Source organism: Tatumella sp. JGM94 (assembly GCF_018257595.1).
GTDB lineage: Bacteria > Pseudomonadota > Gammaproteobacteria > Enterobacterales > Enterobacteriaceae > Tatumella > Tatumella punctata.
On sequence record NZ_JAERJN010000005.1, the window covers coordinates 114,751 to 172,421 of the forward strand.

Annotated in this window: 59 protein-coding genes and 1 tRNA gene (2 of these 60 only partly in view); 22 read left to right on the forward strand and 38 right to left on the reverse strand. The window is 50.8% G+C overall.

Going from position 1 to position 57,671, the window contains the following annotated elements; genetic code table 11:
- Positions 1-284 carry the start of an efflux RND transporter periplasmic adaptor subunit gene (locus JK216_RS05445; RefSeq protein WP_212707962.1) on the reverse strand. Its footprint begins 886 nt before the window's first position, so the window shows 284 of its 1,170 coding nt (coding positions 1-284); its start codon is at positions 282-284; its stop codon lies beyond the left edge, outside the window.
- 175 nt (positions 285-459) lie between these two features.
- Here JK216_RS05445 and acrR point away from each other — a divergent pair, with 175 nt between their 5' ends.
- Positions 460-1,092 carry a multidrug efflux transporter transcriptional repressor AcrR gene (gene acrR / locus JK216_RS05450; protein ID WP_212711083.1) on the forward strand — a complete coding sequence of 211 codons (633 nt, stop codon included), beginning with the start codon at positions 460-462 and terminating at the stop codon, positions 1,090-1,092.
- Between the two features lie 19 nt (positions 1,093-1,111).
- On the opposite strand, the gene rsmS is transcribed toward acrR, so the two are convergent.
- Entirely contained in the window at positions 1,112-1,282 is a 171-nt protein-coding gene (gene rsmS, locus JK216_RS05455; protein ID WP_212711084.1) for a pleiotropic regulatory protein RsmS, read from the reverse strand.
- Between the two features lie 237 nt (positions 1,283-1,519).
- On the reverse strand, positions 1,520-2,038 hold the full coding sequence (gene priC / locus JK216_RS05460; RefSeq protein ID WP_212707965.1) for a primosomal replication protein PriC: 519 nt from the start codon (positions 2,036-2,038) through the stop codon (positions 1,520-1,522).
- A gap of 340 nt (positions 2,039-2,378) precedes the next feature.
- Here priC and apt point away from each other — a divergent pair, with 340 nt between their 5' ends.
- The 8 genes from apt (at position 2,379) to JK216_RS05500 (ending at position 11,413) form a co-directional block, all read left to right on the forward strand.
- Positions 2,379-2,930 (forward strand): adenine phosphoribosyltransferase, encoded by a 552-nt coding sequence (gene apt, locus JK216_RS05465; RefSeq protein WP_212707966.1) that lies wholly within the window; start codon positions 2,379-2,381, stop codon positions 2,928-2,930.
- A gap of 185 nt (positions 2,931-3,115) precedes the next feature.
- Complete coding sequence (dnaX, locus tag JK216_RS05470; RefSeq protein WP_212711085.1) at positions 3,116-5,065, forward strand: DNA polymerase III subunit gamma/tau; 1,950 nt, start codon at positions 3,116-3,118, stop codon at positions 5,063-5,065.
- Between the two features lie 54 nt (positions 5,066-5,119).
- Positions 5,120-5,449, forward strand: coding sequence for a YbaB/EbfC family nucleoid-associated protein (locus JK216_RS05475; RefSeq protein ID WP_048911719.1), 330 nt, complete (start codon positions 5,120-5,122; stop codon positions 5,447-5,449).
- Positions 5,449-6,054: a recombination mediator RecR gene (gene recR, locus JK216_RS05480; RefSeq protein ID WP_212707968.1), complete on the forward strand. Its 606-nt coding sequence runs from the start codon at positions 5,449-5,451 to the stop codon at positions 6,052-6,054. Before JK216_RS05475 ends, recR begins: the two co-directional genes overlap by 1 nt.
- 98 nt (positions 6,055-6,152) lie before the next feature.
- On the forward strand, positions 6,153-8,027 hold the full coding sequence (htpG, locus tag JK216_RS05485) for a molecular chaperone HtpG (protein WP_249212906.1): 1,875 nt from the start codon (positions 6,153-6,155) through the stop codon (positions 8,025-8,027).
- 293 nt (positions 8,028-8,320) lie between these two features.
- Positions 8,321-8,965, forward strand: coding sequence for an adenylate kinase (gene adk, locus JK216_RS05490; protein WP_212709044.1), 645 nt, complete (start codon positions 8,321-8,323; stop codon positions 8,963-8,965).
- Between the two features lie 121 nt (positions 8,966-9,086).
- Positions 9,087-10,046, forward strand: a complete 960-nt coding sequence (gene hemH, locus JK216_RS05495; RefSeq protein ID WP_212709043.1) for a ferrochelatase — start codon at positions 9,087-9,089, stop codon at positions 10,044-10,046.
- Between the two features lie 65 nt (positions 10,047-10,111).
- Entirely contained in the window at positions 10,112-11,413 is a 1,302-nt protein-coding gene (locus JK216_RS05500) for an inosine/guanosine kinase (RefSeq protein WP_212709857.1), read from the forward strand.
- 46 nt (positions 11,414-11,459) lie between these two features.
- Here JK216_RS05500 and ybaL read toward each other — a convergent pair whose 3' ends face one another.
- Positions 11,460-13,145, reverse strand: coding sequence for a YbaL family putative K(+) efflux transporter (gene ybaL / locus JK216_RS05505; RefSeq protein ID WP_212709041.1), 1,686 nt, complete (start codon positions 13,143-13,145; stop codon positions 11,460-11,462).
- Between the two features lie 433 nt (positions 13,146-13,578).
- On the reverse strand, positions 13,579-14,007 hold the full coding sequence (locus JK216_RS05510) for a PACE efflux transporter (protein WP_212711086.1): 429 nt from the start codon (positions 14,005-14,007) through the stop codon (positions 13,579-13,581).
- Positions 14,008-14,101: 94 nt separating this feature from the next.
- Here JK216_RS05510 and JK216_RS05515 point away from each other — a divergent pair, with 94 nt between their 5' ends.
- A complete protein-coding gene (locus tag JK216_RS05515; protein ID WP_212709039.1) occupies positions 14,102-14,968 on the forward strand; it encodes a LysR family transcriptional regulator in 867 nt (288 codons plus the stop codon).
- Here the strand turns inward: JK216_RS05515 and ybaK are convergent.
- From ybaK to JK216_RS05530, 3 genes are read right to left on the reverse strand one after another with little or no spacing between them, the layout of a single operon-like run.
- Positions 14,965-15,444 carry a Cys-tRNA(Pro)/Cys-tRNA(Cys) deacylase YbaK gene (gene ybaK / locus JK216_RS05520; RefSeq protein WP_212709038.1) on the reverse strand — a complete coding sequence of 160 codons (480 nt, stop codon included), beginning with the start codon at positions 15,442-15,444 and terminating at the stop codon, positions 14,965-14,967. The genes JK216_RS05515 and ybaK overlap by 4 nt on opposite strands.
- Positions 15,445-15,493: 49 nt before the next feature.
- Entirely contained in the window at positions 15,494-16,297 is an 804-nt protein-coding gene (locus tag JK216_RS05525) for a TraB/GumN family protein (RefSeq protein ID WP_212711130.1), read from the reverse strand.
- A 37-nt stretch (positions 16,298-16,334) separates the two neighbouring features.
- Positions 16,335-18,884, reverse strand: coding sequence for a copper-translocating P-type ATPase (locus JK216_RS05530; protein WP_212711087.1), 2,550 nt, complete (start codon positions 18,882-18,884; stop codon positions 16,335-16,337).
- Between the two features lie 153 nt (positions 18,885-19,037).
- On the opposite strand from JK216_RS05530, the gene cueR reads away from it, so the two are divergent.
- A complete protein-coding gene (gene cueR, locus JK216_RS05535; protein ID WP_212709036.1) occupies positions 19,038-19,451 on the forward strand; it encodes a Cu(I)-responsive transcriptional regulator in 414 nt (137 codons plus the stop codon).
- 5 nt (positions 19,452-19,456) lie between these two features.
- Here cueR and JK216_RS05540 read toward each other — a convergent pair whose 3' ends face one another.
- The 6 genes from JK216_RS05540 to ppiB all read right to left on the reverse strand — a co-directional run bounded on the left by JK216_RS05540 (position 19,457) and on the right by ppiB (position 24,253).
- On the reverse strand, positions 19,457-20,314 hold the full coding sequence (locus tag JK216_RS05540) for a co-chaperone YbbN (protein WP_212709860.1): 858 nt from the start codon (positions 20,312-20,314) through the stop codon (positions 19,457-19,459).
- Between the two features lie 76 nt (positions 20,315-20,390).
- Positions 20,391-21,179 (reverse strand): SDR family oxidoreductase, encoded by a 789-nt coding sequence (locus JK216_RS05545; protein ID WP_212709034.1) that lies wholly within the window; start codon positions 21,177-21,179, stop codon positions 20,391-20,393.
- Positions 21,180-21,333: 154 nt separating this feature from the next.
- Complete coding sequence (gene purK / locus JK216_RS05550; RefSeq protein WP_212709861.1) at positions 21,334-22,398, reverse strand: 5-(carboxyamino)imidazole ribonucleotide synthase; 1,065 nt, start codon at positions 22,396-22,398, stop codon at positions 21,334-21,336.
- Complete coding sequence (purE, locus tag JK216_RS05555) at positions 22,395-22,904, reverse strand: 5-(carboxyamino)imidazole ribonucleotide mutase (protein WP_212709032.1); 510 nt, start codon at positions 22,902-22,904, stop codon at positions 22,395-22,397. The genes purK and purE overlap by 4 nt, the downstream gene beginning before the upstream one ends.
- A gap of 138 nt (positions 22,905-23,042) precedes the next feature.
- Positions 23,043-23,759, reverse strand: coding sequence for a UDP-2,3-diacylglucosamine diphosphatase (lpxH, locus tag JK216_RS05560; protein WP_212709031.1), 717 nt, complete (start codon positions 23,757-23,759; stop codon positions 23,043-23,045).
- Positions 23,759-24,253 carry a peptidylprolyl isomerase B gene (ppiB, locus tag JK216_RS05565; protein ID WP_212709030.1) on the reverse strand — a complete coding sequence of 165 codons (495 nt, stop codon included), beginning with the start codon at positions 24,251-24,253 and terminating at the stop codon, positions 23,759-23,761. The genes lpxH and ppiB overlap by 1 nt, the downstream gene beginning before the upstream one ends.
- Positions 24,254-24,465: 212 nt before the next feature.
- On the opposite strand from ppiB, the gene cysS reads away from it, so the two are divergent.
- Complete coding sequence (cysS, locus tag JK216_RS05570) at positions 24,466-25,851, forward strand: cysteine--tRNA ligase (RefSeq protein WP_212711088.1); 1,386 nt, start codon at positions 24,466-24,468, stop codon at positions 25,849-25,851.
- A gap of 69 nt (positions 25,852-25,920) precedes the next feature.
- Here cysS and ybcJ read toward each other — a convergent pair whose 3' ends face one another.
- On the reverse strand, positions 25,921-26,133 hold the full coding sequence (gene ybcJ / locus JK216_RS05575; RefSeq protein WP_212711089.1) for a ribosome-associated protein YbcJ: 213 nt from the start codon (positions 26,131-26,133) through the stop codon (positions 25,921-25,923).
- On the reverse strand, positions 26,133-26,999 hold the full coding sequence (gene folD / locus JK216_RS05580; RefSeq protein WP_212709027.1) for a bifunctional methylenetetrahydrofolate dehydrogenase/methenyltetrahydrofolate cyclohydrolase FolD: 867 nt from the start codon (positions 26,997-26,999) through the stop codon (positions 26,133-26,135). The genes ybcJ and folD overlap by 1 nt, the downstream gene beginning before the upstream one ends.
- Positions 27,000-27,177: 178 nt before the next feature.
- Here folD and JK216_RS05585 point away from each other — a divergent pair.
- A tRNA-Arg gene (locus tag JK216_RS05585) sits at positions 27,178-27,254 on the forward strand.
- A gap of 378 nt (positions 27,255-27,632) precedes the next feature.
- Here the strand turns inward: JK216_RS05585 and JK216_RS05590 are convergent.
- The 5 genes from JK216_RS05590 to JK216_RS05615 form a co-directional block, all read right to left on the reverse strand.
- Positions 27,633-29,042, reverse strand: coding sequence for a cytochrome c (locus tag JK216_RS05590; protein ID WP_212711090.1), 1,410 nt, complete (start codon positions 29,040-29,042; stop codon positions 27,633-27,635).
- A gap of 9 nt (positions 29,043-29,051) precedes the next feature.
- Positions 29,052-30,641, reverse strand: coding sequence for a GMC family oxidoreductase (locus JK216_RS05595; protein ID WP_212711091.1), 1,590 nt, complete (start codon positions 30,639-30,641; stop codon positions 29,052-29,054).
- Positions 30,642-30,671: 30 nt separating this feature from the next.
- Entirely contained in the window at positions 30,672-31,193 is a 522-nt protein-coding gene (locus tag JK216_RS05600; RefSeq protein WP_212711092.1) for a sugar dehydrogenase complex small subunit, read from the reverse strand.
- A 736-nt stretch (positions 31,194-31,929) separates the two neighbouring features.
- Positions 31,930-32,430 (reverse strand): DUF1440 domain-containing protein, encoded by a 501-nt coding sequence (locus tag JK216_RS05605; RefSeq protein ID WP_212708435.1) that lies wholly within the window; start codon positions 32,428-32,430, stop codon positions 31,930-31,932.
- A 776-nt stretch (positions 32,431-33,206) separates the two neighbouring features.
- The gene (locus JK216_RS05615; protein WP_212708433.1) at positions 33,207-34,037 is read right to left on the reverse strand and encodes an SDR family oxidoreductase; all 831 of its coding nucleotides are present in this window, start codon (positions 34,035-34,037) and stop codon (positions 33,207-33,209) included.
- 473 nt (positions 34,038-34,510) lie between these two features.
- On the opposite strand from JK216_RS05615, the gene JK216_RS05620 reads away from it, so the two are divergent.
- Both JK216_RS05620 and JK216_RS05625 read left to right on the forward strand, forming a co-directional pair.
- Positions 34,511-35,548 carry an NAD(P)-dependent alcohol dehydrogenase gene (locus JK216_RS05620; protein WP_349290157.1) on the forward strand — a complete coding sequence of 346 codons (1,038 nt, stop codon included), beginning with the start codon at positions 34,511-34,513 and terminating at the stop codon, positions 35,546-35,548.
- Between the two features lie 215 nt (positions 35,549-35,763).
- Positions 35,764-36,627 (forward strand): sugar phosphate isomerase/epimerase family protein, encoded by an 864-nt coding sequence (locus JK216_RS05625; RefSeq protein ID WP_249212907.1) that lies wholly within the window; start codon positions 35,764-35,766, stop codon positions 36,625-36,627.
- 366 nt (positions 36,628-36,993) lie between these two features.
- Here JK216_RS05625 and JK216_RS05630 read toward each other — a convergent pair whose 3' ends face one another.
- Positions 36,994-37,293: a hypothetical protein gene (locus JK216_RS05630; RefSeq protein WP_212708431.1), complete on the reverse strand. Its 300-nt coding sequence runs from the start codon at positions 37,291-37,293 to the stop codon at positions 36,994-36,996.
- 264 nt (positions 37,294-37,557) lie between these two features.
- Here JK216_RS05630 and JK216_RS05635 point away from each other — a divergent pair, with 264 nt between their 5' ends.
- Together JK216_RS05635 and JK216_RS05640 are read left to right on the forward strand one after the other, a co-directional pair.
- Positions 37,558-39,666 (forward strand): TonB-dependent siderophore receptor, encoded by a 2,109-nt coding sequence (locus JK216_RS05635; RefSeq protein ID WP_212708430.1) that lies wholly within the window; start codon positions 37,558-37,560, stop codon positions 39,664-39,666.
- Positions 39,667-39,692: 26 nt separating this feature from the next.
- Positions 39,693-40,697, forward strand: a complete 1,005-nt coding sequence (locus JK216_RS05640) for an ABC transporter substrate-binding protein (protein ID WP_212708444.1) — start codon at positions 39,693-39,695, stop codon at positions 40,695-40,697.
- A gap of 44 nt (positions 40,698-40,741) precedes the next feature.
- Here the strand turns inward: JK216_RS05640 and JK216_RS05645 are convergent, their stop codons facing one another.
- Complete coding sequence (locus tag JK216_RS05645; RefSeq protein ID WP_212711093.1) at positions 40,742-41,803, reverse strand: NAD(P)-dependent alcohol dehydrogenase; 1,062 nt, start codon at positions 41,801-41,803, stop codon at positions 40,742-40,744.
- A gap of 133 nt (positions 41,804-41,936) precedes the next feature.
- On the opposite strand from JK216_RS05645, the gene JK216_RS05650 reads away from it, so the two are divergent.
- Positions 41,937-42,335: a helix-turn-helix domain-containing protein gene (locus tag JK216_RS05650; protein ID WP_212711094.1), complete on the forward strand. Its 399-nt coding sequence runs from the start codon at positions 41,937-41,939 to the stop codon at positions 42,333-42,335.
- Between the two features lie 118 nt (positions 42,336-42,453).
- Here JK216_RS05650 and JK216_RS05655 read toward each other — a convergent pair whose 3' ends face one another.
- Both JK216_RS05655 and JK216_RS05660 read right to left on the reverse strand, forming a co-directional pair.
- Positions 42,454-42,873, reverse strand: coding sequence for a DoxX family protein (locus tag JK216_RS05655; protein WP_212708427.1), 420 nt, complete (start codon positions 42,871-42,873; stop codon positions 42,454-42,456).
- A gap of 242 nt (positions 42,874-43,115) precedes the next feature.
- A complete protein-coding gene (locus tag JK216_RS05660; RefSeq protein WP_212708426.1) occupies positions 43,116-44,069 on the reverse strand; it encodes an aldo/keto reductase in 954 nt (317 codons plus the stop codon).
- Positions 44,070-44,351: 282 nt separating this feature from the next.
- Here JK216_RS05660 and JK216_RS05665 point away from each other — a divergent pair, with 282 nt between their 5' ends.
- The 4 genes from JK216_RS05665 (at position 44,352) to tatE (ending at position 46,393) form a co-directional block, all read left to right on the forward strand.
- Positions 44,352-44,672, forward strand: coding sequence for a YnfA family protein (locus JK216_RS05665; protein ID WP_349290158.1), 321 nt, complete (start codon positions 44,352-44,354; stop codon positions 44,670-44,672).
- Positions 44,673-45,021: 349 nt separating this feature from the next.
- Complete coding sequence (pagP, locus tag JK216_RS05670) at positions 45,022-45,561, forward strand: lipid IV(A) palmitoyltransferase PagP (protein WP_249212920.1); 540 nt, start codon at positions 45,022-45,024, stop codon at positions 45,559-45,561.
- A 149-nt stretch (positions 45,562-45,710) separates the two neighbouring features.
- A complete protein-coding gene (cspE, locus tag JK216_RS05675; protein ID WP_038019505.1) occupies positions 45,711-45,920 on the forward strand; it encodes a transcription antiterminator/RNA stability regulator CspE in 210 nt (69 codons plus the stop codon).
- A 254-nt stretch (positions 45,921-46,174) separates the two neighbouring features.
- Positions 46,175-46,393, forward strand: coding sequence for a twin-arginine translocase subunit TatE (gene tatE, locus JK216_RS05680; RefSeq protein ID WP_212708424.1), 219 nt, complete (start codon positions 46,175-46,177; stop codon positions 46,391-46,393).
- Positions 46,394-46,551: 158 nt separating this feature from the next.
- Here the strand turns inward: tatE and lipA are convergent, their stop codons facing one another.
- The 13 genes from lipA to leuS form a co-directional block, all read right to left on the reverse strand.
- Complete coding sequence (gene lipA, locus JK216_RS05685) at positions 46,552-47,517, reverse strand: lipoyl synthase (protein WP_212708423.1); 966 nt, start codon at positions 47,515-47,517, stop codon at positions 46,552-46,554.
- Between the two features lie 139 nt (positions 47,518-47,656).
- Entirely contained in the window at positions 47,657-48,313 is a 657-nt protein-coding gene (gene lipB, locus JK216_RS05690; protein WP_212711096.1) for a lipoyl(octanoyl) transferase LipB, read from the reverse strand.
- A gap of 83 nt (positions 48,314-48,396) precedes the next feature.
- Complete coding sequence (ybeD, locus tag JK216_RS05695) at positions 48,397-48,660, reverse strand: DUF493 family protein YbeD (protein WP_212708421.1); 264 nt, start codon at positions 48,658-48,660, stop codon at positions 48,397-48,399.
- Positions 48,661-48,752: 92 nt separating this feature from the next.
- Entirely contained in the window at positions 48,753-49,964 is a 1,212-nt protein-coding gene (dacA, locus tag JK216_RS05700) for a D-alanyl-D-alanine carboxypeptidase DacA (protein ID WP_212708420.1), read from the reverse strand.
- Positions 49,965-50,084: 120 nt separating this feature from the next.
- Entirely contained in the window at positions 50,085-51,203 is a 1,119-nt protein-coding gene (gene rlpA, locus JK216_RS05705; RefSeq protein ID WP_212711097.1) for an endolytic peptidoglycan transglycosylase RlpA, read from the reverse strand.
- A 10-nt stretch (positions 51,204-51,213) separates the two neighbouring features.
- Entirely contained in the window at positions 51,214-52,326 is a 1,113-nt protein-coding gene (gene mrdB, locus JK216_RS05710; RefSeq protein WP_212708442.1) for a peptidoglycan glycosyltransferase MrdB, read from the reverse strand.
- 8 nt (positions 52,327-52,334) lie between these two features.
- Positions 52,335-54,239 (reverse strand): peptidoglycan DD-transpeptidase MrdA, encoded by a 1,905-nt coding sequence (gene mrdA, locus JK216_RS05715; protein WP_212709889.1) that lies wholly within the window; start codon positions 54,237-54,239, stop codon positions 52,335-52,337.
- Between the two features lie 34 nt (positions 54,240-54,273).
- A complete protein-coding gene (rlmH, locus tag JK216_RS05720; protein ID WP_212708417.1) occupies positions 54,274-54,744 on the reverse strand; it encodes a 23S rRNA (pseudouridine(1915)-N(3))-methyltransferase RlmH in 471 nt (156 codons plus the stop codon).
- A gap of 3 nt (positions 54,745-54,747) precedes the next feature.
- Positions 54,748-55,065 carry a ribosome silencing factor gene (gene rsfS, locus JK216_RS05725; protein ID WP_212708416.1) on the reverse strand — a complete coding sequence of 106 codons (318 nt, stop codon included), beginning with the start codon at positions 55,063-55,065 and terminating at the stop codon, positions 54,748-54,750.
- 94 nt (positions 55,066-55,159) lie between these two features.
- Positions 55,160-55,804: a nicotinate-nucleotide adenylyltransferase gene (gene nadD / locus JK216_RS05730; RefSeq protein WP_212709890.1), complete on the reverse strand. Its 645-nt coding sequence runs from the start codon at positions 55,802-55,804 to the stop codon at positions 55,160-55,162.
- Positions 55,797-56,828, reverse strand: a complete 1,032-nt coding sequence (gene holA, locus JK216_RS05735) for a DNA polymerase III subunit delta (protein WP_212708414.1) — start codon at positions 56,826-56,828, stop codon at positions 55,797-55,799. The genes nadD and holA overlap by 8 nt, the downstream gene beginning before the upstream one ends.
- Entirely contained in the window at positions 56,828-57,424 is a 597-nt protein-coding gene (lptE, locus tag JK216_RS05740) for an LPS assembly lipoprotein LptE (protein WP_343877586.1), read from the reverse strand. The genes holA and lptE overlap by 1 nt, the downstream gene beginning before the upstream one ends.
- 14 nt (positions 57,425-57,438) lie before the next feature.
- On the reverse strand, positions 57,439-57,671 hold the final stretch of the coding sequence (gene leuS, locus JK216_RS05745) for a leucine--tRNA ligase (RefSeq protein WP_212709891.1). The gene runs 2,350 nt beyond the window's last position; the window shows 233 of its 2,583 coding nt (coding positions 2,351-2,583); its start codon lies beyond the right edge, outside the window — the gene reads right to left on this strand; it ends in the stop codon at positions 57,439-57,441.

Sequence of the window (57,671 nt, forward strand, 5' to 3'; positions counted from 1 at the left end):
TGATATAACGACTCCCCGGCCTTGATATTACTTCCCTCAATGAAATTACGTTTCAGGATAATACCGGAAACCTGCGGACGAACTTCCGCGACCCTGTAGGCCAGCGTACGGCCTGGCAATTCAGTGGTAATGTTCAGAGGGGCTGTTTGTAACGTAACCACACCTACTTCCGGGGCAGCCTGCTGACCGGATTGTTGTGTGTTGTTATCACACCCGGTGAGTGCCACGCTCCCGGAAAACATCAGGATGGCCGCCAGAGGTGACAATCCTCTGTTCTTTTTCATAAATAAACCTCTAAGTATCCGGAATTGATCGAGCCACAGCCCTGAAGTATAGCGGTCTGTAGCTGTGTAATTATACAAACCATGTTATAGTACATATATACATGAATGTATGTAAATCCTTATATTGCCCTCTGGCAGGGTATATAACCCCTGATCCTATAAAGACAAACTTTCTATGGCACGAAAAACTAAAGAACAGGCGCTGGAAACCCGAAATCAAATTCTTGATGCTGCGCTCCACTGCTTTTCCACACACGGGGTGTCTTCTACCTCCCTGTCAGATATTGCAACCCGGGCGGGGGTAACACGCGGGGCGATTTACTGGCACTTCAAAAATAAAATCGACATCCTTAATGAGATCTGGCTGCAATGTGATGAGCATCTGGATGAACTGGAACTGGAATATCAGAAACAGTACCCGGATGATCCTCTTGCACAGATGAAAGCTTTACTTGTCACACTGTTACAATCTACGGTGAAAGATCATTCACGGAGAGCATTGATGGAAATTATATTCCATAAATGCGAGTTTGTCGGGGAAATGGAAACATTCCAAAAAATACAGCAAACCGTGTTATTGGAATGTTACCCAAAGATCGAAGCTTCATTACGTAAATGTGTATCCGCAGGTCAGCTTCCCGAAAAACTCAACACCCGCCAGACCGCAATTATTATGCGCAGCTATATCAACGGACTGATGGAAAACTGGTTATTTACACCGGCGAGTTTCGACTTAGAAAAGGATGCGCCAGAGCTGGTCGAAGCTTTTATTGATATGCTTCGTTTTAGTCCGGCGCTACAGAAATAAGCCGATGACACCAGTTGTTTTATCCCGCTGGTATCGCTTTCTGTTCTTCATTATCCCGCCTGGCGATATAATCCTTTTTGACAATTTCCAGGGCACTTAGCACCACCTGTGCCGGTACCTGGTTTTGTTCCAAAAGCATAATTAAATCAACAGCAAGTTTGACCTCTTCAGGTGCAGATTCCAGCGACATAAAGTTAACCTGTTATGTAAAAAAGTGATTTACCGGTATGTGCGATCAACCGGGGTTAATTGATATTGCCGGTCATTGTTACCCCTGCCGGAATTAAGGAAAAATACAGGCAAGGCGGTGTCTGATGGTTAACCATGGCCTTTCCGGAAACCGGGTCACAGACACCTTGCGGGCAGCCCCTGAGAACAGTGACCAACTATAGCCAGTCAGGCTGATGCATTTCAATATCGGGAGGAGTTAATTACGCAGGGATGCCTGCCAGTGGCTCTCACGTAAAGCGTGACGACAGCGGGCCAGACGCTGCTCAAGGACAGAGATATGTTCTGCAATAAGCTGCTGTTGTTGCAGGGTATCGGCGGTATTCAGTTGCTGTTCCTGTTGTTCTATCATCTCGCACAGGCGTGCTTCATAGCCACGTTGTTGCTGATATTTATCAAACCAATAGCTGGCGCTGGTCGCGGGCGCGGGCTGACGACTGTCCAGACTACTGAGTTCCCGTTGCATGGCCTGGCACTGATCAACCATCCGTTGTGATAACCATTGAAAAGGGGGCGACTCACTATCAGACATTGCTTGCAGGGCCAGCAGATGGCAGCGAATTTGCTGAATATAGTCCAGTAATCGGTGGCCGCGATCAGCAAATAACAGGGGGTCAAAACGTTTTTCCCGGCAAACAGGATTACCTGCCAGCTCCGCCTGCTGCTGTAACTGTGCTAATAAGCGCCTAAACTGGGTGATAACTTTTTCTTTCTTCATGTTCTTTATTTATGTCCGGGATGACCTGTTAGCAAAATGACTGGCGCAGCAATGATAACTGCCGGTCACTGACACTGTCGCAGTTATTTCCCGGGAGGCCTTCCCGCACAGAGCGATTGCTTATCAGACAGGGAGTGATTATTGTAATCAGACGTCCCCGGGTGCTGAAAGGCAGTATAAAAAAGCACAAGTCGGGTGTCTGAGGTTGCAATTGTTTTGCAGTTTGCTTAGATTTGTCCGTTTTCGTGTGCAGTCCCCCCGAATATAACGTTACCGGCCAGCTTATTTTAGCGGACCGGCCGGGTCTGCGCGTTACTGAGAATTCACCAGGCGTACCATTATGAGCGTAACTGAGCAACAGCTTGAATCGATTAAAAACAGCATTAAAAGTGTTCCCGACTATCCGAAACCAGGGATCCTTTTCCGTGATGTTACCGGACTGCTGGAAGATGTAAAAGCCTATTCAGCGACCATTGATCTGCTGGTTGAGCGTTATCGTGGCAAAGGTATTACTAAAGTTGTGGGTACCGAAGCCCGTGGTTTTTTGTTTGGTGCTCCGGTGGCTTTAGGGCTGGGTGTAGGTTTTGTTCCGGTACGTAAACCCGGCAAATTACCCCGTGAAACCTACCGTGAAGAATTCACTCTTGAATACGGTACGGATGTGCTTGAAATGCATACCGATGCAGTGAAACCAGGCGATGTGGTACTGGTTGTCGATGATTTGCTGGCGACCGGTGGTACCATTGAAGCGACTGTAAAACTGATCCGTCGTGCCGGGGCTGAGGTACATGATGCGGCTTTCGTGATTAATTTATTTGACCTCGAAGGGGAGTCCCGTCTGGAAGCGATGGGTATTAACTGCTTCAGCGTGGTTAACTTTCCCGGCCACTGAGTTACCTGTTCCCCGTATCTGCCTGTGACCTAAACTTATAGGCAATGGGCCGGGTGGCTGATACACTAGGCAGCGCAATAACGGGGCCGGAATGTCCCGTTATCCGCCGCTATAGATTCGAGATGCAGTGGCGCCAGATTGGGGTGCTGCATGATGTGTTAACCCTATCCAGTGACTAAAATTCCATGAGTTATCAGGTTCTTGCGCGAAAGTGGCGGCCTCAGGTTTTTGCTGATGTTGTCGGCCAACAGCATGTTTTGACCGCGCTGGCCAATGGTTTGTCATTGGGCAGACTCCACCACGCTTATCTTTTTTCCGGTACCCGCGGCGTGGGAAAAACCACCATTGCCCGGCTGCTGGCCAAAGGGCTGAATTGTGAGCAGGGCATTACTGCCACACCCTGTGGTCAGTGTGAAAACTGCCGTGAGATTGAACAGGGGCGGTTCGTTGATCTGATTGAGATCGATGCGGCTTCCCGGACTAAAGTCGAAGATACCCGGGATCTGCTGGATAATGTGCAATATGCACCGGCCCGCGGACGTTTCAAAGTTTATCTGATCGATGAAGTACATATGCTGTCGCGGCATAGCTTTAATGCGTTACTGAAAACGCTGGAAGAGCCGCCGGAGCATGTCAAATTCCTGTTAGCCACCACTGATCCGCAAAAATTACCGGTGACCATTCTCTCCCGCTGCCTGCAGTTTCACCTGAAAGCACTGGATGTGGAACAAATCAGTCAGCAGCTGACCCATATTCTCAGCCAGGAACAGATCCCCGCAGAGGCCAGGGCATTGCAGTTACTGGCGCGTGCAGCTGATGGCAGTCTGCGTGATGGCCTGAGTCTTACGGATCAGGCGATTGCCATGGGGCAGGGTGCTGTGACCACCGATACTGTTGCTGCGATGCTGGGGTCACTGGACAGCAGTCAGCCACTGGCCTTAATTGAAGCTCTGGCCAGCGGCGAGGCTGAGGCGATGATGGAGCAGCTGCAACAAGCGGCCAGCCGAGGTGTAGAGTGGGAAGTGCTGCTGGTAGAAATGCTGCGTTTGTTACATTGCATCGCAATGCTGCAACTGTTACCGGGCACACTGAATGAAGAGTTTGTTGCCAGTGAGCAGCAACTGCGTGAACTGGCGAGAAAATTACCGCCGGAAGAAGTACAGCTTTATTATCAGACATTGCTGATGGGCAGGAAAGATCTGCCACTGGCCCCGGACCGTCGTATGGGGGTGGAAATGACACTGCTGCGTGCGCTGGCTTTTCATCCGCTGGCGGTGACTGAACCTCGCAGCGCTGAGCCGTTCAGGGGGCCTCAGACAGCGGCGTCTGTCGCCGTATCAGCACCCGCGGCCGCTTCCCCGGTGGCCTCTGTGACCGGCAGCCGGCCGCAACAGAGTACGGAACCGGAGAAAACACCGGCGAAAGCAGATACCACCAGCCAGCTATTACAGGCCCGTACCGAGCTATTGCGCAGGGGGGCCTCCGGCGCAAAAAAGACTGAGCCGGCGGTGCCTGACGCGCAGCCGGCGCAGAGTGCACTGCAGCGACTGGCCGCAGTGACCGGGCAGGGACGCCAGGCCCGGTCAGCCAAAACGTCCGCGGGCAGTCAGCCGGAGAAAAAAGAAAGTTACCGCTGGACGACCCGGCAACCGGAGACAGAGAGTACTCAGCCGGTGGCGACGCCGAAAGCATTACGCAGCGCACTGGAACATGAAAAAACACCGGAACTGGCTGCCAGACTGGCGGATGAAGCACAACAGCGTGATGCATGGGCCGCAGAAATTGCCAGCCTGACACTGCCGAAACTGGTTCAGCAACTGGCGCTGAATGCCTGGAAGCAACAGCAGGGTAATGCCGTGTCTCTTCATCTGCGTTCGTCCCAAAGTCACCTGAATTCGCCTTCAGCCCGTAAGGTGCTGGCGGAGGTTTTATCTGCCGCGGCAGGTGAAACGGTTGAACTGACTATCGAGACCGATGATAATCCGGCAGTACTGACGCCACTGGAATGGCGGCAGGCGATTTATGAAGAAAAGCTGACGCAGGCGCGCCAGTCGATGGTCAATGATCCTTATATCAGGACATTGCAGACGTTATTCGATGCGGATCTGGATGAGGAAAGCATCCGGCCCGTGTAATCATGCTGCAGGTCATCATCAGGATGGCTGTGGCCTAAGCAGAGAGAGAGAACTATGTTTGGTAAAGGTGGTCTGGGCAACTTAATGAAGCAAGCCCAGCAAATGCAGGACAAAATGTCTCAGGTTCAGGAAGAGATCGCTGCACTGGAAGTGACCGGAGAGTCCGGCGCTGGTCTGGTAAAAGTCACCATCAATGGTGCACATAACTGCCGCCGTGTAGAAATTGATCCAAGCCTGCTGGAAGATGACAAAGATATGCTGGAAGACCTGGTTGCTGCGGCATTTAATGATGCAGCGCGCCGGATTGAAGAGACCCAGAAAGAAAAAATGGCGTCGGTATCTTCCGGTATGCAACTGCCTCCCGGCTTTAAGATGCCATTCTGATGCAGACAAGCCCGCTGCTGGAATCCCTGATGGAATCCCTGCGTTGTCTGCCCGGTGTCGGGCCTAAGTCAGCGCAGAGAATGGCTTTTCACCTGTTACAGCGAGATCGTAGCGGCGGGATGCGTCTGGCGCAGGCGCTGACCCGCGCGATGTCGGAAATTGGTCACTGTGCTCACTGCCGGACATTTACCGAGCAGGAGATGTGTACTATTTGCACTAATCCACGGCGTCAGCAAAATGGAGTCATCTGTGTGGTGGAAAGCCCGGCGGATATCCATGCTGTGGAGCAGACCGGCCAGTTTTCCGGACGCTATTTTGTCCTGATGGGGCATTTGTCGCCATTAGACGGTATCGGGCCCGGTGATATCGGGCTCGATCTGCTGGAACAACGGTTGCAGAACGAAGCCATTACTGAGGTGATTCTGGCGACCAACCCGACCATTGAAGGTGAAGCTACCGCCAATTATATTGCCGAACTTTGTCGTCAGTATTCGGTGGAAGCCAGCCGCATTGCTCACGGTGTCCCTGTCGGCGGTGAACTGGAAATGGTTGACGGTACGACCCTGTCACATTCTCTTGCCGGGCGGCAAAAGTTCAAATATTAATCACTTGCTGATGTTCCTGTTGAACATCAGCTTGAAATTCTGCATATCATCCCCATCTAACATCCAGACATTAGTTAATCCTGATTTTTGAGGTATCAATGACAATGAAAGGACAAGAGACTCGTGGTTTTCAGTCAGAAGTAAAACAACTTTTGCAGCTGATGATCCATTCGCTCTACTCAAACAAAGAGATCTTTTTGCGCGAGCTTATTTCTAACGCCTCTGATGCGGCAGATAAGCTTCGTTTCCGTGCCCTGTCTGACGCCGGCCTGTATGAGGGGGACGGTGATTTACGGGTCCGTATCTCAACAGACAAAGAAAAGCGCACTCTGACTCTGAGTGATAACGGTATCGGTATGAGCCGTGAGGAAGTTATTGACAACCTGGGGACCATTGCTAAATCAGGTACCCGTGCTTTCCTTGAGTCAATGGGCTCTGATCAGGTAAAAGACAGCCAGCTGATTGGTCAGTTCGGGGTGGGCTTCTACTCGGCATTTATCGTTGCCGATAAAGTGACTGTCCGTACCCGGGCGGCAGGTGCACCTAAAGAAGACGGTGTGTTCTGGGAGTCTGCCGGTGAAGGTGAGTACACCCTGGCCGATATCGAGAAAGCGGATCGTGGTACCGAAATTACCCTGCACTTGCGTGAAGGTGAAGACGAGTTCCTCGACAGCTGGCGGGTGCGTAATATTGTCAGCAAATATTCTGACCATATCGCGTTACCGGTTGAGATAGAAACCAAAGATGAAGAGAACGATACAACCCACTGGGAGAAGGTGAATAAAGCTCAGGCTTTGTGGACCCGTAATAAGTCAGATATTACTGACGAAGAGTATAACGACTTCTATAAACATATTGCCCATGACTTCACCGATCCGCTGATCTGGAGCCATAACCGCGTTGAAGGTAAACAGGAATATACCAGCCTGCTGTATATCCCGGCCCAGGCGCCATGGGATATGTGGAACCGTGATCATAAACACGGACTGAAACTGTATGTTCAGCGTGTATTTATCATGGACGATGCAGAACAGTTTATGCCGAACTACCTGCGTTTTGTCCGCGGTCTGATAGATTCAAACGATCTGCCGCTGAACGTATCCCGTGAAATTCTGCAAGACAGCCGTGTTACCCAGAGCCTGCGCAGTGCTCTGACCAAACGTACCCTGCAGATGCTGGAAAAACTGGCCAAAGATGATGCCGCCAAATACCTGCAATTCTGGAAAGCGTTTGGTCTGGCACTGAAAGAAGGTCCGGCCGAAGATTCATCGAATCTGCCGGCAATTGCTAAACTGTTGCGCTTTGCATCGACCCATAACGACAGTTCAGAACAGACAGTGACTCTGGAAGACTACATCAGCCGGATGGCGGACGGTCAGGAGAAAATCTATTACATCACTGCTGATAGTTACGCTGCTGCGAAAAACAGTCCGCATCTGGAATTGTTCCGCAAAAAAGGCATCGAGGTGCTGTTGCTGTCTGATCGCATCGATGAGTGGATGATGAGCTATCTGACGGAGTTTGATGGTAAATCTTTCCAGTCGGTCAGCAAAGCCGATGATTCACTGGATAAACTGGCCGACGAAGAAACCGACCAGCAGAAAGAAAGTGAAAAAGCACTGGAACCTTTTGTTGAACGTGTGAAAACGCTGCTCGGTGACCGGGTGAAAGACGTGCGCCTGACCCACCGTCTGACGGATACCCCGGCGATTGTGGTGACTGATGCCGATGAAATGAGTACCCAGATGGCGAAGCTGTTTGCAGCTGCAGGCCAGGATGCACCGGAAGTTAAATATATCTTTGAAATTAATCCGGACCATCCGCTGGTGAAACAGGCGGCAGAGACCACTGATGATGCCCGTTTTGCTGACTGGACTGAATTACTGCTGGATCAGGCCCTGTTCGCTGAACGCGGGTCACTGGATGATCCTAACCAGTTTATTCGTCGTATGAACCAGTTGCTGCTGGGATAATTCGCCTCTTCAGGCCATTATTCAGATAACGGCAGTCAGATAGCGCACCCTTATACCGGGTGCGCTTTTTTTTTGACGTCTTTCTGTGTTCGTGGTGAGCAGGTATAAAGCCGCAGAGATGGAGGGAGATCTGTATCCCGTCGGATGTTACGCATAACAAGCCGTCTTTCTGTACAGTTCCCCTTGTTTAGCAGGCTGACAGCCGCTCCTCTCCTTGTGGAGAACCGGACATAATGGTATGTTTTTGCCCTTCTGAAAGTTTATTAAACGCGATTCGCAAGAGGTATTACGCAATGCGTATTATTTTGCTCGGTGCTCCGGGTGCAGGTAAAGGAACTCAGGCTCAGTTCATTATGGAGAAATACGCTATTCCGCAGATTTCTACCGGTGATATGTTACGTGCGGCAGTCAAAGCGGGCACGGAGCTGGGGCTACAGGCCAAAGCCATTATGGATGCTGGCAAGCTGGTAACAGATGAACTGGTGATTGCACTGGTTAAACAGCGTATTGCGCAGGACGATTGCAAAGCAGGTTTTCTGCTGGATGGCTTTCCCCGTACTATCCCGCAGGCAGATGCGATGAAAGAGGCCGGTATTGCTGTCGATGTGGTGCTGGAATTTGCGGTACCTGACGATATCATCGTTGACCGTATTATCGGTCGCCGTGTACATGCCCCTTCCGGACGCGTTTATCATGTCAGCTACAATCCGCCGAAACAGGAAGGGATAGATGACGTGACCGGTGAAGCACTGACAACCCGGAAAGACGATCAGGAAGAAACTGTCCGTCAACGGCTGGTGGAATACCATCAGATGACCGCGCCGCTGATTGCTTATTACAGCAAAGAAGCAGCAGAAGGTCGTACCCGCTACCAGAAAATTGACGGTACCCGTCCGGTATCTGAAGTCAGTAACCAGCTGGCAACTATCCTCGGGTAATCCCTGTGCGGGCCGGATCTGCCGGTTCGCAATCTTAACGATAGCAGCAATTGCTTTTCCCTTCGCCAGGATCCGCTACAATATCCCCTTCACTGTATCAGCCTATTATCAAGGAATTACTATGAGGCAAGATAAGCCGGGCGTACTGCTGGTTAATTTAGGCACGCCTGATGCACCAACGCCATCTGCAGTAAAACGTTACCTGAAGCAATTTCTCAGTGATAAGCGGGTAGTTGATGTACCGCGGCTCATCTGGTGGCCTGTATTAAATGGCGCCATTCTGCCGTTACGTTCACCGAGGGTGGCAAAACTGTATGCCTCTGTCTGGATGGAGGAAGGTTCACCGCTGATGGTATACAGCAAACGTCAGCGCGATGCTCTGGCAGCAAAAACCGATATGCCGGTTGCCCTCGGCATGAGTTACGGTAATCCCTCGCTGACCAGTGCTGTAGAACAGTTGCTGGAGCAGGGTGTGACACGGCTGATTGTATTGCCGCTCTATCCGCAATTTTCTTCCTCAACGGTTTCAGCGGTCTGGGATGCCCTGTACCGGATTTTCCTGCCGCGCCGCAGCATGCCGGATATTCAGTTTATCCGTGATTATGCGACCCACCCCGGTTATATCGCGGCCCTGAAAGCCTCGGTGGAGCGGTCATTTGCTCTGCACGGTCAGCCGGATGTACTGCTGCTTTCCTTCCATGGTATACCGCAGCGCTTTGCGGACCAGGGCGATGATTATCCGCAACGCTGTGAGGATACGGCCCGTCAGCTGCGTGACGCTCTGGGGTTATCAGAACAGCAACTGATGATGACTTACCAGTCGCGTTTTGGTCGCGAGCCATGGCTGATGCCTTATACGGATGAAACGGTGAAGTCTTTACCCGGTAAAGGGATCCGTCATATTCAGGTGATGAGCCCCGGATTTTCAGCCGACTGCCTGGAAACGCTGGAGGAAATTAACGAACAGAACCGTGAATTCTTTCTGCATGCCGGCGGCGAGAAATTTGAATATATTCCGGCACTGAATGATGATGATTTGCATATCGACATGATGTTGCAACTGGTCAGCCAGTACCGATGAAATATCCGTTAATCGCCGGGATTATGCTAGTATTCGCGCTTTATTCCTGCGATTAACAGAAAAACATGAAATTTCCCGGTCAGCGTAAGTCTAAACATTATTTCCCGGTCAGTGCCAGAGACCCGTTATTACAGGCCGCACCGGCCGATTCAGAAACCACATCCCCGGTGGTAGGTATTGACCAGATTATGGTGGATATCGAGGCTAAGGTTGATGACAGCTTTATCGAACGGTACGGGCTAAGCCGCGGACACTCGCTGGTGATCGAAAATGATGTGGCTGAAGCGCTTTATCAGGAACTGTTTAACGGACAGCTGATCAGTCATCAGTTTGCCGGTGGTACTATCGGTAATACACTGCATAACTACTCGGTGTTGTCTGATGATCGTTCAGTACTGCTGGGGGTGATGTGTAACAATATCAGGATCGGTGATTACGCTTACCGTTATCTGTGTAATACCTCCAGCAAAGTCGATTTAAACTATCTGCAGGGTGTCTGTGGCTCTATCGGCCGGTGCTACACCCTGATTGGTGAACATGGCGAGCGTACCTTTGCCATCAGCCCGGGGGATATGAATCAGCTGCAACCGGAAAGCATCACTGAACAGGTGATTGCAGATGCCTCTGTACTGGTGCTGACATCCTACCTGGTACGGGCAAAAGAGGGTGAACCTATGCCTCAGGCCACCATGAAAGCGATTGAATATGCGAAAAAGCATCAGGTGCCGGTGGTTCTGACCCTGGGGACACGCCACGTGATTGCCGATAACCCGCAATTCTGGCGTGATTTTCTGCGTGATCATATTTCGATTGTGGCAATGAATGAAGATGAAGCCTGTGAACTGACCGGAGAATCAGATCCTTTGCTGGCGGCGGATAAAGCACTGGAATGGGTTGATTTGGTACTCTGTACCGCCGGCCCCGCGGGGCTGTATATGGCCGGCTTTACCGAACAGGAAACCCGGCGAAAAACTAATCTGCCATTACTTCCGGGAGCAATTCCGGAGTTTAACCAGTACGAATTCAGCCGTGGGATGCGTCGTCAGGACTGCCGGCAGCCGGCAAAGATATATTCACATATTGCGCCTTATATGGGCGGTCCTGAAAAAATAATGAATACTAACGGAGCAGGGGATGGTGCTCTGGCGGCGGTATTACATGATATTTCGGCAAATAACTATCACCGTCAGAAAGTCCCGAACTCAAGTAAACATGTGCAGCAGTATCTGACCTATTCTTCTCTGGCTCAGGTCTGCAAATATGCAAACCGGGTCAGCTATCAGGTACTTAACCAACACTCACCACGCCTGAGCCGTGGTTTACCGGAACGTGAAGACAGCCTGGAAGAAGCTTACTGGGACCGCTGATCAGTATCTGCCCGTCAGCCCATACCGCGGGCTGACGGGCAGGGTATCAGATAGCACATTCTCTTAACGGTTGCTGTTCGATATCCGTTTCCAGAATATCCAGCATGCTATTGGCAATTTCCCGCTCGCCCATAATCACGCGGTTTGCGCCGTGTTCCAGAATGTAGGTCACCTCATCGTCATAATGGGCACGGGCAATAATGGCAATATCCGGCCGTTTTTCCCGTGCTGCCGCAATAATCTCTCCGGACTCGTAACCATTCGGAATGGTCAGCAATAGCCAGCGGGCACAGTCAAGGCGGGCCACATCCATAATTTCACTGCGGGCCGCATTCCCCGAGACTGCGGGAACTCCCTGTTCACGAACTACCTCGACGCGAGCCCTGGTTGTTTCTATGACCACCACCGGAATGCGCAGATTCTGTAATTTCTGGCACAGAAGGCTGCCGACACGTCCGTACCCTACGATAACCGCATGGTCGCAGATTTCCAGCGGCACCATAGGCTCTTCTTCTTCAGAGACCGGCTGGGCCGGATCGACCTGCTGTTCTGTTTTCATCAGATAGCGTTCGGCCAGCGAGAACATCACCGGGTTGATCATAATCGACATGATGGCTGCTGCCAGTACCAGGTTACGCCCATCGTCGTTCAGTAGTCCGAGCGATACCCCCAGTCCGGCGAGGATAAATGCAAACTCACCAATCTGCGCCAGGCTGACAGAGATTGTCATCGCGGTACGCCGGGTATGGCCGAGCCAGGTGACCAGCAGCCAGGCAGCCACGGATTTCCCGAACAGAATAATTGCCAGGGCACCCAGTACCGCCAACGGCCTTTCTATCAGGATATGCGGGTCAAACAACATGCCGACCGAGACAAAGAACAGCACCGCGAAGGCATCCCGCAGCGGCAACGTATCATGGGCCGCCCGGTGGCTGAGTTCAGACTCATTAAGGACCATTCCGGCAAAGAATGCACCCAGCGCAAAGGAGACATCAAAAAATTCGACGGCACCGAAAGCGATGCCCAGGGCCAGAGCCAGTACTGCGAGGGTAAACAGTTCCCGTGACCCGGTCGCGGCACTTTTTGCCAGAATCCACGGGACGGCGCGGCGGCCAAAGACGATCATAATCACCATAAAGGCCACGACTTTGCCGATGGTGATCATCAGATCCCATAACAGCAGGCTGACGCTGGCATTCCCCTGTTCCATCATGCCTGCGATAGCCGGTAACAGCACCAGAGTTAACACCATCACCAGGTCTTCGACTATCAGCCAGCCGATGGCAATACGTCCGCGCTGGCTGTCAACCAGCTGACGTTCTTCCAGCGCCCGCAACAGTACAACGGTACTGGCCGTAGATAAGCAAAGCCCGAAGACCAGCCCGGTCATCAGGCTCCAGCCGAGGGCGTAAGATAGTCCCATCCCCAGTAAAGTAGCGACAATAATCTGCGCAATAGCTCCGGGGATGGCGATACCCTTTACCGACATCAGGTCTTTAAGAGAGAAATGTAACCCGACGCCGAACATCAGCAAAATGACGCCCAGTTCTGCCAGCTCCGGGGCCAGGTTTGTGTCGGCAACAAACCCGGGGGTAAAGGGACCCGCCAGCACGCCTGCCAGTAAATAACCGACCAGCGGAGAAAAACGGAGCTTATTAGCCAGCATGCCGAGCAAAAAAGCCAGCACCAGTGCGCCAACAATAGTGGTGATCAAAGGGGTGGAATGGTGCATTGTCTCTCCTTAATGGCCTGGCAATCCCTGCTCCGGCCGCGGACGATGGGGCAAATCAATCGATAAAATAAAAAAGGGTTATTTATCAAAAATAGCAAAAAAAACCATAATCAGGTGGAAAATTACGCTTCTTTATACAAAATAGTTAATTTTTCAGCATTAACAATGAATAACAAATAGCGTGGCGGAAAGCAGACTAACGAAAATCAGGCGTAAGGACAAACAGCGCCTGCGAAAGATGAGAGATTGATGATATTTTTTTGATTTATGAACAAAGCGGCAGATTTATACAATCATTAATTCAGCTGATAAACAGAAAACCGGCGGCCATAAAACTATTTTCTGTGTTGCCCGCAGCAAAGTTACCCGTTTTTCCTGCTCCGGGGAAAGCTGATATCAGCTTTTGCTGCAGGCATTGCTGGCCCGCTCTGCATCAGCGGTTACTGCGACGCACCAGAATTGCGTTTATCAGTTTATCCCAGCACCAGTTAAACAGATAAGTATAAGGCAGATAGAACAACAGAAAGCCAATATCCAGCATCAGCGAAGACAGCAGGTCCAGACTCAGCATCATTGCGGTGACCGGAACCGCAAATACCACAAAACCGCCTTCAAAACCGACCGCCTGTACTATACGTACCGCGGGGCTGCGCGGATTCTGTGGCGGATAAAACCGGTCAAAAAAGATATTAAAAATCAGGTTCCAGATCATCGCTGACAGGGACAAAACGATAGCCGTCATGCCGATCCCGGTAACAGGTTTATTCATAATCCATGCTGCGCCGGGGATGGTAATCAGTAAGGCAAAAAATTCATAATTAATGGTATGTAATAAACGCTCAGTCGCTGAACGGGTACGCATTTTTATTCACTCCGCAAAGATGTAACGCATATTTTCACAGGATGTACAAAAAGGGTAAAATGACTAAGTATCGTAAAAACCGATAGGTCAGAATATGCGTTATTCACCGGAGTCACTCGAAGCCTTTGTTCAGACGGTATCCAGCGGGTCGTTCTCTGCGGCGGCCCGCTACTTAGGAAAAAGCCAGTCAACCATCAGCGCAGCAGTGGCCCGGCTGGAAGATGATATGGGGTTCTTATTATTCGAGCGTAGCGGGCGGCAACCGGTACTGACGGAAGAAGGCTTACGGGCCCTTGCCCGGGTAAAAGATATTTTGGCTGCCAGCCGCAGACTGGATGACCTGGCTATCCGGCTGTCACGGGGTATAGAACCGCGGCTGACCCTGGCTATTTCAGATGTCTGGCCGGCAGATCACCATGAGGTATTACTGCACCGTTTTGCGGACCGTTTTCAGGATATTGAGTTCGAATGTATGGTCGCGGAAGACGACGATGTGCTGGATTTATTACAGACCGGTCGTGCGCATCTTGGTGTTGTCCGTGAGCAACCTGCGCTGTCCCCGGAACTGGAGGCACGACGCTTGCAGGTACTGGTAAAAATGGGCATTTATATACACCATCAACACCCGCTCGCGGCGGAGACGTCATTAACCGGCCCGAGGCTGAAACAGGTACGCCAGTTACGGCTGAATACCTGGATCCGTCCTGCGGAAAATAAAGCGGAGGGGCAGTCATGGTCTGCATCTTCTTATCTGTTACTACTGGATATGGCAGAACAGGGCTTTGGCTGGAGTACTTTGCCCTGCTGGATGGTTCGGCAGTTCGGACGTGGTGTATTGCAGGAGCTGCACCTGGCAGGCTGGCAGCAGGAAAGCCGTATGGATGTGATCTGGTCAACCCGCCATCCGCCGGGACCTGCCGGCTACTGGATGATTGACCAGTTATGTCAACAGAAAGATTAATCGTGACGGGCAATATCTGCAAAGGATGCGGTCAGTAACGCGGCCAGATCCGCCGGTGCCAGTGAAATGTCCAGACCGCGCTTACCGCCGGAAATATATATTTCCGCCTGTTGTGAGGCACTCTGATCAATCACGGTCGGCAGCCGTTTTTTCTGACCCAGCGGGCTGATCCCCCCGACCAGATAACCGGTTACCCGCTGTGCGAGTTGTGGATCGGCCATATCCGCTTTTTTTGCTGACAGAGCTTTGGCGACTTTTTTCAAATCCAGTTGTCCCGACACCGGAGTAACCGCTACCGCGAGATTTTTACTCTCACCGTTCAGGCTCACCAGCAGTGTTTTATAGACCTGCGAAGGATTGAGTTGCAGTTTACGCACCACTTCATCCCCAAAACTGGTTTCATTACTGTCATGGTCATAGTGGTGGATAAGAAATTTAATCTTCTGCTTTTCCAGCAGATTGATAGCGGGGGTCATAACGAGTCCTTTTTTACCAGGTAAAGCCGAAAACAGGGGCCGGCGGAGCTTACTGTACCAACATGGCGGGGAGGTTATCATCACCATAAAGATGCAGAGCACCTACCGCCACCAGATAGCGACCGGCATCCAGCTGACTGAGCTGCTGTTTCCATGCCAGATTACGTTGCCTGATCAGCGTGTCATTTAACGGATTACTGAAGGTGGAAGGCAGCAGTGTGGCAGCGGTTTTTTTGCGGGGCGGCCCTTCGATCCACCAGCTGATCATGGTCTGTAACAGCCGGGCATTGGTATGCCAGTGTTGTAATGAATCACTGAGTAAGGCAAGGCCATCATCGGGTAAACGGGTCAGCAGGGCTAACTGGGTTTCAGCCCCTTCCAGCTCGATCACCGGTTTATTTATGGTCTTAGCCGCCTGTAGCAGCTGGTAATCAATACCGTATTCTGGTCGCAATCCCAGCCGTTCAGCCTGACGACTTTGCAGGATCAGGGCAATCTGCCAGGCCGGTAAATGTTCGATAGTCGCTCGCGGAATATTATATTCTGCACAGCGTTTCTCCAGTTCAGCGGTCAGTGCAGCAGTAAAGCGTTCAGTGAGTCCCGCCCGCTCTCCGGGGGTATTCAGGGGAGAAGGCGCGGACAGTATATCCGCTTCAACGATCAGCGCATCAGCGGTACGCAACTGGTTTAGCAGTGGCGCGGGTAGCGGGGACATATTACGGGTTCCCATATGAATGCTGCCCACCAGATGGATCCGGCAGTGATTGACCTGCAGATCTGTGGCCGGCCAGGAGTAACTGACCGGCATAAGTATCTGCCGTAGTTTTTGCAGCGCTTTCCACAGTGTCACCATGACCGGAGATCCTGTAATTACATTCGATAATACTATGCTAGTCATTTCCTCCGTTCAGGGACAGCTTATTCTGCTGAGGTAAACGGTAACGTAACAAGCGGTTAGCATTTGTCACCACAGTGACAGAGGATAATGCCATCGCGGCCCCGGCGATTACCGGGTTCAGTAAGGTACCGGTCAGTGGGTAGAGCACTCCGGCGGCGACAGGGATCCCCAGGCAGTTGTAGACGAAAGCACCAGCCAGGTTCTGTTTCATATTTCTCAGGGTGGCGACAGAAATCATCAGCCCGTCAGCCACCGCCTGTAAATCCTTACGCATCAGTGCCATGCTCGCTGTTTCGATGGCAATGTCGCTGCCGCCTCCGATAGCAATACTGGTATCGGCACAGGCCAGGGCCGGGGCATCATTAATCCCGTCACCGACCATGGCAACACGGTGGCCAGCCTGCTGTAAGGTTTTTATAGCTAATGCTTTTTCTTCCGGCAGTACCTCGGCAATCACCTCGCTGATGCCCGCCCGATCGGCAATCACCTGTGCGGTTTTTTGCCGGTCACCGGTCAGCATCACAACCTTATAGCCACGTTTTTTCAGCAGACTGATCACGCCGGCTGCTTCCGGGCGCAGCGGATCACTTACCGCGATCACCGCCGCCAGTTGTCCGTCTATAGCCAGTAATACCGGCGTTTCTCCCTGCTGTCCGGCGTTCTTCAGGCTGTTTTCGGCCGCAGTAATATCCACGGCTGCTTCGGTCAGCAGACGCTGATTACCCAGCAACAACGGGTGGCTGCCACTGGCTGCTGACAGTCCTTTCCCGGCAAGGGTGGTTAACTGGCTGACTGGCTGAAATTCAGTGCCGGCTGCCCGGTTTTTTATGGCTGTCGCCAGCGGATGTGCTGAGTGTTCTTCCAGACCTGCGGCATAACCGAGGATCTGTTGTTCAGAAAACCCGTTAAATGTGGTGATCAAAGTCACTGCAGGCTGACCGGTGGTCAGTGTACCTGTTTTATCAAATACCACCGTATCTGCACTGCTGGCTTGTTGCAGGGCATCGGCATCTTTGACCAGGATCCCGGCCTCTGCGGCCCGGCCGACTCCGGCAATGATCGACATCGGGGTGGCCAGCCCCAGAGCACAGGGACAGGCGATAATCAGCACCGTGGTGATGACCACCATACTGTAGGCAAATTGTGGTGCCGGGCCGGCCAGATACCATACCAGTCCGCTAAACAGGGCGATAAGGATCACAACAGGTACAAAGACGGATGAAATTCTGTCGGCCAGCTGACCGATCTTCGGTTTACTGCTTTGGGCATTTCTGACCAGCGAGATAATCCGCGCCAGGGCGGTATTTTGTCCGGTGGCAGTAGCCCGAAAACTCAGGGTGCCATCGCAGACCAGGGTTCCGGCACTGACCTTATCATCGGTGGTTTTTTGCTGTGGCCAGGCTTCACCCGTCAGCATCGATTCATCAATCAGTCCCTGACCGGCATCAATAATTCCATCCACCGGAACACGATCCCCGGCCCGTAACCGCAGCCGCATACCCGGCTGAATCTGGCTGACCGGCAACGACACTTCCCCGTCATCTTTCAGGACCGTGGCTTGCGGCGGGGTCAGGTCAAGCAGTTTCTCCAGTGCCTGTGAAGAGTGCTGTCTGGCGCGTTGCTCCAGGGCATGGCCGAGGTTAATCAGGCCAATAATCATGGTGCTGGCCTCAAAATAGAGGTGACGAGCAGGCTCCGGAAAACTGTCAGGGAACAGCACGACTGCGGCTGAATAGGCCCATGCCACAGCCGTTCCCAGGGCTACCAGAGTATCCATAGTGGCGCTGCGGTTACTCAGGCTTTTCCATGCACTGCGATAAAAATGGCCGCCGGCGATAATCATTACCAGCAGGGTCAGCAGACCGATAAGCTGCCATGTCAGCCGGTTATCGGCGGTGAGCATCATATTTCCGCTGCTCATGCCCCAAATCATCACCGGGATCCCCGTCAGTAGCGCAACAGCAGACTGCCAGCTATAGCGAATAAAATGCTGACGTGAAGTTTGTTGTTGTTGTTCGCGACGCTGGTTGTCATCGCTGATCACTATCCCCTGGTAACCGGCGTCACTCACTGCCTTCAGCAGTGCCTGCGGATCGGCAGGCCCGCTGACCAGCGCACTGCGGTCGGCCAGATTAACCCGTGCCTGACGGACATGAGCGACCTGGTTCAGTGCTTTCTCCACCCGGCTGACACAGCTGGCACAACTCATTCCGTCAATCAGTAGCTGAACCGTCTGTGGGTTATCTTCATCCGGGGAGGCCGGACGTTTTTTTTCCGCTGCCAGCCCGTCCGGCACGGGGTCAGTTGCTGTCAGCGGTTCAGGCTTTGGGTCGCGGTTACCCGGTTGCTGACTGGCATGGTAACCGGCCTGTTCAATGTCGCGGATTAACTCGCTGGCAGAGGCTGTTCCTGTGACGACCGCCTGTTCCAGGGTCACCTCGGCAGTGGTAACATCACTGCGCTGTTCCAGTACTTCTTTGACACGTTTAACACAGTGGCCACAGGACAGGCCATCCAGCTGAAAAGTCAGAGTCTCAGACATAAGTAAATCTCCTTTATCAGGTCATCATAAGTCAGTCTCAGTGCTAAAAGTGTAAACCTTCCTGTAAGGTAAAGGTCAATAAAAACGATATGTTTAACCGGATCTCTGTCAGAACCTGTCGCAGCCGAGCCTGTAAAGCAACGGAGAAATAATATGAACATCAGTGATGTCGCCAGAAAAACCGGCTTATCCAGTAAGGCGATTCGGTTCTATGAGGAAAAGGGGATTATGACGCCGCCCCGGCGCAGCGCGAACGGTTACCGCAGCTATACGGATCACCATGTTGAAGAACTGACATTATTGCGCCAGGCTCGTCTGGTCGGATTCAGCCTGCAGGAGTGTCGTGAGCTGGTGGGGTTGTTTAACGATCCGCACCGGCACAGTGCAGATATTAAAGCCAGGACGTTACGTAAAGTCAGTGATATTGACCGGCAAATGGCGGAGCTTGAGGGAATGCGCCAGCGGTTACTCGCACTGGCAGAACGCTGTCCGGGAGATGATGGCGCGGAGTGCCCGATTATCGACAGCCTGTCCGGCTGTACCGGCAGAGGTCACTCCGCGCCCTGAGGCGGTTAGTACAGCAGGGAATATAACTGACGGCGGTATTTACCGGCCAGCGCATCACCGGTTCCCAGCGCTGCAAGAATCTCCTGGAACGTTTTACGCAACTCGCCTTGTCCGGCAGCGAGGTCGGTTTTCAGAAAACCAAACAATAATTCCAGTGCTTCTTCATTACGTCCGACCTGATGAAACTGGATTGCCAGTTTAGCGGCAATAGCGGTATTGGTCCGGTCAGCCTCAAGATCTGTCTGCAGTTGCTGAATTTCCGGGGTATCAGCGGCCTGACGCAGCAGATCGATCTGTGCCATCAGTCCCTGATAACGGGTGTCCTGATCCTGCAGTGGGACGTGTTTTAAAACTTCTTCAGCTTCATCACCCCGGTTGAGACGGATCAGCGTTTCGGCCAGTAAAAAGCCGGTTTCACTGGCGTACTGGCTGAGTTGCCAGGCATCTTTTAACAGCGGTAGTGCGTCCAGTGGTTTATCTTCTTCCAGTAATGCCTGCGCCTGCTGTACTTTTATTTCGTCTTCCCGTGGCAGCACTTTTTCCAGCAACGCCCGTACCGCGTCTTCCGGCTGCGGCCCCTGGAAACCATCCAGCGGCTGACCATCTTTAAACAGATAGACGGTCGGAATGGCCCGTAATCCGAACTGTGAGGCGACCATTTGCTGTTCATCACAATCCAGTTTCGCCAGCAGAAATTGCCCATGGTGCTCAGCAGCCAGTTTCTCCAGTACCGGTGTCAGCTCCTGACACTGCTGGCTGCGGGGTGACCAGAAATAAAACAGTACCGGTACCTGCATTGACTGCTCAAGTACCTGCTGCAGATTGGATTCATTAACATCAATAATCGGGGGCTGGGGTGACATAAGCTATGTTCCTTCGTCTGAAAAAGTATAACCGTTATCCGTCAGATATGGGGACAGACGGCGCGGGTTCAAGCGGCTATTTGTCCGGTGCTGAATGAGTGCTTAAAATTCGGTCCAGGATAACCCCCGGTAATAAACGTCGTGCCAGTGACATTACATGGGTTACTACGGTGACCGGATAACGCTGGCGCGGATAACGGCTCTCCAGCGCATGACGTAATTTAGGCAGTATCGCCCGGGGCGGCAGGGTAAAACGGGCGGCAATACCGGGATTTGTTACCGGACGGTCTGCTTCTCCCTGCAATACATTGCCGGTAAAGCGGGTGGAGATCGGGCCCGGCTCGATCAGACTGACACGGATACCGCTGTGCTTCATTTCCATTCGCAGGGCATCAGACCAGGCTTCCAGCGCATATTTGCTGGCGGCATATGCACCACGGCCCGGGGTGGAAATCAGCCCCATCACGGAACTGGTATTAATGATCCGTCCCTGGCCGCTGGCCTGTAAGGCGGGCAGCAGTAGCATGGTCAGCTGATGGACGCCAAAGAAATTGGTCGCGAACTGTTGTTCCAGCTGGCGGCGGGAGAGGGTGCTCAGCGGGCCATAGACCCCGAACCCGGCATTATTGAACAGTCCGTGTAATGTTCCGTTGCACAGTTCCGTGATCTCACTGGCCGCGGCCCCGACACTTTGCGGATCATCGAGATCAAGCAGTATCCCTGTGTATCCCAGCTGGTTCATACGGCTGACATCTTCCGGTTTACGGCAGGCAGCAAGCACCCGATAACCCCGACTCAGCAAATCCCCGGCAGCCACAGCCCCGATGCCGCTTGAACAGCCGGTAATTAAGATATTTTTTTGCATAGGCTCACACGTTAATGGCAGATAGCTGGTATCAGATACCAGCCGGAATAGCTGCAGTATTGCATATAAGGTGGCTACGGCACCAATCACGGGCGGGAAAACGCGTGTCCGGCAGGAGGTACGGGAAACATGAATTTCCCGTACCGGCAGGCAGTTACAATTTTTCGGTCGCCCAGTCGATGGCGGCCGCATATTCATCGGGTAACTGAGGAACCAGAGCCCGCAGCGCTGATATAAGGCGCGTCCGGTCACTGTCCGTAAGATTCAGGTGGCCCAGTTTCCGTCCCGGACGTACCTCTTTTTCGTACCAGTGCAGATGTACCAGCGCATGCTCCAGCCATTGCTGATTCAGTGCACAACCGATAATATTCACCATCACTGAAGGGGCAAAGACCACCGGTGAAGGCAGAGGTAATCCGAGGATGGCTCGCAGATGCAGCTCAAACTGGCTGACCGATGCTCCGTTTTGTGTCCAGTGACCACTGTTGTGTACGCGAGGTGCCAGTTCATTGATCAGCAAGCCTTCCGGCGTCACGAAACACTCCATCGCGATAACACCGACATACTCCAGTTCCTGCATAATCGCCGTAAGCATAGCTTCTGCCTGACGCTGCTGTGCGGCGTCCGGTACTGGTAAAGCGACGCTGGTCAGCAGAATACCGTTGTGGTGCAGGTTGTGCGTCAGGGGATAAAATACGGTACTGCCATCGCGGCCACGGGCTCCGACCAGTGAGACTTCGCCGGAAAAATTAATGCCCTGCTCAACGATACATTCGCCATAGCAGTCTGCGGGTAAGCTCAGGCATTCGGGCTGACGCAAACGCCATTGTCCGCGGCCATCATAACCGCCGGTACGGCGTTTAACGATAGCCAGCTCACCCACCCGGTTATAAATTTCCGGCCACTGTTGCGCATTGCTCAGTAACTGCCAGGGAGCGGTTGCCAGTCCCAACTGGTCGAGTAATTGCTTCTGGGTCAGGCGATCAGCAAGGCGCGGAAAAATATCCCGGTTAACAAAGGCCGGGTGGTTCGCCAGTTCACGGGTCAGGGCCGTTTCCGGCCAGCGTTCTATCTCTGCGGTGATCACACTCTGACGGATGGGCAATGCTTCCGGCTCGGCATCGGTGCCGACCGGATAAACCGCGATCCCCAGCGGTTCGCCGGCCTGACGCAGCATGCGTCCCAGTTGACCGTTACCCAGTACGCAAACTGACTTCATGCATCCTCCCGCGGGTCCGGATTGTTCAGTACAGCTTCACTTTGTGCCGTGCGCCAGTCTGACAGACGTTGTGCCAGCGACGGATCGTTAACCGCCAGAATCTGGGCGGCCAGCAGGGCGGCGTTTGCTGCACCGGCTTTACCAATCGCCAGGGTGCCGACCGGAATACCGCGTGGCATCTGGACAATAGAGTACAGGCTGTCAACACCGCTCAGAGCGGCACTCTGAACAGGGACACCCAGCACCGGCAGCAGGGTTTTTGCCGCCAGCATGCCCGGTAAATGGGCCGCGCCACCGGCTCCGGCGATGATCACATGAAAACCCTGTTGACGGGCATTCTCAGCAAAACTGAATAATTTGTCCGGCGTACGGTGCGCGGAAACCACTTCCACGTGGTGATCAACATTCAGTTCATTAAGGATTTCTGCAGCATACTGCATCGTAGCCCAGTCACTTTTAGAACCCATAATAATAGCGATACGGGCCGGGGCAGTATTCGACGACATGCGGTCAACTCCTGTGAGCAGATAGAAAACCTGGACAGAGGTACAGGCTATACACATTGAGAAGGGCGTGAGAATAGCATGAGACGGCCGGAAGGAAAACGGTTGCGTCACGACACAACCGGACAATCAGCGCGAAATTTACCAGCGGAAGGCAATTAAACTCACACCGCTGGCATCCAGCTGGATCATTGACCCCTGATGGTGCCAGGCACCCAGTACGGCGCGTTCGGCGGGCTGGTGGTTTATCTGCAGAAAGTGTATTTCCGGACGATGGGTATGGCCGTGGATCAACACAGAGGCCCGGTAACGTTCCATCACCTGTTCAACCGCCTGCTGATTAACATCCATAATTTGCAGACTTTTTGACTGGTTGGCCTGCTGGCTGTCATTGCGTAACCGCGCCGCAATTTTCTGCCTCAGGAATAACGGCAGCATCAGGAAAACCCGTTGCAGCCAGGGTTGATGCACTTTTTGGCGAAAACGCTGATACCCCTGATCATCAGTACAGAGTGTATCGCCGTGCATAATCAATACCCGCTGGCCGTAGCATTCCAGCAGTGTTTCTTCCGCAAGCAACGTCATGCCACTGCGGCTGGCGTATGCCTTACCCAGAAGAAAGTCACGGTTACCGTGAATAAAGAAGACCGGAACCGGCAGGGCAGACAGCGCCTCAGCAACCTGCCGGTGTAACGGGGCCGGGTCATCATCACCGATCCAGCTTTCAAACAGGTCACCGAGAATATACAGAGCGTCGCAGTCTGTCGCTTCGCGTTGTAAAAAACGCATAAAACCGGCAGTGATTGCCGGTTCTTCCTGACACAGATGCAAATCTGCAATAAAAAGCGTTCGCGGCATTACTCGCTGACGATCACTTTATTAATGACGACGTCATCTTTTGGTACGTCCTGGTGCATACCACTGCGTCCGGTGGAAACGGCTTTAATCTTTTCAACCACATCCATCCCTTCAACGACTTCTGCGAACACACAGTAGCCCCAGCCTTGCAGGCTTTCGTCACGGAAGTTCAGAAAATCGTTATCAGCAACGTTAATAAAGAACTGTGCAGTAGCAGAGTGCGGCGCAGAGGTACGGGCCATTGCCAGCGTACCACGGGTGTTTTTCAGGCCGTTGTTTGCTTCGTTACGGATTTCTTCTTTCGTGGATTTCTGTTTCATTCCCGGTTCAAAACCGCCGCCCTGAACCATAAAGCCGTTAATCACGCGATGGAAAATAGTATTATCGTAGAAACCTTCACGGCAGTACTCCAGGAAGTTTTTCACGGTAGCCGGTGCTTTATCGTCAAAAGTTTTAATAACGATATCACCAAAATTCGTCTGGAAAGTGACCATAATTTCATCCTGTCATGGTTATTGTCAGTATTTGAACTCTTCCTGCCTAACGGGGAAGGGTAATCGCAGAGGCTCCTTATATCATAAATTTCAGGCTTACGGCAGTATGGCGGAGGTTGATCACGGCTGATGACTTGCTTTACGTCGCAGTCACGTGAAAAATACGGCACAATAACCACAGTTATCGCACACGTTTAAACGGATACAGTTAAATGCTAAAAATTTATAACACGCAGAGCAGACAAAAAGAGGAATTCAAACCTATACATGCAGGTAAAGCAGGCATGTACGTGTGCGGTATTACCGTTTATGACCTGTGCCATATCGGACATGGCCGGACGTTTGTCGCTTTTGATGTCGTTTCCCGTTATTTACGCTACCTGGGCTATCAGCTGAAATATGTAAGAAACATTACCGATATCGATGACAAAATCATTAAGCGGGCCAATGAAAACGGTGAAACCATTGGCGCGCTGACTCAGCGGATGATTGCGGAAATGCATGCTGATTTTGCCGCGCTGGGCATTTTACCGCCGGACGCTGAACCGCGGGCAACTCAGCATATCGGCGAAATCATTACACTGGTGGAAAAACTGTTGCAGCGTGGCCATGCCTATGTGGCCAGCAACGGGGATGTGATGTTCGATGTACAAAGTGACCGCCATTATGGTGAGCTTTCGCGACAGGACCTGGAGCAACTGCAGGCCGGTGCGCGGGTGGAAGTTACCGATGTAAAGAAAAATCCGATGGACTTTGTGCTGTGGAAAATGTCGAAAGCTGACGAACCGGGCTGGCCGTCGCCGTGGGGCAACGGACGTCCCGGCTGGCATATTGAATGTTCAGCCATGAACTGCAAACAGCTGGGTGAACACTTTGATATTCACGGTGGCGGTTCGGATTTAATGTTCCCGCACCATGAAAACGAAATTGCCCAGTCAACCTGTGCCCACGGCGGTGAGTACGTTAATTACTGGATGCACTCAGGGATGGTGATGATTGACCGTGAGAAAATGTCAAAATCACTGGGTAACTTCTTCACGGTCCGTGATGTACTGAAGCATTACGATGCGGAAACTGTACGTTACTTCCTGATGTCCGGACATTACCGCAGTCAGCTGAATTACAGCGAAGATAACCTGAAACAAGCCCGTGCTGCCCTGGAACGTTTGTATACCGCACTGCGCAATACAGATCCTCAGGCCGTGGCTGCCGACGGTGCAGAGTTTGAACAGCGTTTCCGTGATGCGATGGATGATGACTTTAATACACCGGAAGCTTATTCGGTGCTGTTTGATATGGGACGTGAGGTTAATCGCCTTAAAGCTGAGGACAGCGCAGCTGCGGATGCTCTGGCAGCAAAATTACGTCAGCTGGCCAGCGTATTAGGTATTCTGCAACAGGATCCGGAAACCTTTCTGCAAAGTGCTGCCGGCAGCAGCGATAATGAGGTTGCTGAAATTGAAGCCCTGATCAAAATGCGCAAAGATGCCCGCGAAAGCAAAAACTGGGCGCAGGCAGACGTTGCCCGTGACAAGCTGAATGCGCTGGGGATTATTCTGGAAGACGGCCCGCAGGGAACCAGCTGGCGCCGTAAATAATCTGCAGGCCTAATCAGCAAAAAACGGGCGACAGGGGTAACCGGTCGCCCGTTTTTTTGGGTGGTATAATTACGGGATAACGCTGATCGACTGACCGGCAAAAACGACGGTCTGTCCGCTGACAATTTTACAGCGTTTACGGGTTTCGGTCTGACCATCCACGGCTACCAGACCATCCGCAATATATGCTTTTGCCTGGGCACCGCTTTCGGCCCAGCCTTCCAGTTTCAGTAAGTCGCAAAGTTCAACATGGGGAAATTTACCCAGTGAGAAGGTTGCCATTATTCTGTTTCTCCGTCGTGATATTCTTCGCAAGCCTGCAAAGTATTCTGTATTAAGGTTGCTACTGTCATCGGGCCAACCCCGCCCGGTACCGGGGTGATCCATGAGGCACGTCCGGCAGCGGTTTCAAACTCGACATCACCCACCACACGACCATCTTCCAGACGATTAATACCGACATCAATCACAATCGCACCTGGCTTAATCCAGTCGCCGGGAATAAACCCGGGTTTACCTACGGCGACCACCAGCAGATCAGCATTTTCAACATGCTGGCGGAGATTACGGGTAAACCGGTGAGTGACAGTGGTGGTACATCCGGCCAGTAACAATTCGAGACTCATCGGACGGCCAACAATATTCGAGGCCCCGATGACCACGGCGTTTAAACCGAAAGTGTCAATGGAATACCGTTCCAGCAGGGTGATAATTCCGCGCGGGGTGCAGGGACGCAGTAGCGGTGCCCGCTGACATAAACGTCCTACGTTATAAGGATGAAAGCCATCGACGTCTTTATCGGCAGCAATCCGCTCCAGCACTTTAATATTATCGATACCTTCCGGCAGCGGCAACTGCACCAGTATGCCGTCGATTTGATGATCGTTATTCAGCTGATCGATTAATGTCAGCACTTCCTGTTCAGTCGTGGTGGCCGGAAGGTCATAAGAACGGGAGACAAAACCGACTTCCTCACAGGCTTTACGCTTACTGCCAACATATATTTGTGACGCCGGGTTGTCGCCGACCAGAATTACGGCCAGGCCGGGGGCACGTTTACCCGCCGCCAGGCGCTGTTTCACTTTTTCTGCAACTTCAAGCCGGACCTGCTGCGCAATCGTTTTACCATCAATAATCTGTGCTGACATCAGAGAAAAAATCCACGGAGTTAGAGTCATAGGGTGAGGTATCTATTCTGTCAGAAGCAACGCGTGCTGTCAGGCAAAGAATCGCTGATTGTTGTTTAAAGCTTCAGCAGTAAAACAGAAAGTCGCGTAAAAACATTGACTCATCTGCCGGTGACCGTATAATTCGTCGGAAATCAGGGCGCCCTTAGCTCAGTTGGATAGAGCACCGGCCTTCTAAGCCGTAGGTCATAGGTTCGAATCCTATAGGGCGCACCATTTTTTGTTGCCTTTATCTCCGTTCTGGTCTGTTTTTTCTTTTATTTCAGCATATAACATTTGCCTGTGGTTCGCCCTGATCCGCGGTTATCTCTTGTTTACTGTTTTTCTCTGCGTCTGGCACCGGTTTCCCCTCTGATTTTTCCTGATTACGCCCGTTATACAGGGTCGCTTCCGATATGGCTTCCATCTGCGCAACGGCTGCCACGGTCATATTGTAAGGCAGTAACAGTTTCGCCAGTGTTGCGCTTTACGCTCCGGGAAAATACGTTTTGGATATCACTCCATGCCACCCAATGTATTTTCAGAGGCGTTAACAACTATTCTGAAATAAAGGCTGAGGGCAACTGCATATTATAAATATGCAGTTGCTGAGGGTTATTGTCTGCGTTTTTTTACAGAGAAGATGATCAGTGAAAATACGGCCACTACCGCCAGTCCTCCGAGGCCGATAAAATAGTTTATATAGCTAACGATGAAAGGGGTATCACCGCCATTGCGCCAGCCGGTGACTTGTTGTGCAGTGATTTTGTCATCAATTGCGGAGAACTGATAACGGACAAAGCGGGTAACAGAGGCTATTTGTGAATCTGTGAGTTGTTTACCAAAAGCCGGCATAGAGACATCACCGTCGCTGCTTTTACGGTTAAGTCCTTCGACGATGGTCATCACCAGGTTTTGTGCTGTCGGCGAAGATACTGCAGAATTACTGGTCAACGAAGGGTAAAAATGATCGGCAGTCCCCTGGCCATTTATGCCATGACAGCTGGCACACGCGGCGTTATAAAGTTCTGACCCATCTGTTGTTGTGCTGTCTGCGAGGGATGCCTGGTCCCCCTGTCCGCTTATAACCTTATTTATATCCGTGAGCGGGGGACGTATTGCGGAATGATATGCAGGTGCAGTACTAATGACAGGGACTTGCTTAATCCAGGTGGCAATGGCGTTCAGATCACTGTCACTAAGGTATCGGAAACTATTCTCAACAGTTTCGGCCATCGGCCCTGCAGCACTGGCCTTACCTGCGATATGTCCGGTTTTGAGATAAACCACTATTTCCTGCTGACTCCAGCTACCGATACCGCTGTCCTTATCGGGGGTAATATTTGGTGCATACCACCCGCCGAGAGGGCTGCCGGACAAGTTTTTACTTTTATCTTCAGCCATCATCAGATTACGTGGCGTGTGGCATGTACTGCAATGCCCGAGTACTTCCACAAGGTATTTCCCGCGGTTAACCTGAGGCGGCGAATTAGTGATTTCCCGGAACGGTTGGTTACTGCTGAATAAAAGGTTCCATCCCCACATTAACTGACGGATATTAAAAGGGAAACTGAGGCTGGTTTTTTCTTCCGGAGCACTATCAACAGGATTCACACCATACATAAAATAACTATAGAGCGCATGCAGGTCGGTATCGGTCATTGCATGGTATGCGGTATATGGCATTGCCGGATAAAGATGACTGCCGTCAGCCGCGATCCCCCGGCGAACCGCATTGGCGAATTCTTTTTCAGTATAGTTACCGATCCCAAAGCTTTCAGAAGGCGTAATGTTACTGGCGATAATCCGCCCCATTGGCGAATCAATAGCGTTACCGCCAGCGTAAGGTTTTCCGTGAGCAGTTGCCTGACGGTGACATGCGCCACAGTCAGCAGCGACCGCGATATATTTACCTTTTGTGATTAATTGCTCAGTCGTATTATTTGCAGAACAGACGGATAAAGGTATCAGTAAACTGAAAGACAGAACGCCTGCCGTTAAAATAGTCTTTTTTATGTTTATCATATTTTGTACTCAGATTTCACGGTCAATAATTTCGGCTGCGCGGATACTGAGAGCAACACCAGTCAGGGTGGGGTTAATCACGCCTGAAGCCGGAATAACCCCGGTTGTTGCCAGGAAAAGATTACTGTGATCCCAGGTTCTGCATTCATGATTTACTACTGAGTTTTCAGGATGGTCGCCCATAATAACTGAGCCCATCAGGTGGTCACGGTTTTGCCATCCGGTATTATCTTCCACCACTTCACCCCCCATCAGGCTGACAAACTTTTGATAATCCTTAACCACGACCTCACGGCCGGCCTTTACATAGTTATCAACTTCATAGTGAACGGTAAGCATAGGGATCCCAAGGGCATCCTTACGCGTTTTACTGGGTCTGACTGTGTTAGTCGCGTGTGGCAGGATCTCGAATACTGTTGAAATATCTACCCAGCGGGCCGCCTGGTGTCTGATTTGCTCATCCAGTTTATGACCGACAACCCCCTGAGAGATTAAACGCTGAGCGACAGCCATATTCGGAACATTATTCGAGATAGCATGCTTGATTGCAGAGTGTGTTTTACGGAATTCACCGTCACGATAATTAAAAATACCGCCTTGCTGAACGGCTCCGCGGCCAGGCCATACAGGTTCATCAGCCAGGAACTGCAGTCCCATCCCCGTGTGATCCATCAGATTACGACCGACCTGATCAGAACTATTAGCGACGTCAGAAATAAGCAACAGCTTTGGTGTTTCAAGACCATGTGCCGCGACGATAAAATATTTGGCGGTGAGTCTTTTATCCTGACCGGTTGAACTGCGCACATGGACAGCCACTATTTTACCTTCCTGGCCTTTTTCTAGTTTCCAGGCGGTAGCATCTGTATGAAGTTGCGCGCCAGCCTGTTCAGCATGCAGTGCGTGCAGCTCCCCGCTATACATCGAGCCGATTGGACAGACAGGCATACAATTATTATTGCCGCTGCAGGCAGGACGGCCGTCATAGGGTCTGGTAGCGCGACCGTTTGGCTCATGAATAAAGTGGTAGCCGGCAGGACTCAGGCGGGCTTTCAGACGCTGGAACAGGTAGGTTTCAGCTTCGGGTTCCATCGGGTAAGGTTTAGATCGCGGAGGAAAGGGGTTACCGCCCTGGCCACTCTGGTCATCGGAGTCACTGCCACAGACTCCCAGCGCTTGCTCTGCTTTCTGATAATAAGGTTCAAGTTCACTGTATTCGATGGGCCAGTCCCGGCCTACACCATAAAGAGAGTTAAGTTTCATATCATTGGGCAAATATCGCCAGCATGCTGAGGCCCAGTGCCAGGTGGTTCCGCCTACGAGTTTGAGCATACCCGGACGGAAATCAAATGACCCTGTATTTTCGATATATTGTTCATTATAAGAGTGATGCGCCCAGGGCATATCAGGGTAGGGTGAGTTATAATTTCCTTTTTTTGATGAATTTCTGAAGTTTTCTACGATTTTCCAGCGCGGGATCCGTTCTCCGGCTTCGAGAATAATCACAGAATGACCTTTCTGCGCGAGGATATAAGCAGCATTACTGCCCAGGGCACCGGAACCGATAACAATAACATCGGCATCATATTGGGTATTCATTTTTATCTCACATTAAAATCAATATATTTATTAGTCAGTTAAAATCGTGACTGGCGGTCTGACCCAGTAGTTGGTCTGTCCTCTTGAATAAGTCGGAATAACCGTTGCGTCTGAGGTCGGGGCATACATCATTGCATCGGTATATGTCACAAACCGGGTATTATCTGTGGCTCTTAATGGCAGCGGAGTGCCGGTAAAACCCAGGTACCATGCAGAGATGATTTTTTTTACCGTATCCCCGGTTTCCGTCACCGACATAATCCGGTGACCATTTAATTGATCAGCCCGGGTAATGTTCGCGGCATTCATCACCTGTATCAGGCGGGTAAGTTTTACGGGGAAATCAGAGTCTTCTTTTGTCAGACAGGTTAAGGCCCGCTGGCTCAGTAACTGACTCAGCTGAGTTCGTCCGGTTAACAGCAGGGAAAGTTTATAAAAAACAGTGTTATCACTGTTTTGTGACGGGAGCAGTGCCCGGGAAAGGGCCGGGGTAAAGGCGGCGAAACCGGTGAGGTACAATCCGGTTTTAAGCAGATTTCTACGGGAAAGCATATATATATTAGCCCTTGCAATGTTACGGGATGTTGTTATTAATCACGCGTTACTTTGTAATGAAATAACCATTTTTTTGTTGGCTAATTGATGCCTTTTATTATCCTGGTTATTTTTAACGGATACCGCCAACTGGTATTTTCCAGGTTACTAAAATAATACTTAATAATCATTATTCCGGTTGTGGCGGACGATTTTCTGGGGCAGTGATTTGAAACAGTGTCAGGTAATATTATTTTATTAATTAAAGGTTGAACCGGGGGAGGGGAAGGGTGAGCAGCGGTCTGGCAGTGATTACCACCTCAGATTTTATTTGATTTATTTAATCTGTTAATAATTATCAGGGTGTAATTTATTTTATTTTTCAACAATTTATCATTAACAATTAAATTTAATTTTTTGATTATAAGAAATAACACCGGTGCTGTATTCGCGGATAACAGCTATGCTGTGGCAGCAGTGATTAATTTATTCGACAGTGACTCTATTGCCGGAAGAGTCATCCGGTAATTATTGTTTTTATCCGGTATTGTTCGGGTCTCTTATGCTTCACATAAAATAATCAATGTTTTTAATGAATAGCAGAACGTCCTGAAAAACCGCCAGCTTCTGTTGTCTGCGGATAACGTGGCGGGATAAACAAAGCACAGAATAAACCCGCAATGGTGGTTCCGTGATTGTCATCAAATTATCCCGCCGCCTGTTTGTCAGAAGCCCGGCCAGTCGGTGGCGGGGATTATAATTTACCGCGCAGATCTTTGCGGACGGCTTCGATAGTCCAGATCCAAAATGCAGTGCCGACAAATTCAGAAATCAGCGCCTGACTTCCGGCTATCCACAACCAGCCAGATAAGCCGAGCAGCGGTACTATCAGACCATGGGCGAATACAGACACGCCCACACCAAAAGCGACCCCGTGAAACAGCCGGGCTTTCGGGAGATATTCGACCAGTACCGAGTAGACAATGGCGATAACCACAGAAAATAAAATATGCACGCCATTGCCGCCCCAGTTAATGCTGTATCCCATCCATTGATAGGTCAGGGTATCAATATGGACACCCAGTTTTTCCAGTAATACCAGCGGCGGTGGGAGGGTAGCTGCCGTTCTTGGCGGGATCATTGTTTCAAAACCAGACTTAACCAGTGCGGAAATAACCCCCGCAACGATACCAATCAGCACAGATGAAAAAACACGGCGTTCCTGTCGGGGTCTTACGTAAAATAAATTTAACATTAAGGTCACCTTATATTAGCAATATATTAGTTAACGTTTTGATATATATGCTTATGTAATAAAAGTAACAGAAGCCACTTAAGCAATTACTTAAGTTTAGTACTATAAAATAAAACTGCACGATTACCTCTGCAGTTAATCTTTCCTCGGATAATGGCAGGACGCCGGATACAGCGACGATGACCCGGCAAGCAGGCGGAAGGGGGGAATCAGAAGCCACGGAACAGGGGCAGAGACCCGGCTGGTGAATCTTTTGCTAGCAGCCGCATTGCTGCGGCTGTGAAAGTACTATCGCCGAAAGGTCCGGCGCTGTCTGCCCCGTTCTCTCCATGCGGAGAAACCAAAGTAAACGGCAACGCCGGCCAGAATAATGGCCAGCAGAAGAAGCAAGTCATTTCCCAAAATTAATACCTGAAGTCATTATGTTTAGTGTGGAAATAGTTTAATGATAAGTGATAATTTTTTTTAAACATATCGAGGGAAAAATGAGTAAGGACAATAATTTACATCAGTTATTTCACTGTTGTTTAACCTGTGTTGAAGCTGCCTGCCACTTGTGATGATAAATCCGTCGGTTTTGATCGGCTCTTGGGCAGACTCGCAGGTTCATCTTCAATAATGCCAATTGATGACAGAATTTACTCCGGATAGTCCTGTTACGGGGCAGGCGCCGGGGTAAACGGCCCGAAAAAAGGCTCATTTCGGGCTGGCAACCGGCCGGCATAATCGCAGAGTACCGTCACGGGAGCAACGGAGGACTGCAGGTGAAGGGAAGATTAGCCGGTCTTCAGGTCACCATAACGTACTGAGGCAGTTACACCACCGTCAATCAGGATATCGCTGCCGCTGATATAACTCCCATTAGGGCCAAACATAAATTCTGCCAGAGCAGCAATTTCATCAGGAGTACCTCCGCGACCGGCGGGTGACTTCTCTAACATATTTCGGTAGTACTCGCCCCGTTCGGCGCTATTCAGTTCGTCATAAGCCAGTGGAGTAAAAATAATTCCTGCACTGATGCAGTTTATCCGTGCGCCGCGTTTACCCCACTTTGCTGCTTCAGCCATTACACGTAAAGCATTCCCCCGTTTTGCGATCTGATAGGCGTACAGGCTGTCATCAATTGCTTTTATCCACGGCAGTTCTGTCAGTTCTTCCGGCGACAGGGTTGCCAGCTGATCGGCAGTCTGTTGTGACAGTGCATCACAATCCAAACGATGACTGGATTGTGAACCCAGAACGACACATGATCCGCCTGTGGCAATCACTTTTCCAAATTCTTCAAACACCACGGCACTGCCGTATAAATCAACATGTAGCAGATCCTGAGCTTTTGCCTGTGAAGGAGAAAGTCCGGCGGTCAGAATTACCCCTTTAATTTCGCCGGCAGCGACCGATGCAGCGACTAACTGTTGTATAGACTCTCTGGAACGCACATCAGTATGTATTGCACTGGCATCAAAACCCGCTTTTTTCAGCTGCGCTGAGACTGACTGTGCATTTTCCCGATTGATATCTGCGAGCAGGATTTTTTTTCCGCTACTGACTCGTCTTGCGATAGCCTGTGCAATTGAACCACTGCCAATTACCACAATAACTTCAGCCATAAGTTACCTCTTTCGTTTTTACTCATATGGAGAGTGAATCGCTGTATTTTGCCGATGATACTGCGCGATACCGTAAACAATGTTTGATAGCCGGTCTTTCATTCCCTGGTTTTATAATCCTCCGCGATCTGTAAAAGGGACAGGGGCAGTATTGTTTTACAGGTATATTTAAAAAATTAATTTTCGCCTTTTGGGTTATATGGATAATTATATTTTTCGAAATTCAGGGTGAGAAATTTTACGTGTAAAACTGCGGTGTTAGATACCAGTCTATCGCTCACTGCATCAGATTTTCTGGGCGATGAATAAATACAATATCAGCCATCAGTGTCAGGGGTAAACAATAAATACATAATATATTTATGAGTGAAACTAATAAGGCTAATCTATTTGCAGGTATACCCAACAGAAACAGGGCTTGCTAATTTAAAAAGTAATAACCTGATGATGCCGGAGATATTATGATTAAGTCTGTGAAAGCCGTTGGTGCTAAAGCTGAAAAAAGTCCGCTTAGAGAGTTTTCAATCAGGCGTCGTGGTTTACTCGCTGATGATGTAGAAATTGAAATCATGTATTGTGGTATCTGTCATTCTGATCTTCATCAGATTGATAATGATTTTGGTGCATCAGTTTTTCCGATGGTTCCCGGACATGAAATTGTAGGCCGGGTGATTTCTGTTGGTGCCAGCGTAACTCACTTTAAACCCGGAGATTATGCTGCTGTGGGTTGTATCGTGGATTCCTGCGGTAGTTGCCCTGCTTGTGAACGTGATCTGCAGCAGTTTTGTGAACACGGTACTGTTTTGTCCTTTAATACACCCGATAAATATCTGGGAGGGATGACATATGGTGGTTTTGCTCAGACTTATGTCTGTAAAGAAAGCTATACCCTGAAAATGCCCCATTTTGAGGATATGGCTGCAGCAGCACCACTGTTATGTGCTGGTATTACAGTATATTCGCCACTTAAGCACTGGCAGGCAGGTCCCGGAAAAGTCGTGGGTATACTGGGGATTGGCGGGCTGGGGCATGTGGCGATTCGTATCGCTAAAGCATTAGCTGCAGAAGTCGTTGTTTTAACAACCTCAGAGCAAAAGGTTGCTGATGCGAAACGGCTTGGTGCTGATGATGCCGTGCTTACGACTGATACTGAGCAGATGAAGCGATATGCGGGTAAAATTGATTTAATTATTGATACTGTTTCAGCAAGTCATGATGTTAACCAATATCTTAAACTACTCGCGATTGATGGTAGTGTGGTACTGGTAGGTTTACCCGCTGAACCTATAGAGATAGCAGCCTTTAATGTTGTCAAAGGACGCCGCAGCTTTGCAGGATCTAATATTGGCGGTATCCATGAAACACAGGAGATGCTGGATTTTTGTGCGAAGCATAATATCACTGCTGATATTGAACTGGTGAATGTGGCCCGGATTAATGACGCTTTTTCACGTCTTAAAAAAGGGGATGTGAAATATCGTTTTGTTGTGGATATGTCTACACTGAAATAAACGGAATATTCTGTCAGAGTGCCTGTCAGTCATTCTGTGTAACGGCTACCATATTAAAGGTGCTCATTCAGGTGAGCACCTGACCCGGCAATAAAATGACTTTTCGCCCACCGTCCGTTCCGGAGCGGTATATTCCCTTCCAGTGCCAGTTAATAAGCCTGCTATAGTTATGGATGAAGTACTGTCGGTGGTTTGTATTTTATCGGCAATATTGTATGAGTAAAACGATATCCTGCGGAGGAGATACGGTGTTTTCTGAAAATACATTGTTTATTAACACTATTTTACTTGGCGGGTCGACCGGACAGAAATTGCAGGCGGCGGCAGATGCTGGTTTTATGCAAGTCGAATTATGGCAACAGGATATCCGGAGAGCGGAGGGGGATGCCGATCAGGTAAAACAGAAACTGACAGAACTTAACCTGTCACTGACCGACTATCAGGTACTGCTGGATTTTGACGGGGCCGCGGAGTCGCAGCGTGATAATAAGCGCAGGGAGGCACTGGACATCCTGGATACTGCGGTACGTCTTGGTGCTGGTACTGTACTGGTGCCAGCGAATACCGATGCTGCATGTCAGCAGCAGCAGATCCTGCCGGATTTATGCTGGCTGGTGGCACAGGCAGAGCAACGGGGTCTGCGTATTGCGTATGAAGCAATGAGCTGGAGTACTTTTATTAATACGCTTCCCCGGGCAATGGCTATTTTACGGGAAATTGATTCACCAGCCCTGGGGCTGGTGATTGATGCATTCCATATTTTCGCGTTACAAAGAACATCTGCTGATCTGCAGGGTATCCCGATGGATAAAATATTTCTGGTCCAGCTATCCGATGCCGAAAATATACCGGAACGGCAACATCTGACCAGTATTGCCCGTCATGAACGATTGTTACCGGGTGAGGGTGTGTTCCCCCTGAAAACGCTGATCGACTATCTTTCCGCACAGGATTATCAGGGACCGATAGGATTAGAAGTCTTTAATGATCATCTGAAATCTCAGGATCCGCAGCAGGTTGCCAGAGCGGCTTTTCGTTCGTTAATCGCTGTTCTCGACAGTAACCATCCGGCCACATAAGCCGGACAGTTTTTTTATAGTTTTCTGTGCTGAGTTCAGCATCTCCGGCCGGAGTCTGGTTATAGCCAGCACAGGCTTGTTTTACCTGATTCCTGAGTGTGTGATTGTCAGCATTATATCTCTGTCCGTCAGCCCCCCGGTAATCCTGTACATCGTGTCGCCCTGGTCAGCAGAATTAAAAAAGTCGTTTTCTCTGAAGGCCGCCATTATGTCAGGGTAATCTGCGATGGCTGTTGTCTTATTCTGAGCGGGCAGGCGGGAAGTCTTGTGACTGACCCGCCCTGTGCCGGGCGGGTGATTGCTGAAGCAGTATCCTGATGTTGTAGCCGTGGCTGAATTGCGGTAACTATCTGCGGGAGCGACAGATTAATGCTCAGGGCCTTGTATCAGCGGTTTGGCAGGCAGTGGTAATATTTCAATACGCACCTGATACTTACCGGCGTCAGCCTGCGGCAGCTGCGCGACGAGATTTTTCAGCGTGTCGACCGGCGCTGATGTAGTTTCGGTGACTGCATATACGGGCATGGGCAGAGGTGGTCGCTCGCTGTGCATGCCCGGCGCAGGGAAGGGCCCATGGTCATCAGGCGGGGATGCCGTGGCTGCCGCAGACAATGCTGATACCAGTAACAGGGGGACAGAAAGGTAAATCGTCAGCTTTTTCATCATATTTCTCCTGAATGTAAGATCCGTTACAGCATCCGTGACACGGGTCTTTAGCTTCAATCCTTTTTGCGTATCCCTTACCTGTTTTTCGATATCCCGACAATTGTGACTGCCGTCTGATAAACATTCTGAAACGTTTTTTTTTATTTATTCGTTATATAAAAAACTACATAACGTTATATTTTTCTTCTTCCCCCGCGGACCGGCAACCTCCGGCCAGCCCGGAATCAATTAAAAAAAATAACAATCTTTCAATGGATAATGTCGATGGTTCAGGAATGTAAAGGGCGCAACAGCTTGTTATATTTATCTCTGCTGGCAAGTTTTTCATCTGTGGCAGTACCGGTGTCTCCGCAAACGCTGGTGGTACAGGCAAAATCAGCGAATACCGATGCCACTCAGCAGCAGGCAACTCTTGGTAACCCGGGAAACACCAGTATTAAAGATACCCCATGGTCGGTGCAGGCCTTGTCAGCGTCGATGATGAATGCGCAGCAGTTAAAAAGTGTATCTCAGTTATATCGTTATATGCCTTCGGTGCAGGGAGAGGGTGCCAGACCCCAGACCCGTGGTATGCAGGGCAGTGTGGTACAGAACAGCATGATTGACGGGTTAAATGTCGTCTCGACGACCGATTACTCAGCAGAACAGTTTGATCATATTGAAGTCCTTAACGGTCTGGCCGGGTCTTTATACGGTCCCGCAAACCCGGCAGGATTATTTAACTTTGTTTCAAAACGCGGAACCGACACGCCTTATCACTCATTAACCGCAGGCAGTGGCAGCGGCCTGACGCACAAACTGGCCGGAGATTTTAGTGGCCCGCTGAGCAGCTCTGACAGAGTTCGCTACCGGGCTAATCTTCTTGATGATGAAGGTAATGGTTATGTGAAAGGCAGCAAAATTCGTCGCCAGCTGTTCAGCCTGGCTCTGGATGCAAATCTGACGGATCATACTCTGCTGGAAAGTAATTTCAGTGACTACCATTATTACGATAAAGGATTAGCAGGTAAATTTGCGCTGGCAAAAGGTGTGTCATTTCCTTCGCCCCTGAATCCGCGTACGGCGCATCTTGGTCAGTCATATGCCGGGGATAACAACCATACCCTGACCGCTGGCATGCATCTGAAACATGATTTTGACGGTAACTGGCTGGGAGAAATTGGTGTGCTGCGTCAGATAGCCGATCGTGAGTCTACAGCGGTCACTAATACTCTGACAGATAATGCCGGGCATTATACCACCACCACGTCCAGTAATACGGCCAGCCGTTTTACAATTAACAGTTATCTGGCAAACCTGAGCGGCGAAATTGATACCGGCGTGCTGAGACATAAGGTTTCTGCCGGTATCCGTGGGTTCTCGTGGAAAAATTATAATCCGGTTAACGGCAGCACTCAGACACTGGGAAGCGCTTCCCTGTCTGATCCTCAGTCCTTCACCGAACCTGACTACCCGGATTTTACCAAACGCTATCACTCTGCCAGTACCACTCAGACAGCGTTATTACTTAGTGATACGCTGATTTTTTCGCCACAGTGGAGCACTGTTCTGGCAGGCAGTGAAAGCCAGCTGGCAACCTCTAATTATAATAAAAGTGGTCTCCGGACCAGTGACTCTTCTGACCATGGTTTCAGTGGTTCAGCCAGTGTGCTGTATAAACCCGTTGATCTCCTGACACTGTATCTGACTTATGCGGACAGTCTGCAACAGGGTGATACGGCCCCGGCCGGGGCATCCAATGCCGGAAATATTCTGGCGCCTTATCGAAGCAAGCAGGCCGAGGCTGGCAGTAAACTGGCTGTCGGAAGAATGTTACTTACGGCGGCGGTATTTCAGATTAAGCGGCCCTTTGCATATACCAATAGCAGCGGTGTTTATGCACTGGACGGCGAGCAGCGCAACCGTGGCCTTGAACTGATGGCGACAGGCGATGCGACGGACAATCTGCATATTTACGGTGGTATGAGCTGGCTGGATCCTCGCCTGAGAAATACTGCCAGTACCGCCACTGATAATAAGCAGGTTGTCGGACTGTCACGTTACACGGCCAGCTTATTCGCGTCTTATGATTTGCCGGCCCTGGCGGGCACAGAAGTACATGCGGGCCTGCGTTATATGGGAAGACGAAGTACCGATAATACCAATGCTACATGGACCGGCAGTTATACCACTGCTGATGCAGGTGTTTCGTGGAAAACCCGGTTATTTGCTCAGTCAACAACTTTCCGGCTGGATGTGACTAACCTGACCAACCGCCATTACTGGACGAATATTGTGCCCGGCGGGCTGAATGGTTATACGGGCGCGGGGTATGCCAGTGCACAGCCTGGTGAACCGCGGATGGCCGAAGTATCAATGCAGGTGGTATTTTGATAACGCTCAGAGCGCCGGGAAAACGCCTGGCTTTGGCAACCCTGTTGCTTAGTCTGTTGGCTGTCAGCCCTTACGGAGCCACACAGACGGTGACTGATGATACGGGCCGGCAGGTGACTGTTGCTGATCATGCGACACGTATTGCAGATGGCTGGTTTGCTCATCATTCATTACTGATGACCTTAGGTGCCGGAGGTCGTATTGTGGCAACCGTTAATCATCCACAGGATCGTCCGTGGATGTTTAAAATCCAGCCTTCACTGTTTCAGGCATTACAGACGCCGGGTCATGAGTTTTCCAGTGAGGCATTAGTATTACGCCATGCAGATGTGGTTTTTGTACCAAAGAATGATCCGGCGGCGGCGGGTTACCGTCAGGCGGGGATTCCGGTTTTAATGATGAATTTTGACGATTTTCCTTCCATGGAGCGTTCATTACTGACGACAGCACAGGTGGTGGGCACCAGACAAGCCCGTCAGCGTGCCGAAGCGTATAACCGGTATCTGGAGCAGCAAATTGCTGTTATCCGCAGTAAAACGGACCGGCTGACGCTGCAGCAACGTCCGACCGTATTACATATTCAGTCATTGCATCCGCTGAAGGTTGATGGCCGGAATACTCTGATTGATACCTGGATTACCCTGGCGGGAGGCCGGAATGTCGCCGGGAATATTGAGGGTAATATGAAACAGATTACGCCCGAACAGGTACTGGCATGGCAACCGGATTATATTATCCTTGATGCCGCCGCGGGTACCCTGCAACAGTCACCGTATCAGTCCCTGTTCAGCCAGCTACGGGCGGTTAAACAGCAGCATGTTGTCCGTAATCCGTCAGGTGTCTTTCCCTGGGATCGCTATGGTACCGAAACCGCGTTGCAGATCCAGTGGGCAGCGCAACTGCTGCATCCGGATTTGTTCCCCGGTATCAATATGGTAAGGCAAACGCGTGACTTTTATCAGCGCTTCTTTGACTATCCGCTGACTGCTGCTCAGGCTGAACGTATTCTGAATGCGCAGCCTCCGGAGTAAAGGGCGGTCCGCTCAGCCAGAATAATGGCTGAGCGGATCGCTTATCAGGCAGAGAAATCCCAGTGAGTGCGCTGCATATCAATCACAAAGCGATATTTGATTTGCCCCGCCAGCATGCGGCTGAAAGCTTCTTCTATCCCTTCGCCGCCAATCACTTCCACATCGGCAATAATGTTATGTTTTCCGCAAAAATCAAGCACTTGCTGGGTTTCGGCAATACTGCCAATCGATGTTCCGCTGACACTCAGCCGGCGGAAAACCATCGGCGTTACCTCCGGGCCCGGGTGAGGATTATCCGGAATGCCAACCAGTACCAGCCGGCCATTGGTCTTCAGGGTGCTCAGGTACGGGTCCAGTGAATGAGGAGCCGCGACACAATCCAGAATCAAATCCAACTGCTGTGCACAATCTGCCATCTGCTGCGCATCGCCTGAGATGACCACACGGCGGGCCCCCAGCCGCAGAGCATCTTCACCTTTCGCCGGAGATGTGGTGAATAATGTCACTTCCGCCCCCAGGGCACTGGCGAGTTTTACCGCCATATGGCCCAGTCCCCCCAGCCCGATAATCCCGACTTTCTGGCCGGGTTGCAGGTTGTAATGCATCAGTGGTGACCAGACCGTAACACCGGCACAGAGCAAGGGGGCTACCCCATGTAGTGGCAGATTATCCGGTACTGACACCACAAAATTCTGGTCAACGATAATTTGTTGTGCATAGCCACCCAGAGTGGTTTTCCCCGTATAACGATCGGTACCGTTATATGTCGGGGTAAATCCTTGTTCACAATACTGCTCTTCATGCTGCTGGCAGAACTGACAGTCACCACAGGAATCCACCATCACCCCGACACCGACAATATCGCCGGGCTGATAACGGCTGACGGCAGCCCCGGTTTCCCGGACACGACCGACAATTTCGTGGCCCGGCACCAGCGGATAGTGACTAACCCCCCATTCGTTACGCGCCATATGCAGATCCGAATGACAGACCCCGCAATAAAGAATATCGATACTGACATCGCCAGCCTGCAACGGACGAAGGGAGAACTGGCCGCTGGTCAGCGGAGTATCAGGGTGACGGGCAATAAGACCTTTAACTTGCATATAATACCTTTTTTTCGGGGCAGCAACCGGGAGCCCTTTGGCAGAGGAAATAAGCTGCACACTATAGATAAAGGGTTCTTTTAATGGTAGTAGTTACCATTTGGTGACCAGGCGCAGTGACGGAGTGAAGCGTATGCCTCAATGGGCAGGTGATAAAGTATTTTTCTATGCAGACTCAGGCCCGAGGCGGCTGATGGATCTGTTTTCTGTAAAATGGAGCAGTATGGTGTTACATGCCCTGTGGCACTGGCCACAGCCAGCGGCGAGGACCGGAGAGCTACAGCGCAGTCTGCAGGGGATTTCTAAAAAAATGTTATTTCAGACGTTGAAAGAGCTTGAAGTTCGCGGGTTGATTCACCGCCAGGTTTTTGAGGTGATACCTCCTAAAGTCGAGTATTCATTAACGCCGCTGGGCAGAACTCTGGCTGAGCCTATAGAACAGCTTTATCTGTGGGGTCTTGATAATCAGCAGGCGCTGGATGAAATGTCGGAAAACCTGCAACGTCACCATGACAATACTGCCGGCCAATAGCCGGTGAAGTTAAAAGGCTGCCTGACGGATGCAGGCAGCGAAATATAACAAGTGTTTCAGGCAGTAATACTGCCCGCGCTGACAGTCCGGCGGGCAGCTGTGAGACTACAGACCGGACTTATTGACGGGAAAGGCTGTATTTACCCGCACCCAGTAACATGATAAATATGCCACCGAAGAAATAGAGTGCTTCGGTTTCCAGCGCCCATGCGCCGACATCAGTGGTTTTGAAGAAGTTGCCACCGGCAACCAGTGCCACGGCGAAGACCAGGTTGATGGCATAAACCAGGCCGGCCAGCCGGGTCCAGACCCCCAGAATAATCAATACCGGTGCAATAACTTCCCCGATATAGGCACCGTAAGCCACAAAGCCAGGCAGGCCATGGGCAGACAGCATCGGTTTGATCCATTCAACACCGTTCATCAGTTTAAAGCTGCCGTGGAACAGCATCAGGAAACCAAACACCAGGCGTAACAATAATTTTGCGAAGTCAGGATGATCAACTACACGATCAAAACCAGCAATCAGCTTATTCATAAAAAAATCCCCTTTGAAAAAACGTAAAGTACGTGAAAAAGACGCAAAACATCACCGGTATTTTTTGAATAAAAACATCAAAAAATTAGAGCGATAGTTATAAAATTAGCACTTAGTATGAAAATTATCCTGTCATAATCGGGTAAGGACCATTGCGGGCCTGAAGGGGGGGGCCGGAGTAACGAAGGTGTGTGCTGGCAGCGTATCAGGGGCCCTCAGACCCCTGACGGGAGAGTCGCTTATTACTGACTGACGGTATCCAGTAACGTCAGTTGCTGCGGGGTCAGGGAAAGCTGAAGTGCTCTGGCAAAACTTTCAACCTGGGGGACGCTGGTTGCACTGGCAATCGGGGCGGTGACACCTTCACGGGCAATTAACCATGCCAGGGCAACTTCCGCAGAGGTCGCCTGCTGTGCTTCTGCAACTTCTGCCAATGCCCCGACAATTCTGAATCCGCGCGGATTAAGATATTTGCTGATGCCGGCTCCGCGTTTGCTTTGCTGTAAATCGCTCTCTTTACGGTATTTTCCGGTAAGAAACCCGGAAGCCAGACTGTAATAGGTGACTACGCCGATATTCTTTTTAATACAAAGGTCACGCAGCGGACCGTCAAAGCTGTTACGGTCATATAAGTTATATTCCGGCTGCAGCACCTGATAAGCAGGAAGCGCATGCTGTGCTGCCACGTTCAGGGCGTCTGTCAGCTGTGTTGCATCGAGATTTGAGGCACCGATAGCACGGATTTTACCTTCGGCCAGCAGTGTTTTATATGCTTCCAGCGTTTCTTCATAAGGTGTGGCGGGATCCGGCCAGTGGGAGAAATAAAGGTCAATATAATCTGTATTTAAGCGGCGCAGTGAGTCCTCAACAGCCCGGATAATCCATTTACGGGAGAGGCCTTTGTGGCCTTCAATACCTAAATCGGCACCAACCTTAGTGAATAATTTTATCTGTTCGCGACGCCCCGGGCGGGACTTCAGCCAGCGTCCGATTATGGTTTCAGATTCCCCGCCCTGGTTACCCTCTGCCCAGAGAGAGTAAACATCAGCAGTGTCAATACTGTCAAAACCGTGATCAACAAAAGCATCCAGTATTCTGAAACTGGCAGGCTCATCAATCGTCCAGCCAAAGACATTACCGCCAAACACCAGCGGGGTGATGGATAAATCTGTCTGACCAAGAAGCCGTTTAGTCATTTCTGATGCTCTCCTGAGAGTAAAATAAAGACAGGGAAGCCCTGTGCAGCCTGCCATCGGGTGAAACTGTGATACTCACAGCGGCAAAGGGCGTCTGTGTACAGCGGAATATACCTCAGCGGACTGTCAGGGTAGAATCATCCCTGCGCGGTGCCCGCGGGTTGTGCCGCGAATACAGATAATCTTTTTAAGCATAGCAAAAACCGTCGGACAGCCGGTGCAGCATTTGTGCCGGTAATTCACGGGGTCCCGTAACCTCACAGACAGGAAGCAAGTATGTTAATAGTCAAAACCGGGTTGTTGTTTATATTGACAGCCCTGGCCGAAATTGCCGGATGTTATCTGCCTTATCTGGTGCTGCGTGAACAGCGAAGTCACTGGCTGTTAGTGCCCGGGGCAGCAAGTCTGGTGATTTTTGCCTGGTTACTGACATTCCATCCGGCTGCGGCAGGGCGGACTTATGCCGCTTATGGTGGCGTGTATATTTGTGTGGCACTGGCGTGGCTGGCGCTGGTGGATGGTGTTGCACTGACGCGCTGGGATATTACCGGAGGTATAGTGGCACTGGCAGGTATGGTTATTATTGTCTGTCAGCCGTCCTGAAATAACCGGCCGGTGACCGGCTGTATGAGCGCGGGCCAGTTAACTCCCGGGGTTTTTTCTCTGAGAGCAGGATTTTTTTTGAAATTTATCTAAAATAATACTTATGTATTTGTCAGCGAAGGTTATTTAAGAAATGTCGCCTGTTATTAATCACAGCAGCGATGTTTTACTTTCCGGCGAAGATACAGTCAGCAGAGTGAGGATGCTGGTTATTCAGGGTATTTCTGGCAGGACGTTATACCCTGACTGCCCGGAAACTGGCGGAGTCAGGCCGGTTTACCGGTATTTAGCAATTTTTAACTGGCAGGTTAATGTAGTGTATACGATGAAATCTAAACAATGGGCCATCATGCTGGCCGGAGTACTGAGCGCCCCTGTCACTCAGGCTGCAGATATCGGACAGCAAATATCCCAAACCTGGGATACTTTCACCGGTAATGTGGCCGAAACATGGAACTCACCACAGACGGTGGATTTGTATGTGCCGGCAATTACCTGGCACAACCGCCTGGCCTATGACCGCGAGCATATCGACCGTTATAACGAAAGGCCGTGGGGGGCAGGGGGAGGGATCTCCCGTTACGATGAAAAAGGCAACTGGCAGGGCATTTATCTGATGGCATTTAAAGATTCCTTTAATAAATGGGAACCCATCGGTGGTTATGGCTGGGAAGCAACCTGGCGGCCGTTCAGTGATCAGCGTTTTCATGTGGGAGCAGGGTATACCGCCGGAGTCACTTTGCGTGATAACTGGAATTATCTGCCTATCCCTCTGGTCCTGCCACTGGCTTCCATCGGCTACGGTCCGGCAAATTTTCAGATGACCTATATCCCGGGAACCCATAACAACGGAAACGTTTACTTCGCATGGTTACGTATCCAGTTTTAAGCATAATCCTTGTGCAAAAAATGCCCTGTTGTGATGAAATTTAGATATTTATCACTTTTTCTTAAAATGGTGCTGGACAAATTGCACCGCAATTGATGTACTAGGTGCCGACACAGTTTAGTGTCCATTTTTCATGTAAAGGTAATAAGATGTCCAAGATTAAAGGTAACGTTAAGTGGTTTAATGAATCTAAAGGATTCGGTTTCATTACTCCTGAAGATGGCAGCAAAGATGTATTCGTACACTTCTCTGCTATCGTGAGCAATGGCTTCAAAACTCTGGCTGAAGGTCAGCGTGTAGAGTTTGAAATTACTGACGGTGCTAAAGGCCCATCTGCTGCTAACGTTATCAGCCTGTAATTTTCAGTCAGAATCTCTAAAACCCGCCTTATGGCGGGTTTTTTATTGCCTGTTATTTTTTTGTTAACCAATATCCGTATTTTTTTTCACCTGCTGAAAGTGCCTGCTGCCCGTTATCGCCGGCCAGCTCCGGGATGGCGTATTTCCGGCTGATTAGTGCTATTCGTAGTCTGTTACAGAATTGTTTTGTGTTATACTCGGCTTTGCGTATTAATGTAGATGTAACGATCTTCGCTGAGGTTTAAAGGTATATTATGGAAGGTATCAGTATTGCAAAACTGCTGATCATTGGTGCTCTTATCGTATTGCTTTTTGGCACCAATAAATTACGCTCATTAGGCGGTGACCTGGGTAGCGCAATTAAGGGCTTTAAAAAAGCCATGAAAGATGATGATTCAGCCGCGGCTAAACCAGCTGCAACTAAGAGTGAAGCGGAAGAGATTCCTGCTGAACGTGTTACTCATAAAGAGTAATGATGTGCCCCTGCAATAAATATACGTATTTATTGTCAGTAAAAACCAGATAGTCAGACTGTCTGGTTTTTTGTTTTTTGGTGAAAGCCAGCCGCAGGGCAGGAGATAAACCCGGCCTGAAAGAGACAGTCCTGCAGACCGTCTCTGACGATTTCCGGTTATTTAACTTCGATACCTTTGGCCTGCATATCGGCATGATACGAGGAACGTACGAACGGGCCACAGGCCGCATGGGTGAATCCCATTGCCATCGCTTCCTGTTTCATTTCATCAAACTCCGCCGGGCTGACATAGCGCTGAACCGGCAGGTGATGGCGGCTTGGCTGCAAATACTGTCCCAGGGTCAGCATGGTGACACCGTGACGGCGTAAATCGCGCATCACCTCGATAATTTCAGCGTTAGTTTCACCCAGACCCACCATCAGCCCCGACTTGGTCGGAATATCAGGGTGCGATTGCTTAAATTTTTCCAGCAGGGTCAGGGACCATTGGTAATCCGCTCCCGGTCTTACCTGGCGGTAGATTCGTGGTACGTTCTCCAGGTTATGGTTGAAAACATCCGGCGGCGTGCGGGTCAGAATATCCAGTGCACGATCCATACGACCTCGGAAATCCGGTACCAGTGTTTCTATTTTGATCGCCGGACTTTTTTCACGGATAGCCGTGATACAGTCAGCAAAGTGTTGTGCTCCGCCATCACGCAGATCATCCCGGTCAACGGAGGTGATAACGACGTAGCGTAGTCCCATATCAGCAATGGCCTGTGCCAGCTTGCCCGGTTCTGCGGCGTCCGGGGCCAGCGGACGCCCGTGGGCGACATCACAAAACGGGCAGCGGCGGGTACAGATAGCACCGAGGATCATAAAGGTTGCCGTGCCGTGATTAAAACATTCGGCCAGGTTCGGGCAGGAGGCTTCTTCACAGACAGAATGCAGGCCATTTTTGCGCATAGCGGCTTTAATTCCCTGAATCCGGCTGGAGTCTGCAGGAAGCTTGATTCTCATCCATTCAGGTTTACGCAGCAACTCCTGGCGTTCACTGACGACTGTTTTTACCGGGATCAATGCCATTTTATCGGCATCACGATATTTGACACCGCGTTCTATCTGGACAGGTTTACTCATTTCTGCGGGTTCCGTTTGCTGATTGTCTACAGGCAGCCTGTATTCAACTAATTTTGTAACAATGAAAAAAGTATATCATTTTGCCTGCTGACGGGCAGCTTTCCGGTTCTGTAAAAGTTACATATTTGTAAATTAAAAATCAGTCAGGCAGTGTCTGCTGGTGTTGATAACTAATATCTGTGTACGGAAGTTGTTCCGTAAAATGTTTAATCAGTCGCTGAGGGGTTTCCGGCATCAGGCGGCTGTCTGTCAGGTCTGCCAGCCTGGTCATTTCCATCCCCGGATACCCGCAGGGGTTGATCCGCAGAAAAGGAGAGAGGTCCATATCCACGTTTAAAGCCAGCCCGTGGAATGAACAGCCTTTACGGATCCGTAGTCCCAGAGAACAGATTTTTTTAGCATCGACATAGACGCCCGGTGCATCATCGCGGGCCCTGCCTGAGACAGAGAAGTCGGCCAGGGTCGCGATCACTGTTTGCTCAATTGCCGTGACCAGCTGACGTACACCCAGCTTACGACGGCGGATATCAACCAGTACATAGAGGATCTGTTGCCCGGGACCATGGAAAGTCACTTGTCCTCCGCGGTCACTTTGCATGACCGGAATATCGCCGGGGTCGAGCAGGTGTTCGGGTTTACCGGCCTGGCCCTGAGTAAATACCGCAGGGTGTTGTACCAGCCAGAGTTCGTCGGCAGTATCGGCAGTACGCTGATCAGTAAACTGATGCATCGCCTGAGAAACCGTATGCCAGTCACGTAATCCTAACTGACGGATAATAAGAGATTGATCAGACAAGGGGAGTATCCGGTAGCCGCTGAAAAACGCAGTATAGCGCCGGGCGGGCAGGCTGAATACCTGCCGGTACCCGGCAGCCAGAGTTACAGCACCATACGAACAATTTCGATGTTGCCCAGCTCTTCATAAAGAGCCTCAACCTGTTCGATATGGGTGGCATTAATGGTAATAGAAACTGAGTGATAATTGCCTTTGCTGCTCGGTTTTACATCGGGTGAGTAATCTCCCGGTGCATGGCGTTGTACCACTTCAATCACCTGATCAACCAGCCCGGGCTGTGCCAGACCCATCACTTTATAGGTAAACGGGGTTGGAAATTCGAGCAATTCATTCAGTTTGGTTTTCATAGTGACTCCGTAAAAAAGATGCCCCCGAAGATTCAGGGGCAGAGTAATGCTTTACTATGTGGGGATGATTAAGAATATTTCAACCCTGACAGCTATCCCATCCAGTGATGAAATTTCAGTTTAATATAATCGATAATCCGGCTAAAGAAACCACCTTCTTTAACATCATTCAGCACCACCAGTGGCTGCCGGGCAATGATTTTTCCGTCCAGCTGGAAGTTGATAGTCCCAATCTGCTGGTTTTTCTGCAGCGGTGCATGCAGTTCGGTATTGCTCAGAATATAACTGGCTTTCAAATCTTTTGCCCTGCCGCGGGGAACCGTCAGATACACGTCTTTATCCACCCCCAGCTGCACATTGTCCGTGTCACCAAACCATACGGGCTCAGAGGCAAAGTCTTTACCGGCTTTCAGAGGAGAAACGGTTTCAAAAAAGCGGAAGCCCCAGGTCAGTAATTTCTTACTTTCCGTTTCGCGGCCTTTATAAGTATGCCCACCGAGCACTGCAGAAATCAGCCGCATTTTTCCTTCGGTCGCAGAGGCTACCAGATTATAACCGGCGGCATTAGTATGGCCGGTTTTAATGCCATCAACGTTCAGGCTGGTATCCCACAACAGACCGTTACGGTTAGTCTGGCGAATATTATTAAAGGTGAACTCTTTTTCTTTGTAGATTGCGTATTCGTCAGGCACGTCGCGGATTAAGGCCTGACCGATCAGGGCCATATCCCGTGCTGAACTATACTGGCCATCAGCATCCAGCCCATGGACGGTTTTGAAGTGAGTGTTTTTTAATCCCAGAGCGCTGACATAGTTATTCATCAGACCGACAAAGGCGTCCTGACTACCGGCGACATAATCGGCCATTGCAACGCAGGCATCATTCCCGGATTGCAGTACAATCCCCCGTGTCAGTTTAGACACCGGGACCCGATCTCCGGGTTTAAGAAACATTAATGAAGACCCTTTGAATACCGGATTGCCGGTTGCCCAGGCATCCTGGCCGACAGTCACCATATCATCCTGATGGATTTTACCGGCTTTGAGCGCCTGACCAATCACATAACTGGTCATCATTTTGGTGAGGCTTGCCGGGTCGCGGCGGTTATCTGCATTTTTTTCTGCCAGTACTGTGCCTGAATTATAATCAATCAGGATGTAGGCTTCGGCATCAATATCAGGGACGCCGGGGATCATGGTTTGCAGATTGACATCATCAGCCATTGCAGAATGACTGATAATCAATGCAACCAGAGAGGCAGAACTGAATTTGGTCAGGAAGTGCAAAGGGGAATTTCTCTTCATCTTTAGAGTAACTTCATCCATGGGACAGGTATTATTTGTCACAAACTATAACAGGATGCCCTTGTAACAGGCATCCTGCTTTACTTAAGTTTATGCTTTAGCGCAAAACAGAAGGGAAAATTACGGTGCAGTAGTAATAAATGAGTTTATTTTTTCACCTGATAATCGCTGCTGTAACGCGGCGGCTTCCTTGCGATCGGCATAACCTCCCAGTTGTACACGGTAGGTGTTCCCGTTAACGACTTCAGTATGTGCGTTAACGCCAAAACGCTGGCTCAGCTTCTGCTCTAACTGTCTGGCACGCTGTGCATCATTGAGTGCCGCGACCTGGACGACAAAGCCGTGACTTTTACTCGCGGAGGACGCCGGTGTTTTTGCGGCCGGGGCTGCAATAGCTGCTGCTGCCGGCGCGGGTGGGGTTGCCGCCGGGGTTACAGGCTCCAGTACGCCGCTGGCTAACGGCTGTGGCGCACCAAGAAAACCGTTACTGTGTAGCGGGGCACCCATACTGTTACTACTTTGCAAGCTGCTATTGGCTATCGGCATAACATGAGAGGTACCAGTAACTGACGGGGCCGTGGCTGGTAAAGCGGTACTGTTACTGCTTTGTATAGCCGGTGTCGGGGCCATATCAGTGCTGTCCAGGTTTGGTCTGGCCGGTAAGTCATAACTTTGTATAGCCACTCTGGTCCCGTTGGTTCCCGGTCCGGATAAGGTACCATCGGGAGCGACAGTAATAGCATCTACACGAACCTGTGTATTATTGGAAATATTCAGTCGCCCTGCGGATGCAGAAGACAAATCGATGATTCTTCCTGCAACAAAAGGACCGCGGTCATTAATCCGTACCACCAGCTGACGACCATCCGCCAGATTGGTGACACGTGCATAGCTCGGAATGGGCAGGTAAGGGGACGCTGCGGTATAGGCATTCGGGTCGAATTTCTCACCGGAAGCCGTGGTATTGCCTGCAGACTCCTGACCATAAGAACTTGCCAATCCGATCTGGCTGAAGTTTGACGTATCCGTGACGACACGGTAGCTGACACCGTTGACTGTATAATTCTGATTCGCTGAAGCGATCAGCGGCTCATATTTAGGCGGGATACCGGGAATTTCCACCACCGGCCCGGTCCAGGCGGGCTGAGCAGGGGCGGTATATTGCTGTTGCTGGTCGACGGAACATCCCGCCAATACTAACGATGTCAGTCCAATACAGATCAGCCATTCCTTACGCATGTATCGCCTCTTAAACGCTTTTTGATAACATTTTTCGATGAGTATGGATCGACATCACAATGCCGAATCCAGCCATTAATACGATCAGTGCTGAGCCACCATAACTGATCAACGGTAGCGGAACTCCTACCACCGGTAAAATACCGCTTACCATACCAATATTAACAAATACATAGACAAATAATATCAGCATAATACCGCCGGCCAGCACACGGCCAAAGGTTGTCTGGGCTTTGGCCGCAATTACCAGTCCGCGCATAATTAATAGCAGATACAGCGCCAGTAACGCCAGTACGCCAACCAGACCCAGTTCTTCTGCCAGTACCGCAAAGATAAAGTCAGTATGGCGTTCCGGCAAAAACTCCAGCTGTGACTGGGTACCATGCAGCCAGCCTTTACCTTCAAATCCGCCGGATCCGATAGCAATTTTAGACTGAATAATATGATAACCGGCACCGAGGGGATCACTTTCCGGGTTAAGCAACATCATTACACGGTCACGCTGGTATCCATGCATCAGGAAAAACCACAGGATCGGAATAAAAGCGGCCACCAGCACCACGGCAATACCGATAAGTTTCCAGCTCATACCGGATAAGAACAGGACAAACAGTCCTGAAGCAGCAATCAGGATAGCGGTCCCCAGGTCAGGCTGTGCGGCCACCAGCAGGGTAGGCAGGAAGATTAATATTAATGCAATAGCGGTATTTTTCAGGGTCGGCGGGCAGACATCACGGTTAATAAACCGCGCGACCATTAACGGTACTGCTATTTTCGCAATTTCAGAGGGCTGAAAACGCACAAAGCCGAGATCCAGCCAGCGCTGGGCACCTTTACTGATATGACCGAAAGCATCCACGGCCACCAGCAGTACAATACTGAGTATATACAGATAGGGTGCCCAGCTTTCATAAACCCGTGGCGGTACCTGGGCCAGTACCAGCATCAGGGTGACACCCATCGCAATCTGGCCCAGCTTACGTTCCATCATGCCCGGATCCTGACCGCTGGCACTCCAGATAACAAATCCGCTATAGGTGAGCAGGGCAAAAATTATCAGTACAAACAGAGGGTCAATATGGATGCGGGTCCATATTGACCGTTTCTGAGGACTACGACTCAGGGACATATTTACTCACCTTCATAACCAGGAGGAAGCGGTGCGGCCTGAGGGAGCTCAGTATTGTTGTCTCCCAGCATAATGTGATCAAGGATCTGCCGCATAATGGTGCCGACTGCGGCACCTGCACCGCCATTTTCTAAAATCATTGTGACTGCAACCCGCGGATTATCATACGGAGCAAACGCGGTCATCAGCTTATGGTCCCGCAGACGTTCGGTTATCCGGTGCGCGTTATAAGTTTCATTCTCTTTCAGGCCAAACACCTGGGCGGTTCCGGATTTGGCGGCAACTTTATAAGGCGTACCTTCAAAGCTTTTACGGGCCGTACCATTTGGCCGGTTTGCCACACCGTACATGCCGTCTTTGGCGATTTCCCAGTATCCGGAATTGACTTCTCCGATAGTGGTGGCCGCGGGTGGCTGGTAGGACACAATATCCGCGCCCTGGCTTTCGGCCAGCAGAAAATGAGGTACCTTAACCACACCGTCATTAATCAGGGTCATCAGGGCTTTATTCATTTGCAACGGTGTGGCTGTCCAGTATCCCTGGCCAATACCGACCGGAATGGTATCGCCCTGATACCAGGGCTTTTTAAACCGCCGCAGTTTCCACTCTCGTGTCGGCATATTACCGGCACTTTCCTGAGGCAGGTCAACACCGGTACGCGAGCCATAGCCGAACTTCTGCATCCATTCGGCTAACCGGTCGATCCCCATATCATAAGCGACCTGATAGAAAAAAGTATCTGCAGATTCTTCAAGAGATTTCGTGACGTTAAGCCGCCCGTGCCCCCATTTCTTCCAGTCACGGTAGCGTTTCTCTGTGCCGGGCAATTGCCACCAGCCCGGATCGACTAATGAAGTGTTACGATTAATCACACCTGCACTTAATGCTGAAACAGCAACATACGGTTTTACCGTCGACGCGGGCGGGTAAGCGGCCTGAATGGCCCGGTTATATAATGGCCGATCGGGGTCGGTCAGCAAACCTTTATAATCCGTTGACGAGATGCCGTTAACAAACAGATTCGCATCGTAGCCCGGCGTTGAGACCATTGCCAGAATATCTCCGTTACGCGGGTCAGTGACTACCACCGCGGCCCGGCTGCCCTGCAGCAGGCTCTCAATATATTGTTGCAGTTTCAGGTCGATGGTCAGGTAAATATCACGTCCGGCACGCGGCGCCTCCTGGTGCAACTGCCGAATAACTCTGCCGCGGTTATTCACTTCGACTTCCTGGTAGCCGGCTTTACCATGCAGAGTATCTTCGTAATAGCTTTCTATACCGAGCTTGCCGATATCATGGGTCGCCGCGTAGTTGCCGGTTTTTCCTTCCTGCTCAAGTCTTGCCACGTCACGGTCATTAATTTTCGAAACATAGCCGACAATGTGCGTCAGGGTTGCACCGTAAGGATAATAACGGCGCTGATAACCTTTAACTTCAACCCCCGGATAACGGTACTGATTTACCGAAAAACGGGCGATCTGCAATTCATTTAAATTACTTTTCAGCGGAACAGAAGTGAACCGGCGTGATCGTTTACGTTCTTTTTCGAAGGCGTCCAGATCTTCCTGGCTCAGATCCAGTATTGACTGCAATTCCTGCAGGGTTGTTGACAGACTGGCAACTTTTTCCGGCACCAGCTCGGCCTGATAAATCGTACGGTTAATTGCCAGCGGGATTTTATTACGATCATAAATAATCCCGCGGCTCGGTGCGACTGGCACCAGTTTAATCCGGTTCTGGTTTGAACGGGTGCTGTAGTCGTCGAAGTGAAGGATCTGCAGATGCCAGAGATTAAACACCAGAATGCTGCTCAGCAGCAGAATGCCGAAAAAAGCGACTAACGCTCGTCTGGCGAACAGTTTTTGCTCGGCTGTATAATCTCTGAACGCACTACTGGTTAAGTTCATCCGCGGCCTGTCAGTCCGGAAGTTGCCTTATCTGCTATTCGCGATGATAAGGGTGGTTAGTGGTAATACTCCATGCCCGGTAAAGGCTTTCGGCAACCAGCACACGAACCAGCGGGTGGGGGAGCGTCAGAGCAGATAATGACCAGCTTTGTTCAGCCGCAGCTTTACAGGCGGGGGCCAGCCCTTCAGGTCCGCCGATTAACAGGCTGACATCACGGCCATCCAGCTTCCAGCGTTCAAGCTGTTGTGCCAGCTGAGGTGTTTCCCAGGGCTTACCCGGAATATCCAGAGTGACGATGCGGTTACCTTTGCCGACAGCTGCCAGCATTGCTTCGCCTTCCTTTTCCAGAATACGTTTGATATCGGCATTTTTTCCCCGTTTACCGGCAGGGACTTCGATCAACTCAAACGGCATATCTTTCGGAAAACGGCGCAGGTAGTCCATAAACCCCGTCTGCACCCAGTCGGGCATTTTGGTGCCGACTGCGACAAGTTGCAGTTTCACGTGTCAGCCCCAGAGTTTTTCCAGCTCATACAGCTGACGGCTTTCTTCCTGCATTATATGAACGATAACTTCGCCGAGATCTACTACTACCCATTCACCGTCGTCTTTACCGTCGGTACCCAGCGGGCTGACGCCTGCGGCGCGTGATTCCTGTGCCAGGTGGTCTGCAATTGAGACGACATGACGGTTAGATGTACCGGTACAAATGACCATACAGTCAGTGATACTGGATTTACCACGGACATCGATAGCGATAATATTTTGTGCTTTGAGGTCATCGACTTTATCGATAACGAAAGATTGGAGTGTCTGGCCTTGCAAAAGGTTCCCCTCGTGATGTGCTGGAAATAACAGAGTGACCGTCATAATATCCCGGCCGGTCGAATTTGAAGCGGCGGAGTATATCACGCCCTAATCAATCGCGATATAAGCCAGCCTGCCGGATGTAGTTAATCACTGACAGAGGCAGCAGGTCGCTGCATGACTGGCCGGTATGCAGGCGCTGACGGATAACCGTGGCCGACACCGGGTAATACGGTGTATCAGCCAGACAGATAAGCCCGGCAGGATACTGTTGCAGCCGCCGCGGGTCATCGGTCAGATGTTTACTGATCCAGTGTTGCAGCTCTGCAGACTCCGGCTGCCGACAGTAGCCGGGGCGACGGCAGACCAGCAGATGACAAAGGGACATCAGTTCCTGCCAGCGGTGCCATTTATTCAGGCTGAGGAGAGAGTCCTGACCAATAATAAACGCCAGGGGTTGCTGGCTGCCGCGTTCGGCACGGATAGTCTGCAGGGTTGTCACTGTCCAGGAAGGGGTGTCGCGGTGTAATTCCCGATCATCGATATCGAATAAGGGCAGATCGGCAATAGCACAACGCAGCATCGCCAGACGCTGTGCCGGACTGGCGACCGGCTGAGGACGATGAGGCGGCAGATTATTCGGTAACAGGGTAACTTTATGCAACCCGGTCAGACGTGCCAGAGCTTCAGCAGAACGCAGGTGACCGAAATGAACCGGATCAAATGTGCCGCCAAAGACCGCATGTAACTCAGACATCGCTCACCACCACCGGTGACTTCCCGAAGGTCAGTTGCAGTGTAAGAGAGGCCAGCGGTGACCATACATCGCTGCCGTAATCCTGTTTTATGGTCAGTTCAATCGATGCCAGCTGCTTTATTGCCAGGTGCACAGCCTGGTTATCCAGTCGTTCCAGTGCCGCGGTAAATAATGGCCTGCGGTTTTGCCAGACACGCAGTTTGTCCATTAACTGACGGACGTTGTGCGACCCCTGTTGACGTTGCAGTTGCAGCAGGGTCATCAGTTCCCGCTGCAGGGTACGCACTAAAATAACCGGTTCGGCAGCCTCTTGTTGCAGCTGCTGCAGAATATGCAATGCCCGTTTACTTTTACCGGCCAGAATCGCATCTGCCCAGTGGTAGGGTGAAAAATGTGCAGCGTCGTTGACCGCTTGTTCTACTCTCGGTAACGTCAGCTGGCCTTCCGGCCACAATAAAGATAAGCGTTCCAGTGCCTGAGATAAGGCCAGCAGGTTACCTTCATAGCAGTAACAGAGTAAGCCGATAGCCTGCTGGTCAATGGCAATACCCAGGCTCTTACAGCGCTGACTTACCCAGCGGGGTAATTGTGCCTGTTCCGGAGTGGTGCAGGGTACCATCACAGCATTCAGGGATAACCCTTTAAACCAGCCGCTGTTTTCCTGGGCTTTAGTCAGTTTGTGCAGATGCACAATCAGTAACAGATCACTGTGTAACAGTTCCGCAAGACGGATCAGCCGCGGGGTTATCTGGGCTGAGGGACCGTTTTCCGGCATCAGCAATGTCAGGGTCTGACGCCGGGTGAACAGGCTGAGGGATTGACAGACGGTAAACAGGGCATCCCAGTCGGTGTGGTTATCAATGGTAAAAGTTAAATGCTCGAGGAATTGTTGCTGGCGGGCGGCAGCAATAATGGCATCATGACTTTCCTGGCGTAACAGCGGGTCGTTACCACTCAGGAAATAACTGCCGCGCAACCCTTCAGCGAGTTGCGCGGCCAGTTGTTCAGGGTAAAGCCTGACCATCAGCGGGATGTCGTCACGCCTGCAGTGTCACTTTGCTGGCCCGAATGCGAGGTAATCGTCTCCGGGGCCGGTAAAGTGTCTGCGGTGTTTAACTGTGCGGCATGTACTGCCAGTAACTGACGAACCAGTTGCTGGGAAGCCCGTACCCGCATTTCCTGATAAATAATATCCTGCTCAGCATCTTTGGCCAGCGGTACGCCAGGGTTATCAAAGAATGTACGGTATACCGTAGTACTGAGCGGATAAATACCTTTACCCGGCAGCAGAACCTGCGCAGTGACAGTCATATACAGCTGATATTCGGCTGCAGTGCCGTCGAGGAATACGGACGCCGTATTACGACCGGAGCTTTCGGCTTCCAGGCGTAATGACGGAGTGGTATTACGGCGGTCTGCACTGTCATCCACCAGCGTAATATCATTAAGCCGTAATTGCTGACGTACGGTCCTGGCCAGCGGCCCGTATGGGTCATTGCTGGTTAATATCATGGTTTGCATTTCCTTCGGGATCCGGGTCGTTCCGCTGGTATGAAAACCACAACCTGCGGTGGCCAGTACGGCCACCGCAATCATCAGTGCTGAGAAAAGTTTGCGCACATCGCCTCCTGAACTTAACCTGCGACCAGGTTAAGCAGTTTACCCGGAACGTAAATAACTTTACGTACAGTAACGCCTTCCAGGTATTTTGCCACAAGGTGTTCCTGAGCGGCCAGAGCCTGCACCTGCTCCTGAGTGGAGTTAACCGGAACCGTAATTTTTCCGCGGACCTTGCCATTCACCTGAACCACAATCAGTACTGAGTCTTCGACCATGGCACTTTCGTCTGCCACCGGCCATTGCGCGG

Coding starts and splice junctions, on each gene's coding strand:
- ybeD (WP_212708421.1), bottom strand. CDS start 48,660: ATGAAAACCAAACTGAATGAATTGCTCGAATTTCCAACCCCGTTTACC.
- JK216_RS05525 (WP_212711130.1), bottom strand. CDS start 16,297: ATGGTGACACTGTGGAAAGCGCTGCAAAAACTACGGCAGATACTTATG.
- JK216_RS05645 (WP_212711093.1), bottom strand. CDS start 41,803: ATGCAAGTTAAAGGTCTTATTGCCCGTCACCCTGATACTCCGCTGACC.
- adk (WP_212709044.1), top strand. CDS start 8,321: ATGCGTATTATTTTGCTCGGTGCTCCGGGTGCAGGTAAAGGAACTCAG.
- purE (WP_212709032.1), bottom strand. CDS start 22,904: ATGTCGTCGAATACTGCCCCGGCCCGTATCGCTATTATTATGGGTTCT.
- lipA (WP_212708423.1), bottom strand. CDS start 47,517: ATGAGTAAACCTGTCCAGATAGAACGCGGTGTCAAATATCGTGATGCC.
- rlpA (WP_212711097.1), bottom strand. CDS start 51,203: ATGCGTAAGGAATGGCTGATCTGTATTGGACTGACATCGTTAGTATTG.
- htpG (WP_249212906.1), top strand. CDS start 6,153: ATGACAATGAAAGGACAAGAGACTCGTGGTTTTCAGTCAGAAGTAAAA.
- JK216_RS05625 (WP_249212907.1), top strand. CDS start 35,764: ATGAGTAAAACGATATCCTGCGGAGGAGATACGGTGTTTTCTGAAAAT.
- JK216_RS05590 (WP_212711090.1), bottom strand. CDS start 29,042: ATGATAAACATAAAAAAGACTATTTTAACGGCAGGCGTTCTGTCTTTC.
- cysS (WP_212711088.1), top strand. CDS start 24,466: ATGCTAAAAATTTATAACACGCAGAGCAGACAAAAAGAGGAATTCAAA.
- recR (WP_212707968.1), top strand. CDS start 5,449: ATGCAGACAAGCCCGCTGCTGGAATCCCTGATGGAATCCCTGCGTTGT.
- hemH (WP_212709043.1), top strand. CDS start 9,087: ATGAGGCAAGATAAGCCGGGCGTACTGCTGGTTAATTTAGGCACGCCT.
- folD (WP_212709027.1), bottom strand. CDS start 26,999: ATGTCAGCACAGATTATTGATGGTAAAACGATTGCGCAGCAGGTCCGG.
- ppiB (WP_212709030.1), bottom strand. CDS start 24,253: ATGGTCACTTTCCAGACGAATTTTGGTGATATCGTTATTAAAACTTTT.
- JK216_RS05600 (WP_212711092.1), bottom strand. CDS start 31,193: ATGCTTTCCCGTAGAAATCTGCTTAAAACCGGATTGTACCTCACCGGT.
- cueR (WP_212709036.1), top strand. CDS start 19,038: ATGAACATCAGTGATGTCGCCAGAAAAACCGGCTTATCCAGTAAGGCG.
- dacA (WP_212708420.1), bottom strand. CDS start 49,964: ATGAAGAGAAATTCCCCTTTGCACTTCCTGACCAAATTCAGTTCTGCC.
- ybaK (WP_212709038.1), bottom strand. CDS start 15,444: ATGACCCCCGCTATCAATCTGCTGGAAAAGCAGAAGATTAAATTTCTT.
- JK216_RS05545 (WP_212709034.1), bottom strand. CDS start 21,179: ATGCAAAAAAATATCTTAATTACCGGCTGTTCAAGCGGCATCGGGGCT.
- apt (WP_212707966.1), top strand. CDS start 2,379: ATGAGCGTAACTGAGCAACAGCTTGAATCGATTAAAAACAGCATTAAA.
- JK216_RS05530 (WP_212711087.1), bottom strand. CDS start 18,884: ATGTCTGAGACTCTGACTTTTCAGCTGGATGGCCTGTCCTGTGGCCAC.
- JK216_RS05650 (WP_212711094.1), top strand. CDS start 41,937: ATGCCTCAATGGGCAGGTGATAAAGTATTTTTCTATGCAGACTCAGGC.
- JK216_RS05615 (WP_212708433.1), bottom strand. CDS start 34,037: ATGGCTGAAGTTATTGTGGTAATTGGCAGTGGTTCAATTGCACAGGCT.
- tatE (WP_212708424.1), top strand. CDS start 46,175: ATGGAAGGTATCAGTATTGCAAAACTGCTGATCATTGGTGCTCTTATC.
- priC (WP_212707965.1), bottom strand. CDS start 2,038: ATGAAGAAAGAAAAAGTTATCACCCAGTTTAGGCGCTTATTAGCACAG.
- lpxH (WP_212709031.1), bottom strand. CDS start 23,759: ATGCCGCGAACGCTTTTTATTGCAGATTTGCATCTGTGTCAGGAAGAA.
- pagP (WP_249212920.1), top strand. CDS start 45,022: ATGCTGGCCGGAGTACTGAGCGCCCCTGTCACTCAGGCTGCAGATATC.
- dnaX (WP_212711085.1), top strand. CDS start 3,116: ATGAGTTATCAGGTTCTTGCGCGAAAGTGGCGGCCTCAGGTTTTTGCT.
- JK216_RS05635 (WP_212708430.1), top strand. CDS start 37,558: ATGGTTCAGGAATGTAAAGGGCGCAACAGCTTGTTATATTTATCTCTG.
- JK216_RS05655 (WP_212708427.1), bottom strand. CDS start 42,873: ATGAATAAGCTGATTGCTGGTTTTGATCGTGTAGTTGATCATCCTGAC.
- ybcJ (WP_212711089.1), bottom strand. CDS start 26,133: ATGGCAACCTTCTCACTGGGTAAATTTCCCCATGTTGAACTTTGCGAC.
- JK216_RS05540 (WP_212709860.1), bottom strand. CDS start 20,314: ATGTCACCCCAGCCCCCGATTATTGATGTTAATGAATCCAATCTGCAG.
- acrR (WP_212711083.1), top strand. CDS start 460: ATGGCACGAAAAACTAAAGAACAGGCGCTGGAAACCCGAAATCAAATT.
- cspE (WP_038019505.1), top strand. CDS start 45,711: ATGTCCAAGATTAAAGGTAACGTTAAGTGGTTTAATGAATCTAAAGGA.
- JK216_RS05475 (WP_048911719.1), top strand. CDS start 5,120: ATGTTTGGTAAAGGTGGTCTGGGCAACTTAATGAAGCAAGCCCAGCAA.
- rsmS (WP_212711084.1), bottom strand. CDS start 1,282: ATGTCGCTGGAATCTGCACCTGAAGAGGTCAAACTTGCTGTTGATTTA.
- nadD (WP_212709890.1), bottom strand. CDS start 55,804: ATGTCTGAGTTACATGCGGTCTTTGGCGGCACATTTGATCCGGTTCAT.
- JK216_RS05630 (WP_212708431.1), bottom strand. CDS start 37,293: ATGATGAAAAAGCTGACGATTTACCTTTCTGTCCCCCTGTTACTGGTA.
- holA (WP_212708414.1), bottom strand. CDS start 56,828: ATGGTCAGGCTTTACCCTGAACAACTGGCCGCGCAACTCGCTGAAGGG.
- purK (WP_212709861.1), bottom strand. CDS start 22,398: ATGAAGTCAGTTTGCGTACTGGGTAACGGTCAACTGGGACGCATGCTG.
- ybaL (WP_212709041.1), bottom strand. CDS start 13,145: ATGCACCATTCCACCCCTTTGATCACCACTATTGTTGGCGCACTGGTG.
- mrdA (WP_212709889.1), bottom strand. CDS start 54,239: ATGAACTTAACCAGTAGTGCGTTCAGAGATTATACAGCCGAGCAAAAA.
- JK216_RS05605 (WP_212708435.1), bottom strand. CDS start 32,430: ATGTTAAATTTATTTTACGTAAGACCCCGACAGGAACGCCGTGTTTTT.
- JK216_RS05500 (WP_212709857.1), top strand. CDS start 10,112: ATGAAATTTCCCGGTCAGCGTAAGTCTAAACATTATTTCCCGGTCAGT.
- JK216_RS05660 (WP_212708426.1), bottom strand. CDS start 44,069: ATGACTAAACGGCTTCTTGGTCAGACAGATTTATCCATCACCCCGCTG.
- JK216_RS05515 (WP_212709039.1), top strand. CDS start 14,102: ATGCGTTATTCACCGGAGTCACTCGAAGCCTTTGTTCAGACGGTATCC.
- JK216_RS05595 (WP_212711091.1), bottom strand. CDS start 30,641: ATGAATACCCAATATGATGCCGATGTTATTGTTATCGGTTCCGGTGCC.
- JK216_RS05510 (WP_212711086.1), bottom strand. CDS start 14,007: ATGCGTACCCGTTCAGCGACTGAGCGTTTATTACATACCATTAATTAT.